Source organism: Pseudarthrobacter sp. CCNWLW217 (assembly GCF_037203985.1).
Classification (GTDB): Bacteria; Actinomycetota; Actinomycetes; order Actinomycetales; family Micrococcaceae; genus Arthrobacter.
In genome coordinates this window covers 1-55,783 of the sequence record NZ_JBBCBT010000016.1, presented here as the reverse complement: position 1 = coordinate 55,783, position 55,783 = coordinate 1, and the positions used below count along the sequence as shown (strand labels likewise).

Here is a 55,783-nt window from a genome sequence, read left to right as displayed (position 1 = left end):
AGGCTAGGGTTCGAATTGCCAACTAGGTGGATAATGACCCAGAAAATGAGTGCAGTTGCGTCAAAATCAGGTGGCACTCAGGCAGTTGATTAGGGGTTGACAGGAGCTGAAGCTACTAACCGTCATATGACACCCAGAGATTTTCAGGTCCGTGGTCGGAAGTCCTCACCAGCGCGGCAGTAGCGAGAACACAAACCCCGGAAATCAGCGGTGAGCGCGTCTTCGGTCAGGCGCGCGTGTTTATGAGGACCCGCGGTTGCCATCGGCCCAGTTCTGATGTGGACCCGATAAGTAGCGAACTGCTCCACCTAGATTCCGCGATTCCGCCCTCAGATTCACGCTTCCCAATGCCTGGGTTTTCCATTTCTCCACCTAAGCCTGCCGCCCTTCGGCGCGTCCAGAACCCGCCGTTACGGGTCGAGGACTGGCTAGCGGAGCGACTGCCGTTCGCCGACGCTGACGGAACCATCGGGCGTGACGTAGTCCCGCCGTCGTCGTTCAATTCTTTCCTGCTGGCCCGGCGAGGGAATCCTGGCGCTCTTGGCACGGTTGCACCGCGCGCAGGCAGCGACAAAATTCTGCAGGCTGGTGGATCCGCCCTTGGACCACGGGTAGAAGTGGTCGCCGTGCTCGGCAGGCCGTGAACACCGGCGCCAGAACCCCGCCTCCATCTCACACTGGCCGCCAGCCCGGGCCATGCCCTCACGCCGCTGCTGCCTGCTGAAGCGCCGAGCAACGTCCCGGCGCCGGACGTCGCGGGCATTAGTCACGGCGGCAACGACTGTGAGGGCCACGACGAACACGGCCGGGAGCGTGACTGCGGCTACAACAACGTCGAAAAGACCGCGCACAACGCCGATTCCGGAGGCCGGTCCCGGCACAGTGTCTCCGCTCGCCTTTGGCATGACTGCCGAGATAGCAGCGACGAACAACCAAATGGTCACCGCCAATAGCGCGCCGCGAAGTGCCATCCGGCTCCAATAGATTCGCTTCAGTTCAACCATCGCGTCGTCCCCTCACAACCATGGAATGCCGACGAAGCGAGTGCCCGACGGTGAGACAGATCGTACCGCCCTGGTACGGCAATGGAAGCCTAGATTTGCCAACGGTCAGGCAGCACTCCCGCAGGCTACAGCGTTTCGGGAATCGGGCGTCCCGGGAAGAGTGTCGCTTACTGTTTCCGGTACATCCTGCGGCCCACGAGGCGGTAGCCGAGTCGGACCGGGCGGGGATCTCCTTGAACATTTCCTTTTGGTCTTGGGGCGGGTTCGTGGACAACACCATCCCGAGGTAGCCGACCAGGAACTTCTTGTCGAGCTGGTCGATCCCTTGCTTCCCGGCCTCCGGCATTTCCTTCTCAGTAGGCACCCTGTCCACCACGGGCATCACTTCGGTCACCTCGCGGCGCAAGTGGACGTTGGGTACGGCCTTCAAGTCCTCGTAGCGCTCAGCGAGTTCCCGGCCAACGTCTGCGTCTGCCGTTTCCACCCAACGAAGGCGAAGCGGCTCGATGTTCTCGAGCCGCTGCGTCACCTGCCGGTGCTGCTCAAGCATCTGCGCTACGTGCAACGCACACGCCGGCACCCTTGAATGGATCGGTGCGGAGGCCGGCGTCGTAACTCCGTGACGATACAGGCCGAACCTGTCCACACGCGGGACACTGATCCTGCCGTCCACGGGCCTTTGGACTCTGGCTGGGCGGAGGGCAGCCGGTCAAAGTGAAGGCGGACCTTATCAGGCTAGGGAAGGAAGGCGTCATGTCCGGCACATCTGTCCTCACGGGCGTCGCCTCAGGCATCGGGAAGGCAACGAAGGAACTCCTCGAGCGGCCTGAAGAAGCTGGTGCATCCCGAGGGGCCGGAGATTGACCTGGCTGGCCCGCCGCGGCAAACGGAGATCAAATGAAGGACTCACAATGAGGAAACCAACCGCCTGGCGACGCGTTGCGGCCACAATCCTGCCAGCCGCGCTGCCGGCAGTGATGGTGCCGGTCTTCAAATACACCGTCCGAAGGTTCGGCGACCGGCGCGGCTACCAGGCAGGGTTCGCCGTCTACTGGGCAGCGTGCTGGGGCCTGGCAGCAGCCATCGCGGGACCGCACCGGCTCGTCGGATTATGGAGGCCTGCCAGCGGTCCGCAACCGCAGCCGCAACGCCGGCCCCGGGCCCTGCTGTGGAGCGTCCTGATCATTCCGCCGGCCGGTGCCGTCGCCACCGAACTGATCCCGAACGCGAGGAAAGCCGGTCTGCCGGCGGCGCTCGCGGCCGTGGGTGTCGGCTTCACCAACGCCATGGCTGAAGAGGCGCTGTGGCGGGGTGTTCCCGTGGCGGTCTTCCCCGGCCGCAAGATCCGTGGCTGGCTCTGGCCCTCCCTGTGGTTCACGGCCTGGCACCTCGTCCCGCTCTCCGTGCGCCCCCATCCGCGCGGACGCCGGCCGGTGTTGCTCGGCGCATGTCTGACCGGGCTGGGCTACGGCTGGGCTGCCCAGGGCAGCGGTTCGCTCCTGGCCGTGTCCATCGCCCACGCAGCCACCGATTCCTGCGGTGTCCTCGTCGCACGCAATGTATGGCTCCCCACCGACAATGACTGAAAGATTCCCGCGCTACCATCAGACATGGACGAGGCTTCAGATGTGGCCACGCAGCGGCGCGCAGCATCCGAGCACCTGATCGAGAGGCTGTCCGCTGCGGATGATCCGGTGCTGGCCTACAAGGCCCGCCTCCTGCGAGGCGGGTCCGCCGATGCGGCAGAAGCCCGCGCGTTGCAGGCGCGGATTCCCGGTTCGCCTTCCGCACGCGCGCTATTGCGGATCTTCGATCAGGACGAGAAGACCCTCCACCATGTCTATCGAAAGTGGCAGGGTCCGCACTGGACACTGGTGTGTCTCGCACTGATCGACTACCCGCCCGGCGACGCGACGTTGCTGCCGTTGAAGCAGCGCGTCTATGCCTGGCTCTTCTCCAGGCACTTCCTCGAGCCGCCCCTGACGGCGGCCTACCCTGGCCAGGAAAACCGGGTCCGCCACTGCGCCTCGATGGATGGCAACGCAATTTGGTACTCGGTCCGGCTCGGACTGGAGGACGAACGCACCCGCTCCCTGGTCGACCGGCTGATCAACTGGCAGTGGCCGGACGGGGGCTGGAACTGCGACAAGCGGCTCCAGGCTACCGCGTCGTCGTTCCAGGAATCGCTCATCCCCGCACGAGGTCTGTGGGCGTACGGGCACGCGCACAGCTACCAGCCGGCCCTGGACGCCGCCCAGAAGGTGGCCGACCTGGTGCTTGCCCGGCGGCTTCTGTGGCACCAGCGTGACGGCACCCTGCTGATGCCTGACTGGGGCGGCCGCCCCGACCGCATCCATTACCCCATCCAGTTCTACGACGTGCTGTTCGCCCTGCAGGTGATGGCCGAGTTGGGACGCATCGGCGACCCGCGATGCGCCGATGCGCTGGCACTGCTTGAATCCAAGCGGCTCCCCGACGGGGGTTTCCCGCTGGAGCAACCCAACGCTTCCACCGCCGACTCGGTGGCCAGCCGCCGCAGCTACGCCAGCTGGGGCCCGTCCGGTCCGCGGCAGAGTAACCCGCTGGTCAGTCTTGCGGCGCTGGGCCTCCTGCGAGCAAGCGCTCAAAGTCGTCAATGACAACTCTTCCGTTCCGGCCGCCCGCGCAGGCTACAGTGTCTTGGGAATCGGGCGCCCCGGGAAGAGTGTCGCGTACTGTTTCCGAAACATCCTGCGCCCGATGAGGCGGTAGCCAAGGCGGACCGGGGCGGGGATCTCCTTGAACATTTCCCTCTGGTCTTCGGGTGGGTTCGTGGCCAACACCATCCCGAGGTAGCCGATTAGGAACTTCTTGTCGAGCTGATCGATCCCGTGCTTCCCGGCCTCCTGCATTTCCTTCTCGGTCAGTACCCTGTCCACGACTGGCATCACCTCGGTGACTTCGCGGCGCAGGTGGACGTTGAGGACGGATTTCAGGTCCTCGTAGTGCGCAGCGAGTTCCCGGCCGACTTCTGCGTCTGTCGTTGCCATCCAGCGAAGGCGGATCGGCTCGATGCTCTCCAGGCGCTGCGTCACCTGCCGGTGCTGCTCAAGCATCTGCGCTACGTGCAACGCACATGCCGGTGCCCTTGCCGCGAGCTGCGGGTACATGAGTTCGTCCTCGCCCTCGTGGTGAATATGGAGCACCTTATCGAAGTTCCCCAGCACTTCGCCCACGTACGCGGCACGGGCGGTGTCCCCGGCCGCGGCGGAGCGCACCAGGCCCGGCGCCTCTTCGTACGCCCACAGGAAAAAGCGGTGGATGCGCCGCATGCCGGCCGTTCCCTGACACAGGACGGGTCCCTGGGGCAAAGGCGCCGCGGTCTCGCCGGGCTGCATGGTGAAGAAGTCAGTCATTGGATTGCCCCTAACGGTCGACGTGCGAGACGAGGACCTCTCCCCGGCAGCATGGTATGGCTGGGCCTGATGACGCACAATGGCTAGAGGCCAGCGGCAGCGCGCCAGCATGGCCTCACCCGGGCCTGGAATCGGCAGGCCCCGTGATCCTTAGCCCAAGGCCCGGCGGGCTGTTCCACCGCTCAACAGTCGGCCGCCCGGGCCGGCACCAGTTCGGCCAGGAAACCGATGCTTTCCTCGGCAGGTATGGTTGCCGCTGCCTCGGCAACGGACTCCAGGACACCTGCAGCCGTAGTCCTGGCATCATCGGCGTCCATGCCCCAGGCGGTGCCCTCACGGACCAGATTGTCCAGGGTCAAATAATTCAGTCTCGCCTGTCCGCCCAGCGTGTGGCCGGCATTGACGCTGGGAGCGTAGAGCAGATGGGTGGGTGGTATACATCAAGGCTTTGGCGCTTCACTGCCGCACCTGGAGTTTGGCGAAACGAGGAACCAGGGCAACGTCACGGCCTACGGCCCGGATAGCGTTCATGGCAACGACGCTGGACACGGGTCCGCCCTGTTCAAGTCTGACGATCGTTCCCCGGGTAACCCCTAGTTTCTGCGCGACGTCCTGCTGGGTCAGTCCGGCTTCCTTGCGGGCGTCGGCGATGGAACGGCCAAGTGATGCGGCGTCTACTGCCCGATAGAAGCTGGTGATGTCCGAATGTTCCATAAAACGATCATATGCCGTTCTCATCAGAATGTTTGATTAATCGAACATTTTTCATTTAGCTTCTACTGTTCGATAAAACGAACATCTGGGGATCCTGGTACGTCCATTGGCTTGCAGGTGGCGAAGTCCGGCAGCAGTCGTAAGCTCGTGTCTAAGTCATACATGCGGCTGGATCGATGTGGAGGATCGCAGATGCACGCTGTGGATGTCGTCGTTGTGGGCGCAGGCCTGGCCGGGCTGAGTGCAGCCCGCAAGCTGGTTCAGTCCGGCAGGACCGTTGCCGTGCTGGAGGCGCGCAGCCGGGTGGCCGGCCGCACACTGGGAGGCTTCCTCAGCAACGGAGTACCGGTGGAGATGGGCGGCCAATGGGTCGGCCCGACACAGGACGTTGTGCTCGAGCTCATCGACGAGCTGGGCCTCGAGACCTTCCCCAGCTTCGACGAGGGCGACGCCCTGACCGTCTTCGACGGCAACGTGGTTCGAAACGCCGACGAGACTTTCGGCCTCCCGCCCGAGTCGGCGATGGAGGTCGGCCGGCTCTGGGAGAACCTGGAGATCCTCGCCTCGACGGTCGCGATTGAGGCACCGTGGGAAACTGATGGCGCCGAGGACCTGGACCGGCAGACGCTGGACGCATGGCTGGTCGCCAACACCGAAGACAGCATTGCGCTGAGGTTCTTCCGCCTGGTGGTGCCGGTCCTGTTCTCCGCCGAGTCTCCGGAGCTTTCACTCCTGCACTTCCTCTTCTACGTCAAGTCCGGCACCAGCCTTGAGGCGCTGATGACGATAACAGGGGGTGCCCAGGAGAGCCGCGTCGTCGGCGGCACGCACCAAATCTCCGAGCGGATGTCCGCCGAACTGGGCGACGCGGTCCGGCTCAATGCCGTGGTCCGGACCATCCGCCAGGATGGGACGGGCGTAGTTGTCGAATACGACGGCGGCAGCGTCACGGCCCAGCGCGTCGTTGTCGCCATACCGCAAACGCTGGCAGGCCGGCTGCGCTACGTCCCGCCGCTGCCCGCGCTGCGCGACGGACTCACCCAGCAGATGCCGGCCGGATCTGTCATCAAGCTCCAGGTCGGTTACGACGCCCCGTTCTGGCGCGAGGACGGACTGAGCGGAACGGTACTTAGCCTCGACGACGCGTTCAACATCGTTCTGGACAACAGCCCGGACGACGGCTCCTGCGGGGTGCTGGTCGGCTTCCTCGAGGGCGCCCACGCCCGCACCGCGAGCCTGATGAGCGCAGCGGAGCGCCGCGAGCTCGTTATCACTGCGCTCGTGAAGTACTTCGGCCCGACGGCGGCGCAACCGTTCGACGTCGTCGAGCAGGACTGGAGTGCTGAAGAGTTCACCCGCGGCTGCTACGGTGGGCGGCTCGGCGCGGGCGCCTGGACCCAGTACGGTCCGGCCCTCGCTGCGCCCGTGGGCCGGATCCACTGGGCGGGCTCAGAAACCTCCACGGTCTGGAACGGCTACATGGACGGTGCCATCCGCTCCGGCCGACGAGCCGCCGACGAGATCCTCAAGGAGCTTCCGTGACCAGCGTCTTCAGCCGTCCGGACAGCTTCTGGCCACACGCCTGATGAGCTGCTGCCCGAGGCGCGGACTACTCCTGCCGTCCCAGGTCAAACCCTCGGCCCAAGTGGGATACTAAGCCATGGCTTCTTCCTCTGGCGGGAGTACTCCCGGTGTGGTTGCAGTGATCGGCGCGACGGGCCGGCAGGGGTCGGCTGTGGTCCGGCATCTCCTCAACGACGGATGGCAGGTGCGTGCCCTGACCAGGACTCCGTCCAGCGACGCTGCGCAGGTGCTGCTCGAGCTCGGGGCCGAGGTCCAGCAGGCGGACACCGAGGATCCAGGTTCTCTACGGCCGGCGTTCCGGGAGGCCTACGGGCTCTTCAACGTCCAGAATCCGCAGACAATCGGAGCTGAGGCCGAAGTGCGGCAGGGGCGCAACGTGGCGGAGGCGGCAGCTGAAGCCGGCGTACGCCACGTGGTCTACGGGGCGGCAGGCGTCAGCGACCAACCGACAGGCGTTGGCTCTTGGGATTCGAAGCTGGTCATCGCCCAGCGCTTCCGCGAACTCGGGCTGCCGCTCACCGTGCTGCGCCCCATGGCGTTCATGGAACTGATGACGGACAAAGGCTACTATCCGCAGTTTTCCACCTGGCATCTGATGCCAAAGCTGATGGGCCCGTCCCGGCCGGTGGGCTGGTTGTGCGTTGACGACCTGGGTGCCATCGCCGCCGGGATGTTCGCCGACCCGGAACGGTGGAGCGGTGCAGTGCTGGGACTGGCATCCGACGTGCGGTCAATAGACGAGTGCCGCAGTATGTGGCAGGAACGGACTGGGCGAAGGCCGCGTGGGTTACCGATGCCGGAGAAGCTCTTCGAACGGTTCGTGGGGAAGGACCTCACCACAATGTGGCGGTGGCTGCGGACAGGGCAGTTTGACATGAGCACCGAAGCAACCCGTGAGATCCTGCCCGAAGCCCGGACCATTAGGGAATGGCTGGCGGAACAGGCCAGATAGCAGGGAGGGCAGGACGCCGGCCGCATCGGTCACGGCGAGATTGGCAGCACTGCATGCACCCGCCCGCCCCGGGGGGTGCTCCCGGCGGAGAGCGTGCCGCCCAGCTCGGCCGCACGCTCGCCCATGGAGGCAATTCCGACGCCGGCCTGCCACGGCGCAGCGGTGCTCCCGTCATCGGTGACCTCGATCTCCAGGGCCTCCTCGCGGACTGTGAGGCTGACCGTCGCGTTAGTCGACGTGGAGTGCCTGGCCACGTTAGTCAGCGCCTCGACGACGATGCGGTAGACCGCCACCTCGACGGCCGCGGGCAGCGCCTCCAACCGATCTGCGCGCAGATCGACTCGCAGTGGTGTCCCGTCAGGAGTCCGCAGGGCCAGTGCCTGCTGCCGCAGGGCGGTGACGAGACCGAGCTCGTCGAGCGCCGGTGGACGCATCGCGTAGACCAGCCCCCGGATGTCCTCGAGCGCGGTCACTGTCTCCTGGCGCAGGGTCCGCAGCAGGTCCTCTGCTCCGGAAGGGTCGGTGCGCAGGGTATTGCGTAAGGCGTCTGACGTGAACGCTATCCCGGAGAGCCGGGCGCCGAGGCCGTCGTGGAGGTCGCGGCGCAGCCGACGGCGTTCCTCTTCGATTGCGGTGATGGCCTGGCCGCGTGACTCCCTCAGTTCGTCGGCCAGTGCCCGGGCGCGCAGGGTCTGGGCCAGCAGCGGCGCGACCAGGCTGAGCACGTGGCTGTCACCCGCGGACAGCGTCAGGTCACCGGACCGCAGCCCCACCGCGAGCTCCCCGGACCGGTCCGGGCCCAGGGCGAGCGGGAGGGTCCTGGTGTGGGTGACCTTTGACCCGGACTCGGCGACGGTCTTTCCGTCCAGGCGGAGCGCAGAGTACGGGAGGACCAATGCCTCGCGAATCGCCCGCAGTGCGAGCACCGGGTCATCGCCGATGTGGCCGACCACCCGGGTAGCCGCCCCCAGTGGGTCCGGCCGCGCCCCGAAGAGGAGCTCGTCGACAACGGCCCGCAGCACCACCTGAAGCGGATGGAAGGTTGCCGCCGCGACGGCGCCGATGAACGCCAGCGTGCCGGGAGGCGGGACCCGGCCGCCCAGGATCTCGATCAGCGACTCGACGGTCATGAAGAGGGCCACGTAGCCGACCACCGCGGTAACGAAAACCACGAACCGCACCATCAGGCCCCTGACATCGACCACCTCGGGCCGGCGGACCCCGATGTACAGCGCGGGCGCGACGGTGCTCATGGCGAGGTAGGCGATCACCTCTCCCACGGTGCCGAGCTGCAGGAACGGGGTGATGAACATGGTTATCACCACCAGCGACCCCGCGAGCGCCATCCACTTGAGGGCCCACCGGTCGCCGTCCGTGGCACGTTCGATCTTCCACCAGGTATGCGCGATCAGGGCACAGGCGATCACCAGGACCATCGCGGTGCCAACCGCGTCGCTCTCTGCCCAAACCACCGCCAGGACGCCCGAACCTCCGATCACTACCAGCGAGACGAAGTCCACCGGGTGTCGCCAAGTGATGGCCGGGTACGCGGTCAGCGCGAGCGGCGCCAGCAACGCGCCGCCGATGGTGAAGGCCAGGCGCGGCGCGTAGCCTCCCCCCGTCGCTTCCAGAACGGCCCCCGAAATGATGGCGAGTCCTGCGAACACCATGAGTACGGCGCTCGGCCGGACCCGCCGCACGCCGAGCAACGCCAACCCGCTGACGGCCGTGCTCAAACCAAGGGCGGCCAGCGCGAGCAGCGCAGGAGAGGCGGTCACGTGCCGAGGCCGCCTTCACGGGCGCGGATGATCGCGGCGGCCCGGTCAAGCACCTCGAGCTTGGCGAAGATGCTGGTCAGGTGGTTGCTGACCGTCTTGGGGGAGAGGAACAGCGCCTCGGCGATCGCCGTCGTACGCCGTCCTGACGCCAGCAGGTCGAGGATCTCGCGCTCGCGGGCGGTGAGTTCCGGGAAGGGGGTGGCCCTTGGTACGGGTGGTGCAGTGAAGTAGCCCAGTATGCGTGCCGCCACGCCCGGTCCGAAGATCGCCTGCCCGGTGACCACCGCGCGGATGGCGGCCACGATCTCCTCCTGCCCGGCTCCCTTGAGCAGGTAGCCACGGGCTCCAGCCTGCATCGCGGTGAAGACGGTCGCATCGTCGTCGTACATAGTCAGCATGAGCACCGCCGTCTCCGGCACCGCGGCACGGATCCGGCGGGTGGCCTCCACACCGTCGAGACCGGGCATCCGGACGTCCATGAGTACGACGTCGGGCCGCAGGAGTTGGGCCTCCCGTACGGCGGTCTCGCCGTCGCCTGCCTCGCCGGCCACCTCGAGTCCCTCCAGGGTTTCGATCAGCGCCCGCAGCCCGCCGCGGACGACAGGATGGTCGTCCGCGATCAGCACCCTGAGGTTCATGAACCCATTATGGGCGCGTACGCTCCCGGTTGATCCGGGAACTTCCTCCCTTTCGCCGGGGAGCCGCGGGAAAATGGACGGGGAGGCCGTCCCTCGTGGACGGAAGCGGCGCGAGCCGAGAGTGGAGTTGTCCGCTTCATCCATCCACCCGAGGAGCAACCATGAAAACCACTTCGAAACGGCAGAAGATTGGCCTCCTGCTGGCCGGCTTCTACAGCGCGCTGAACGTCGTCGGCGTGCTGTTTCCCCCTCCGGAAGGCCAGGTTGGCCCGCCGATCGGCATCCTCATCGTCGACTGCGGGCTCGGCCTGGTTGGCCTGGTCGCCGTGATCATCACGTGGCGTACCGGCAACCGCGCCGCGCTCCGCGTCGCGGCCGGCGCGATCATCATCATGACCCTCACCGCACTGCCGGCGTTCTTCGTCGACGTGCCAGCAGTAATCAAGCTGCTGGCTGGCGTAGCCGTGCTGCTCACGATCGCGGCCGTCGTGCTCATGTTCTCGCCGGGGCGCCGCTCGACGCCGGTCCTGGACTGAGTCTGATCGCAGTCGCCATGGTCCTTATCGCCTTCGTGCCCGGCCATTGCTCCGGTCGCGAAGGCGGGATCGGCGCTGTGGTTGCAATTCGCCGGACGGGGGCGCGCTACGCGGCGCCTGGGGTTTCCCCGCCCAACGCTGCGTCGATCAGTACTCCGGCTGCATGTCGCGCCTGTCCGGCAGCCACGGGGGTGCCGGCGATGGCGGCCGTCGTTTGCGCGCCCTCTGCAAGGATTGAGAGTTGGGGCGCCAGATAGGCTGGCGCACCTGCCTCCTCTGAGAGTTTGCCGACATACTCTTGGAACGATTCCTTATGCTTCCGCGCATAATCGGCGACTTCGGGGCTTATGGCCCCGAGCTCGGCGAAGCTGTTGATGAAACCGCAGCCGCGGAACGAGTCCTGGGCGAACCATTGCGCGAGGTAGTCGAAGATGGCGAGGAGCCGCGCACGCGGAGTGGCAGCGTGGCGGACGGTCGCTTCCAGCCCTTCCGTCCAGGACTGGTGCCGGCGCTCCAGCACAGCCATGACGATACTGCTCTTGGACGGGAATTCCTGGTACAGCCTCTTGAGCGAGACGCCCGCCGCAGCACGAAGTTCGTCCATGCCGACAGCCTGGATTCCCTTCGCGTTATAGAGCTCGTCGGCGGTCTTGACGATGCGGGTGCGGACCTCCGAAATATCCATGTACCCATTCTACTTGAAATGAGAACGATCGTTCTATATGATTCTAATCAGCTAGAGAACGACCGTTCTCCGGTTCGAGGAAAGGGAACATGATCATGGGCTTCATCAAAGTCGGCACTGAGAACAGCACGGACATCGAGCTCTACTACGAGGACCACGGCGCGGGCCAGCCTGTCGTCCTGATTCACGGCTATCCCCTTGACGGCGGCTCGTGGGAGAAACAAACCGCTGCCCTCTTGAACGCCGGCTACCGCGTCATCACGTACGACCGCCGGGGGTTCGGCAAATCCAGCAAGCCGACCACGGGCTACGACTACGACACCTTTGCAGCCGACCTCAACACCGTCCTAGAAAGGCTGGACCTGCGCGACGCCGTCCTCGTCGGCTTCTCGATGGGCACCGGCGAAGTAGGGCGTTACATCGGTACATACGGGGAGGCGCGCGTAGCCAAGGCAGCTTTCCTTGCATCCCTTGAACCGTTCCTCCTGCAGACCGAAGACAACCCGGCCGGTGTCCCGTCCTCGGTGTTCGACGGCATTCGCAACGCCGCCATTGAGGACCGCTACACCTGGTTCACCAACTTCTACAACGACTTCTTCAACACCGATAACTTCCTCGGGAACCGCCTCAGCGAGGAAGCGCTGCGCAATGCATGGAACGTCGCCGCCGGCTCGTCCTGGTACGCGTCCTTCGCCGTCGTCGACTCATGGCTGACAGACTTCCGCTCCGACATCGAGCAGGTCACCGTGCCGGCCCTGATCGTCCACGGGACGGACGACCGCATCCTGCCGATCGACGCGACCGGCCGTGAATTCGCCAAGCGCCTTCCGTCCGCCGAGTACGTGGAAATCGAAGATGCACCGCACGGCATGCTCTGGACGCACGGCGCCGAAATCAACGAGGTCTTGCTGCGCTTCCTGGCCAAGTAGCAGCTCGCCGTTTTCGAAAATAGGCCAATACGGGAAGGCCCGGCCACTCTGCCATTGGGTGGCCGGGCTTCTTGATGCGGGGGCAGTCCGGTCAGGATCCTCGGTGAGGTCCGCTACGTCGGAGCTGGCGTTTCAGCTTCGATGAGTTCCTTCATGCGGCGGAGGCTGCCTTCGATCATCGTGGGATCCATCGAGGATTCCATCGCCGGGACGTCCAGGTAGATGGTCATTCTGGTGCTCGCCTGCTCCCGGAAAGTTCGACGGCGGCACTCACCCCCGCAGTTCGGTCACCCTTCTGATTAGGTAGGGCGATCTGCCTGTTGCCCCTATCCGGCTGGGCATCTGGTGGAGCAAGATAACCCCCATGAAAAGAACAGTCCTGGCAGGGTTCGCGGCGGCAATGATGGCCTTCGGTGCAATCAACTCGGCGGTAGCTGGTAACGCGGCACCGGCCGACCCGTCACACGTCGTTGGCCAGATCATGGTCAAATTCCGCGACCACCGCGCGGCGGCGGACACCCTGCGGCAGCACGGACTGAGCGTAGGGCCCGGAATCGGCAGCACAGGCGCCCATCTGATCAAGGCTCCCGCCGGCCAAGAGCTTCAACTCATCGAAGCCCTGAACCGCAATCCCGCCGTTGAGTACGCCGAGCCGGACCACGTGGTCACCCCGGCCACAGCTGACCAGTACTTCAGCCGCCAGTACGCCCTGCAAAATACTGGACAGTCCTTCACCAACACCGCCGGCACGCTGACCGTAGCCGCAGGCAAGGCAGACGCCGACGTGGACGCCGTCGAAGCCTGGACGTTCACCAAGGGTGCCGGGATCAGGGTCGCCGTGCTCGATTCAGGAGTCGCCAACGACAACCCCGACATCACACCGAAGGTTAGCGCCCGGGCCAACTTCACCACCGGTGAAACCGGCGACGACAACTACGGCCATGGCACCCACGTGGCCGGCATCGTCGCCGCCGCTCACAACACACAAGGCGTGGCCGGTACTTGCCCGGAGTGCACCATCCTGGACGGCAAAGTGTTGAACGACAGCGGGATCGGATCCAGCTCAGGGCTTGCAAGCGGCATCAACTGGGCGGTCAGCAACGGTGCCAAGGTGATCAACATGAGCCTCGGAGTGCGGGCGTCACGCACTCTCGAAACAGCCGTCAACAACGCATGGAGCAAAGGCGTGGTGCTGGTTGCCGCAGCCGGTAACGGAGGCAACCAGACCAAGATCTACCCGGGTGCCTACCCGAACGTCATCGCCGTCGCCGCTACCGACAACAAAGACGTCAAGGCATCCTTCTCAACATATGGCGCCAGTTGGGTGGACATCGCAGCACCTGGCGTCAACGTCTACTCAACGTTCCCCAACCACGAGTTCGTCCTTGAATCGCAATACAACCGGTCACGGGGTTACGACGTCGGCAACGGCACCTCGATGTCCTCACCGATCGTTGCCGCCACTGCCGCCCTTGTGTGGAGCAGGAATTCTGGCGCAACCAGTGAGGCGGTCCGGGGCAAGGTTGAATTAACTGCCGACGCCATTTCCGGCACCGGAACGTACTGGAAGTATGGCCGCGTGAACGCATACAACGCAGTCAAGTAGTCGCGGGGTGGTGGATGGCCAGCTCGCCTGCCTGATCGCTGGAGCCTGCCACGGCTGACTGAACAATAGCGGCGGGGCGGGAGGCAGATGCTGGCCGCCCCGCCGTCGTCGTTCGCTGTTCCGGGGAGCGGAGCTTACCCTCGTGCCACCAGCCCCGGAACCCCGTCCTGGATGGCGAAAGACGCTTTCGTGCTGACGGGGGATCCCGGGGTCGTGACGTAGTCCAGCACCCGGAAATCAGCAGTCAAAGCGTCCTTAGTGATGCGCGTGTTCACGTATCCGCGGTTGTCGTTGTAGAACTTCAGGTGCGGGTTCCAGGCCATGACCGGGTCGGTGGTGGAGCCAGTGCCGTTGCCGGTGGAGGTGATGGAGGTGCAGACGAGTTCCGAGCCGACCACGGGGGAGGCAGGGTCCTTATAGTCGACCTTGAGGTCGTTGGCCCAGTTGCGGTGCACGTCGCCGGTGAGAACCACGGTGTTGCGGACGCCCGCGTCCACCCAGCCCTGGGTGATGCGGCGGCGAGATGCGGCGTAGCCGTCCCACCCGTCCATGGAGACGTCGTCGATCTCCGGCGCCTGGGCCCGATCGCGTTCGGCGAAGAACACCTGCTGACCCAGAATGTCCCAGCGCTGGGTCGAATTCTTGAACCCGTCCAGCAGCCACTTCTCCTGCTCGGCGCCGGTGATAGTGCGGTCCTCGGCCAGGCGTTCGGCCACGTTCTTCTGCCAGCCGTCGCCGGCGAGCTGGTCGTCGCGGTACTGCCGGGTGTCCATCATGTGGAAGTTGGCCAGCTGGCCCCACTGGATGGTGCGGTAGATCTTCATGTCGAACCCGGCCGGCACGGACGAGGCCCGCAGCGGCATGTTTTCGTAGTACGCCTGGAACGCGGCGGCGCGGCGCTGCCGGAACCGCTCGGTGGTGTCGTTCAGCTGCGCGGCGTCCGTGTTCTCCGGGATCTCGTCCGCCCAGTTGTTGTCCACCTCGTGGTCATCCCATACCACCAGCCACGGCGCGATCGCGTGCGCGGCCTGCAGGTCGGCGTCGGACTTGTACTGCGCGTGCCGCTGCCGGTAGCCGGCCAGGCTGGACGTCTCGGGGCCCTGGTGGTCGCGCGGGTTGCCGCCGCCGATCACGTAGCTGCCCTTCTTGTACTCGTACAGGTAGTCGCCCAAGTGCAGCACGAGGTCCGGGTGGTCCTCGGCGAGACGGGTGTAGGCGGTGAAGTAGCCGTGCTCGTACTGCGAGCAACTGGCGAACGCCATGGCCAGCGCCGCCGGCGTCTCGTGCGGCGCCGGGCTGGTGAGCGTGCGGCCCACCGCGCTGACGTGCCGACCGGTGCGGAACCGATAGAAGTATTCGCGCCCCGGCCGGAGGCCCTTCAGCTCCACGTGCACGGAGTGCGCGGTTTCGATCCTGGCGGTTTCGACGCCGCGGGCTACTACGGTGCGCATGCGCGCGTCCTCGGCCACTTCCCATTCGACGGCGACGCTGCGGGAGGGCATGCCGCCCAGGCCGTCCTCGGTCAAGGGGTTCAGCGCCAGCCGGGTCCAAATCACAAAGCCGTCCGGCCACGGCTCGCCGGAGGCGATGCCGAGCATGAACGGATCGGTGCGGAGACCGGCGTCGTCCGCTGTTGAAACGGCGACGGCGGCACCCGGCAGGGCGGCGACCAGCCCGGCCCCGAGGCCGGCGGAAATCAGGGATCTGCGTGAAATGTTGTCCATGGCTTCGAACATACGGAGCCCTGTTGGACGGGGTCTGAGGCTTTTGTGAATGGGTGGTTAACTGCGTGACAAGACCTGTCGACTCGCCCATGCGGCATGACGAGCTTCGGACCGAGGAAATCACAGGGCCCCGTTACACTTGCCGGGCTGCCGGACATTAACCGGGTATGAGCTTGCAAACGCATTTGGGGGAGCGCGTGGAACTGGACAGACAAAAGCGGTTCATGGCGGCCCACGCGGCCTGCCATGATCGCATCTACCGCTACTTCCGCCGCCGCACGGAGAGCCCTACCACCGCTGAGGACCTGTGCGCGGAAGTCTTTAGGATCGCCTGGGAGAAATCGGGCGAGAAGGAAGAACTCTCAGCCATGTTCCTCTTCGGGGTGGCACAGAACGTTCTGCGCAATCACCTAAGGTCCGCCGTCCGATCGGCCAATCTCATGCTGTCGCTCCAGCTGGAACGAACGGAGCAGGCCCGCGACACCGACGGTTCCGTCCGGGATGCGCTGGGTCGCCTCAAACCCGACGAGCGGGAGGTCCTGTTGCTCACGTACTGGGATGGACTTACCTCCAGCGAACTGTCCGATCTGCTCAACACCACCGCGACAGCCATCAGGATGCGCCTCCACCGGGCACGGAAAGCACTCGGCCGCCTGCTTCAGGCTGAACGAGAGTCAGAGGAGTACATACGATGAAGGACCTTTCTGCTGCCGACGAGCAGCGCATCCTCTCCGCCGACCCCGCAGCGGACGTCACCGAGCCCGAACTGGCACGCAGCCGTTCCCGAAGCCTGGCGTTCATGGAATCCGACGTGACCCATATCTTCGCCGGAGATTCGGGAAATTACCGCAGGCCGCCCGCAAGGCGTTGGCGGACGGCCGGGGCCTTCCTGGCAGCAGCCGCAGTGGCCGCAGCCGTCCTCACGGCCAACTTCCTGCAAACGGCCCCGGTGGAAACACCGGCCGCCACCGAATCCGTCTCACCTCCCTCGCCGGCTCCCACCAACGCGCCGGAGCCGGCCCCTCCCGCCGGACCGTTTCACGGCCTCTTCGTCGCGGCAGACGAAGTGCTTGTCCTGGAGGCACTGCCCAATGCAGCCCGGAAACTCGGGGCAGGGCTCGGCGTCGAACCCGTCAACGTGCGTCAGGTGCTGAAAGGCGATCTGGCCCCGGGTGAAACCACAGTTGACGTGGCACCAGCTGAGCGCGCGATCAATGGTTCGCTTCATTGGCGGGATAGCCAGGAGGAAGCACCCTTTACCTATCTGGGGTTCTTCGCCAAGGATGCCGACGGCGGGCTGCATCTGATGGAGGCACCTCATACGCTGCTGCAGATCCAGAACATCAGGACGGCCGCCACTGTGGATCCCGTCACCGACGAGCCGGTGGAGATTGGTGACGACCTGCGGGCGCGTATCAATGTGGCCCCCGTTGGGGACGTGCCCGTGGCCACCCACCCCGGCGGTTCCTGGGCTGCCTCTGCCCCCGATACCATCTGGGGCACGCAGGCTGCAGACGGAACGAGGGACGGCGAGGTACGCGGATATGTTTCTCTCTCGGAGACCTGTTTCACCTTTGCGAACAGTACTGAGAAGGTCTTCCTGCGCTGGCCGGAGGGGTTCACCGCGAAGGTCACACCCCTGATGGTCGACGCTGAGGGCCGCGTTTCCTACTACGGGACAACGCTGGCCAACAAAGCGGTCGTCCTCAACGAATGGGGCTTCATCAACATGGCGGACCTTGATACGCGTCCACTGGTTAAGGGGCAGCTGACCGCCGAGACCGCGTCGTGCGGGGGTGAAACCCTTCCCGTTTTCGACGTTTGGCCGGAACGGGAAGGAGGCAGCCCGTTCCAGAAGGGCCGCGGTGTAGCGCTGCCCACGCCCTGATCCCAGGCGCCCCGGATGATGGTGTCAGCACCGAATCTTTGAGAGGGCTCGCCATCGAGCTATTCAGTTCCTCAGGGCCTCTGCGATCTGCTGGGCTACCTCGGAGGGCGTGAGGTGGGTGGTGTCGATGACCTCAGCTTCAGCGTGGAGCCAGGTTCGGGCAGCTTCGGCATACGGTTCCAGATAGCCGAGTCGGAATGGGGAAGGGATGGGATGGTCCGCAGCTATCCGGGCGTAAAGGGTGTCCTGGTCGGCATGGATCACGAAATGCCGTACCGGAATGCCATGTTGAGCTAGGCCGCCGCTAATTTCGCGCCAGTACTCTTCTACCAAAACGGTCATGGGCATCACCAACGTGCCGCCAGTGTAGTCAAGTACGCGCTTGGCGGTCTCCACGACGAGGGGTCGCCATGGCGGCCAGTGCTGGAAGTTGTCCGTGGCGGGCAGGCCGGGAGAGATGTCCATGAGAGCTTCACCAACCTTTTCGGCGTCGAACACTCTCGAATCGGGAATGAGCTGCTGAACAAGGGCACTCGTTGTCGTTTTGCCTGCACCGTGGGTGCCGTTGAGCCATACGATCATGGCACCAAACGCTAACACCGAGCAGCCCAACACAAGGGCTGTTCACTACTCCCGGGGTCCCTCACGTCTACCGTCAGGCCTCGCTATGGACTGCCTTATTTGGGAGGCCTAACCTGAGAGAAGCGGACAAAGGAGTCGTCATGAAACGCTTGCTTATCGGACTTGCCACGGCGGCCATGGTGGCCCTGAGTGCAGCACCGGCCGGGGCCGCTCCCAACATTTACCACACCATATCGTCGACGAATGCCTCTGCAGCGGTGGTCGAAACCGTCGGCTGCGAGCGGACGGAGATCTTCGTCTCCTCCATGTCGGGCATGTTCGCTGCCCAGCCCGGCCCCGTGAACAAGCAGGGCCTGACCAGCGTGTTCGTGCGCATCTCCGACGTCTGCGCGGCACCCGGCCGCGGCGTGGTGCTGTTCCAGGCTGACGGCCAGAACTTCGCACCCCTGGAGGCTGATCCGAGACTGACCAGCGCCTCCATCAACACGCAACTGGCTGGTACCGACGGCGAAGGCAACCCCGTCACCATCAGCCTCTCGGCGACGTGGACCGGCACCGGTCCGCTTGAGCACAGCACCCTCAGCTCCCACGAGAACATCCCGGGTCTGGGCAACGTCAACTCTGTGGACAACAACCTCAGGCGCGCCGCCACGGCAACTGTATCGGTCACGGTCAACGGACTGACGGTTTCGGGTACGGACAGCAACGCAGTGCTGGAACAAGTGAAGGCGCGCTGCATCGAAATCGCCCGGCCTGGTGTGGAGGAGTTCTTCCCCTGCTTTGGGTTCCCGGGGTAGCGGATACCGCACGAAAGCACGGAGCAATCCGTGGAGGGAGAGTGAACCAACTGCCGGTTACGGCCGGGAGCCCGCACCTGGCGACAGGACGTTCAGGCCCGCATCAACAGCGGCGGCCAGGAGTTCTGCATCGTGGGCCACGAAAAGATGAGCCTGCAGGCGGATTGCGCATGCCAGGTGAATGGCGTCAGCGCTTCGCAGCCTGCCAGGCAGGGCAGCCGCATACATCAGATCGGACCGGGCGAGGTCAACAAGATTGATGCCGCCGAGTGCCGCATTGACCAGCTCGCCTGGCAAACCACGCCGGTGCGCTGCGCAATGGAGCTCCGTGTAGAGCAGCATTGAAGCCACCAGCCTGTCGTTCCGAGATCCAGCTGCCGATAAGTACTCAGCCGTGGCTGCCGATTCGCTTTCCTCCACCGCCACCTTGAGGACGGCCGAGGTATCCACGTAAATGATCAACGGTCGCCACGAAGGTCGTCTAGAATCTCCGCCGTGCTCGATTCTGAGGTAACGCGCGGCAGGGTGCGGAAGTCGACAGGCCCCATTGCCGGGCGGACCTGGCCTGCCAGGAGCAGACGTTCAAAGGGCGAGGCCGACGGCGGGATCAGCGTTGCAGTGATCTCGCCATTGTTAGTGACATCGATTGTTTCGCCGTTTTTTACGCGTTCGAGGATCTTGCTGCTCTGGTTACGGAGCTCCCGGTGCGGAATGGTTGTCATGATTGCCTCCGTAGCAATCGTAGCAACCGGAGCGGCCGGAATGTAAGTATCAGCATGTCCGCAGCATCTCAAGCCGCAGCCGGGCTCGATCCTTCCGCAGCCTCCCAGTGCCGCCGGAGCAAATCAGCCAGGCGCTCGGGCTCGATCCGGTGGGGTGGGTCGAAGTGGTGGCGCTTGGGGAACACCTCCAGATGGAAGTCCGGAAAGAACACCCTTGCCAGCCGGCTGGCAATCTCGCCGTAGTCGTCCGGGTTGCTCAGGCCGCCCAGGGCGAGGAACACGGGCCGCGGAAAGGCGGCCAAGCGTTCCCTTTCCAAGTCATAGCTCTTGAAGGTCCGCAGGAAGGCCCGGATGCCGGCAGGCCGTTTGGCCATCCACGGCGGCGGGGGACCCTCCGGCGGTGGCGGCAGGACGACGTCGGGCCTGACTCCCAGCCGCATGAAAGCGGACAGGAACTGCTCCGGCGGAAGTGCCTCCAGTTGCTCGTACTTCTTCCAGAGCTCCGCGTGGGCTGGGCTCCAGTCCCAGCTCCCGGCCCAGGCGGGCTCAAGCAGCGCCAGGCTGAGCAGCCTGTCAGCGTGCTTGGCGGCGAACGCCAGCGCCGCCGCGCCGCCACCGGAGTACCCCACCAGATGGAATGTCTCCCACCCGAGGGCATCGGCCTCGCGCAGGACGCCGTTAACCTCTGTGTCCAGGGTCCAATCCGCCGGAGGCTCGTCGCCTGCATAGAGCTCGAGGTCCTTGGCGACAGCCTGGACATCGGGCCCCAGCGCTTTGATCAAGGCGTTGTACGCCGGCTCTGCGGGGAGGACAGCACCCGGAAGCAGGATGACCCGGATCGGTTGCATCGCAGTTACTTCCCGGCGGCCTTGGGCTTGCGCGCTTTCGGTTCCTTGGGCGGCAGGGTAGCGACATGGTCGAACGCCTTCCCCACCCAGTCGCGGACCCGCGCGTCGTCGCCGTCGCCCTCTGCATTCCACACTTCCGGCAACCCGCTGTAGCCGGCCATGGGCCGCTCAGCCGGCCCGAACGGGACCGTCCGCTCCGTGCTTTCCAGCTCCACCCTGTCCGCCTCGTCCAGCTTCACGCCGATGACGGGGCCGAACAGCCCGGCGAACATGTTGCCGTTCACGAACGCCCCCAGGTTGCCGAACATCGGCTTCACTACCACGTCCGGATGGTCCGGAACCGCCGCCCGGAACCGTTCCTTGTCTGCATCGGACGCTTTGGGCATCTCCATGATTCTTCTCCCCGGGGTAGTGGTGCGCTGGATCTGTTGCAGGATATGCCCGCGCTGCCGCTGCGTACAGGGCCCGACGGCGGTGCCTGGCCCGGGTGCCGGAGGCTCGGCACCTGCCGTGGATGGGCGGGTGGTAAATGCTGTCCGGAAACTCCTGTACAGTTGATTTTGTTGTTGTGTTTATGCAGTTGGTAGTTCAGGCAGTACGCGCGGTCGAAAGTCCGCGTTCTTCTGAAGTAGCGGTTTTGAACACCCCACACCGGAGGACCCGAAAGTCGGGACTTTTCCTCCACCTTCACGAAGGACAAAAATAATGGCTACTGGTACCGTCAAATGGTTTAACGCTGAAAAGGGCTTCGGCTTCATTTCCCCCGATGACTCCTCACAGGACGTTTTCGCACACTACTCTGCGATCGCTTCCTCCGGCTTCCGCTCACTCGAAGAGAACCAGAAGGTCTCCTTCGAAACCGAGCAGGGCCCCAAGGGTCCCCAGGCCGTAAACATCCAGTCCCTCTAATTCTTTAGAGAAACTGGGGCCTTAGGGTTTCATATTTCAAAAGCAGGGCCGGTCATTTGACCGGCCCTGCTTTTTTGTTCGCCCACCGGCTTAGCGGCTGTGTCCTCCAGGGTGCTCTCACTCACCGCCCCTACGCACCGGCTCGAAGATGTATTCGACCTAATAATACTTTATTCGAATACATATCCACATAAGCACACTTGACTCTGGAGGGCGCCAGCCCACCCCCGTAGCTTGGAAACAACCAGCCGCAACATCCAAGGGGGACATGGACAGACATCCGGCGGGCGCTCTCGACCCAGCCTGATCCGGTACCTAGGGCCCAATACCTAGAAGCCAGGGCCCGCCCCCTGGATTCGGCATTTTCGGCTCCAGAAATCGGGTTTTCGCACACAGATTTGGGGGTCAAGCCACCCAAGGCCGAAAACGACACCTAGCCTCCACTTTGGAGGGCAAGCATTTCCCATGCAGGCATGGGCTGGCAGCGAGGTTGGCGGACGCCATTGGGTCATGCACCTATGACGGTGACCTGATCCTTTTCAGCTGGGATGAGGGGACCACAGAAGGTTGGATCACGTGTTCGAACAGGAAGTGCAACGGACGCTGGACTACGTGGCACGCGGCATCGGCGTTCGGATCGACGGTGCACCTGGAAGCGGTCGAACAACCATTCTTCAAGAGGTCGTAAAAAGGCTGGAAAAGACCGGAGGTACGGTCTACATGTTCGCCGGGCTTCGCACCCATCGGAACATCGCTTTCGCGGGCGTCCACGGTCTTGGACTTGATATCCGATTGGGTATTCGGGGCGTGTTGGGGGCCGCAGATGCACTGACCGCATACCTGTCGAAGCCAGGTCAGCACGTCCTCATGGTCGACGACATCGAGTACGTCGATAACGAGTCGCTGGCCGTCATTGAGGCCGTCCTCCTGAGGACGAAAAGGCCCTTGGTGGTCACCGTGGACGATTCCAAACTGTACTCAAAGGCTCAACTGCGGGTCCTGAGCCGTGGCCCAGGAGCCCAAGTACAGCTCAATCCGCTGCGCTATGGGCAAGTCAACGAACTGATCCGTCACACTCTCGGTGCCGCAGCAGATGCGGACGCCACTGCACGGATCCTCACCAAATCAGCCGGAAACCCGAGGCTAGTGGTCCGCATTGCTGAAACCGCCTCGCTGAGCAACCTGATGGCGCTCAGGGACGGTCAGTGGCAACTGACCGGAGATTCCCTGTGGAACGATCATCTGCGCGGCACTGTTGAAGCTCTTCTCGAGGGCCTCAATGCAGCCGAGCTCACGGCACTTCAAACGATGGCGATAGTGGGAACCTCGCCTATCGAGGTCCTGCAGAAAGTGATCCACTCGAATGTTCTGGAGACATTGGAGCGGCGTGGATTCGTCTCAGTCATGGAGGACCATCACGGCTGCACCTCCGCAGCGATCAGCCCGCCCGTGCTTGCAGACTATTTCCGCGCGTCTGGGCTCAGTGGCGGCCGGCAGGTCCTGCGGAACAGAATCGCACGGGCCCTGCGCACCTTGCCGCCACATCCACTCGGCGACCAAAGCGCTGCTGACTCGTTCAGGAGCGCCCTGAACGCATTGCATGGTGAGCGAAGTACCAACGACGCCGCAAGCACGCGTCACTTCCATGAGCAGATCCAGGTCAGGGAGCAGGCCCTATACCGGCTGTGGGAGGCCGAAAAATCCGTTTCGAGCGCGGTTGCCTTCCTGAGGGTGCACTGGGGTACGCCGATTGACGAACTGCGGATTGAACGCGTCTTCAGCCAAACCAGGACGGCTGACGGAGATCCGGGCGACCTCCTGTTCCTCGCTATGACCAACGCCTTATGGACGATTTACTCCGGCCAAGGGGTGGCCGCGGCAGTCAGCACGCTAAGGCGCTTCGGGACGGAGCACCCCGGCTGGGAGGCTGACGCGGAAGCGTCGGCGCTCTTCCTCACGGCATCCTATGACCGGATGCCCCGCGACCTCGATGCAGCAATGGCCAGGTTGAAACTCACGCCCGGCGAAGGGGGAGTGGCCAATATTGTGTGGGGAATGCTGGACCTCTACAGATTCAATCCATCGGGTGCACTCGAGGCCATCAACTCAGCGAAGGGATTTGCAGTCTTTCCCCGCATGGAACCGTTCATCCGTGGAACCGCCTTGTTCGTCTCCGGGCGAATCGAGGAAGCTCTCACCTTTGCCTTGGAATGGCGTTCGGAATCACGCCGCAACCTCGACCAATTCGGGGTGGTTGCGAGCAGCTACATTGCTGCCCAGGCTCTCGTCTACTGCGGCTATTTCGACGAGGCTGAGTACCTGATGGGGAGTGTATTCGCCATGGGCCGCCCTGGCTTCCTCGTCGACTCGCTGCACGATGCCATGCTGCGTCTGGCCGGACTGCGTTCGGCAACAACGGCTAATCTCCCGAGGACAACCTTGGCCGCGCAATCGCGACGGCGGGCCCCGCAAGTAGGTCCGCTCCCTGGGATCGGAAGAGGCGTCTATGACCTTATCGCCGAGCGCCCCATCCAACCCGAAGGCTTCGACAGGCGGGCAGCCAGGCTCATAGAGAGGCAACTGGACCATGGCTATGTATTGGAAGCGGCATTCAGCGCGCTCTTCTCCACCTGTCTTCTTCCCGGCCGCAGGGTTCTCGAACTGCTGCGGCGCATAATGCGGGTAAGTGGCACTGCCTCCTATGACCAGTTGGTATCAATAGCCGGCGCCGTAGTCGAGGGAGACCACCAACTACTGGGTCTGCTGTTGAAGCACTATGAACCCGATGCACACACGTATCAAGTGGGAATGCTTCTGCGCGGAGCCTCCAAACGCCACCTCCTGCTTGGTGATAGCCGCGCTGCGGAGGCAATGGACCAGGCGTTCGCAGCATTTACGGCACGCTTTCCCCCTAACAGCGAGATTCTGGCCTTCAACGTTCCCGGTCATTTGCAGCTGACGGTTCGCGAAATTGAGATCTCGGCCTTGGCAGGCCATCGCACGAACACCGAGATCGCCGAGCATCTCGGCATTAGCACCCGGACAGTTGAGAACCACATTTCAAATGCGCTGCGGAAAACAGGGGCCACATCCCGGAGCGCGCTTTTTGACCTTGTGCGAAATTCGTACGCAGCCAAATAGGCCCTCAGGCCATGAAGCGGCGCCCATATGTACGGGACTTTTGAAAGTCACCACCTAATCTGCGCTAAGGACCACTCAAAAAGACCCAAACCGCCACCTAGGGCCCCAAAACCGGCCATAGTCTCCTTTTTGGTTGCACACGGCGCTTGTTTTGGGGGAGCGCTTCCGTCCCTTGCCGATGCACTGCCTTGGACCCAGCCGGCCAACGAACCGGCCCCTCGTGAAAGGAACCTTTCTTATGAAAAAGACCAGCACCGGACGCAAGCGCGCCTTCCTCACTGGAGGTGCCCTGCTGGGCGTGACAGCACTGCTGACTGCCGCTGCGTTCACCGACTTCGCCAACCTCAACATCGGCAACGGCACCGATGACTCCGGTCTTGGCGGCAACAACCGCTTCAACATCCAGGTGATTGGCACCGACGACAAGGGCCTGCCCGTAGCGGGAACGTGGCAGGAGGCCAATACGGCGGCTGGCGTGAACATCAAGGTTCCGGGCGCGGACCTCATCACGCCGGGAGACACCGTCTCGGTGGACATTCCGTTCCGCAACGAAAGCCCGGCCCTTAGCGCAGCGATCAACTTCTCGCTGAAGGATCGTGCGGGCAAAACATCAAGTCCCGCTTTGGCAGCAGCGCTTCGCTACACCATCACCCTTAACGGTGTTGCGATCGCAACCAATGTGACTCAGGCTGCCGTCTCGGCGCTGAACTTGGGCACCTTCGTCCACGGTGCTGACGCCGTCCTCGGCGTCAGCATCAGCCTCCCGGACCAGGGCAGTGCTGAGGCCAACAACGCCCTGCAGGGACAGGTCTCCTACGTACAGGCCCACTTCGACGCCACGTCCGTAAAGCCGTAGTCGATGCGGGGCTGGCGGGATCTTTGGGGGACCCGCCAGCCCCGGTCTCTATCACGGAACACCCGGACCATGAAGGACACAGTATGAGGAATCATCGCCGCGGACGACTGCGGTTATTGCTTGCAACCGGATCCCTGGTTGCGGCGGGGGCCCTGATCACCGCGGCCTCCTTCACCGACTATGCCGACGTTGATGTGGCATTCGACGGTTCCCGCAACACTTTTGACATTGTGACGGCAGGGAAGACCGATCCTTCATGGCTGCCTACGCAGGCGGACTGGGAACAGGCAAACCCCCGGGCCCTGCGTATTGCCCTGACTCAGGACGGGAGCGGCTACACCATGGCTCCAGGAAGCGTCCTGGACCTGAGGATCGCCGCCAAGAACAACAGCCCGCGGCTCTCGGGAATCCTGAGCCTGAACCTGGTGGATCCGCTCCCGCGTGGCGCGGAAACCAACCCGCAGACGGGCACCTACGTCGAGCTATTCGACCAACTCGTGTTCACCGTGGCGGATCAGGGTGTCGTGCTTCTCGACCACGTTCCCGCAGACCGGCTCAGCACGCTCACCTGGCCGAAGCCTTTGGCTGCCGGCGAATACAAGCTTTTGGACGTTCGCATTGAACTGCCCCAGACCGTCGATAACCGTTGGCAGATGGCCTCAACCGATGTCCAGTTCAACTTTGAGGCGGTGACCCCATGAGGCACGGAACACTAAGGGGCAGCGGACGGAAGCGTCTCGCCCTGGCCTGCGGCGCGCTGGTCCTGGCCATCGGCGCGGGGGCAACCGCAGCGGCCTTCACGGACGTTGCCCGGCTTAATCTCGGAACCGGTGCCCCCGGTTCTGGTATCGGCAATCCCCAGCGGTTCGACATCGCAGTGAAGGACAGTACCGGCATACTGCGAGACGCCGAAACACCGCAAGCAGCAGTTGTACTTCCGCTATCGGCTGGAACCGCCTTCTCCGAGACCACGCCGGTGCAATTCGACGTAACTGTCGCGAACCGGCAACCAGGGATCACCGGAGACCTGGCCGTCTCCCTCTACGATCCCGATCCCGTGAATCAGGATCTTTTCGGCCGGTTGTTGTTCACGGTCTATCTTGACGGAGCGGCCACGCCAGCAGTAGCCAATGCTTCAGCGGACCAAGTCAACCAGGCGGGCTTGGTTTTCCGGGGCGTCGCTCCCGGCCAGGAGCACCGCATCAGCCTGTCGGCAATTCTTCCAGCCAACAGCGGCACCCAAGTGATCGGTAAATCTACGCAGCTCGGCGTCCTCACCAATGGAGAAAGCAAATGATCGCGCTTCGCAGCGGCCGCGCGTTGGTCATCCTCTTGACAGCATTATTCATGGCGCTGGTACAGGCAGCTGGTGCATCGGCAACACCAGCCGACCTCATCGAATCAACGCCCACTTCCGTGGCGATTGATGCTCCTGCACCAGGGGAGACACAGAGTTGGAATATGTCGGTGAGGAGTGTTGTGGACTCACCTTTGCCCCTCGGGCTGGAGATCAGCGGACAGTCTGATGTCCTTTTCTCGGGCCCGACGCCGATCGAGCTCACGGTGAAAACCTCCGACGGCGCCACCGTGGTTGATCGGGTACCGATAGGAGAGGTTCTCGGCCGGTCGCTGGCGTTGCCGGAGCTCCAGGGCGGGGCCTCCTACAACCTCACCGGCACTGTCACCCTGCCGCGGGCGGCCGGCAACGCCTACCAAGGCGCAGGCGGCATCCTGAAGTTCCGATTCGTCTCGATGGCCGATCGGCCTGTCGTCGCTCCCGTCGACCCGGTGCCGGACAAGCCGGCTGCCGGTCCTGGTCTCGCTTACACCGGCCTGAACAACTTGCTTCCTGTGGCTGCCACGGCAGCGGTCCTGCTTGCTGTTGGCGCTGGTTTCCTCCTCATTCGTCGAAAGAACCCCGCTCATGAGTAAGCCACCAATGATTCCGCGCCGGACCTACCTGGCTGCTGCAGGCCTGCTGGGGCTGGCAGCGTCTGTCGGTGCTGCACAGCTGCCAACAGCAACCAGTGCAGCCTACAAAGACCGCACGCATGCCCGTTCCGCGGCAATTCCTGTGAACGCAGGGCCTCCGTTGATGGCAGGTATCGCGAACGCACGCATGGTCGACACCGGGCTGGGCGTCGGAAATGACGGAAATGTGTATGTCTGGGGCCTCACGTACTACGAAATCAACGGTGATGTCCCCACCTCTGGATGGCAGAAACCGCCACAGAAAGTGGCGGGCATCCCGGAAGGCGCCGCGCGTCAGGTGACCGGTCAGATCTACAACGCCAACGCGCTTGATAAGGACGGCACTGTATGGGGCTGGGGATCAATTAACAATCGGGACGGTACAGACGCCGCGAAGCCCAACGGGAACGCCAAGCAAGTCCGTATCAACAGCGCTTGGAACGGTGGGGGCGTGGTTCTGGATAAGATCACCAAGATCTCGTCCACGGAGTACGCAGGCGCCGGCATTCGCAGCGATGGCACCATATGGCACTGGGGCTTTCCAACCGGGTATGGCGGAAACGCCGCGGCCGGCGCAAGCCAACTGATCGGACTTCCCGACCCCTCTGTTCCGGGCAACCGCCCTGCCTACCTGAACGGCGCCTACACCAACTTCTTCGTGATCCTGGAGAACGGGGACGTGTACTACTGGGGTGGCGGCGGCGGGAATAGCCTGCCGTCACTAATGCCCAACGTCGATGCCAGTCCGCGCCTCGTCAGTGCACTCGCCCCCTGGTTCCGCCGCAACGTCTCGTCAGGTGCGCCGTTTATCGTGGCGGTCGACGGCGGTATCGGCATGGGTGCGGCGCTCCTGTCCAATGGCCAGGTAGTCAGTTGGGGATCGGACTACACACGAACCGGCAGGGGATCGACCCCGACGCCTCGTGAACCCGGGCTGGTCCCGGCTCTCTCCAACATCACATCTATGCAGTTCGGGTTCACTGGCGTTGCCATGATGAACAACGTCGGAGAGCTCTGGGGCTACGGAGCAAGCGATGACTATGGTCGGTTTCCGCAGGCCCCTACCCGAATCGATACCAATGTGGTCCAGTACGGATCGGGCCAGGGCTTCTACCTCTGGCAGAAATCTGACGGGACGTTCTGGGGCAGGGGCTACAACCCGCAGGGATCAATCGGATTGCCCACTGGACAAATCAACACAACCCGCCAGGTCTCGTGGAACCTCGGAATGGTGGCGAAATGAGGAAGCTGACAATGACTCGAATCCAGCAGCGATGGGCCGTTCCGCATACGGGTCGAATCAGGCTGGTCCTCACCGCAGGAGTTCTCCTTGCAGCCACCATGGCCGGCACCAGTGCAGCCATGACTGACTTCGCACGGCTGAACATTATCGGCGACAGCCTGATCGAGTCCCCGGAGTTTGATATCGGCGTCGTGCGGGACAACGGCACCGTGGAACAGGCTGACACCGCTGCTGGCTTTGATTGGGCTGTGGCGGGAGCGGCTGCCCTGGTACCTGGCAAGTCAGTGGCAACCACCATCCCTGTCTTCAACAACACGTCGAACCTCAAAGCGGACACTACTTTCAGGATTGTCCTTCGGAACGGCGACGGGACAGTTGCAGCGGGAATTCCGAACATCCTGCCCTTCCTGCGTTTCACCGCAACGGATGAGGGTGGCAAGGCCATCTTCTCCAATGTCCCGTGGGATCAAGCGAAAGGGGCCCTCGGGGTGCTGGAGCCCCGATGGGGTGCGGTCCTTAACCAGGGCGACAGATACACTCGCGCGGCAGATGGGGCTGAGAAGAAACTGAACCTGACCATTACGTATCTGGATGCTCCCGGCGTCGAGAACTACAACGGTGGGCAGGCTGCTATCGCGGTGCACTTCGACGCAACATCGGTGGCTCCGTGAGCCTCCCGCCTGAATTCTGGCAGGAGGACTTGGAGGACGACGCTACTGAAAAAGCCCGTCGGCCCCAACTGCATCCTGCTGTGCGGATCTACGCCTTCCTCCGTTCCGGGATCTTGTCCCTGGGTGCCGTGGTCGGCGTCGCATGTATCGCTGCTTTCGCGGTGTCGCTTCTCTTCGGTGTGCGTCCGCTTGTGGTCGTCTCGGGATCGATGGAACCCACAATCCCCGTTGGCTCAGTGGTCTTCTCCGCCCAGGTCCCCGCAGGTGAACTCAAGGAGGGTTCGATTGCGACGGTGGAACGGCCGCGTAACCTCGGGCTGGTTACACACCGCGTGGTCAAGTCCGTCGAGCCAGCGTCCGGGGTCTATGAGCTAACGCTCAAGGGCGACGCCAACGCCCAGGAAGATCCCGAATCCTACACGGTGCAAACCGCCGGCAAATATGTGTGGCACATCGTCGGCCTCGGCTACCTTGCCAGCTTCCTTCAGTCCCAAGTCGGAATGATCTTTGCCCTTGCTGCCGGCTTGCTTGTCCTCGCCCTGTTCGTTCTTGATCCGGTGCGATCGAAGGGTGGACAAAAGGCTCGCGACGGAGCGACCCATGGAAAGCATTCCTGACTGGATTGCCAGATCGCGGAGTTCCCTCGGCCACGGGAGGCGACGCATGGCCACTTCCGTCGCAGATCGGTCTTCGATTGCGTTGGTCCAATACGCGGACAGGTCGTTGGCATCGTGCGGTGACACCATCTTCTTCACGGCGTGGATTCTGAACAACTCGGAAGAGACGCTCGCAGATGTGTCCCTGATGCACGGTTTCCTGACCGACGCAGTCTCGGGGAAACTGTCGTACGCAACTGCGCCGGTCTCCGAGGACTTGCGAATCCCTTCCTTGTCGCCCGGGAAGAGCGCGAAGTTTGGTTTCACCTATGTGGTTACGTATACGGATGTAGCCGCGGGAGGGAAAATTGTGAGTGCCATGCAAGTCAGGGCGAGGTCTAATTCCGGGAATCACCGCGATGAATGCGATGCAACTGTCCGTTTCAAGTTTTGAATAGCCGAAATTTCACTAAGGAATCCTAAGCAACCTTCTAACCGCAAGGAATAATGGCTCGGATCTACGCAGGGAATGACCAGGATTCCCCGGTCCGGCAGCTTGCAAGCACCTAATTGCAGGATTGCACCACTCATTTCCGGTGAAATGACCACTCAGCCGTCTTTTTTGGCCATAGCGTTTTTGCTGAGGACCCCAGTGTCCTTGAAGGAGTGCCCCGCTATTTCCCCCCGGAACGTGGGGCACGGGCTAAGCCTGTCGACTGAGACCCGACAGGCATGCGGCCGGTCACCTGCTGGTGGCCGGCCGCACCTTGTCCGGTCACATAGGCATTGCAAACGGCCAGACCCTTGCATCGCCGTGCCTCTGGGCTTCAAGGTGGCATCACGTGAAATGAGGAGTTCCAGGTGTTCAAGGAAGAAACCCGCCGTGCGCTTGAATACGCGGCCCGAGGCATCAGTGTGCGGATCGTAGGGGGAGTAGGAAGCGGCCGCTCCACCGTGGCCCAAACGATCATCACAGAACTTGAAAAGACCGGTGCTGAGGTCTACCCGCTCTTCGGCGCACGGCTCCTTCAAAAGAGTCCATTGGCGGGTGTCGGGCACCTTGGATTGGATATGCGCGCCCGGCTCAACGGACCTCTGGGCATAGCGGATGTACTGTCGGAGCGACTTGCCCAGCGGGGCACAAAAGTCATTGTTGTTGACGATATCGATTTGCTCGACAATGAATCACTCGCGATCGTAGACATCGTTCAAAAGCGGACCCAGCGGCCGTTGGTGATGACTATGGGCGACTCCAGCCTTTATTCGCGTTCGGACGTGTTTACTCCCGACCGCTGGCCCGAGGCGCAGATCCGGCTAAACCCCCTGCGCTACGACCAAGTGGACAAACTTGTCACAGATACCCTGGCAGCGCCGCCTGATGTCGATTCCACTGCGCACATCCTGATGAAGTCTGCCGGCAACCCGCGGCTTGTGGTCCGGCTCGTCCAGAGCGCAGTCCTGAGCAGGCTCCTCGTCCTCTCTGATGGAAAATGGCGGATGGCCGGTCATACGCTCTGGAACGAGCATCTCAACAGCACTGTGGAGTCCTTCCTCTACGGCCTCGGACCGGATGAACTAACGGCGTTGCACACCCTGTCACTGTTGGGAACCAGGCCCATGGAGTGCCTGCAGCAGACCATGGACCCTGACGTTCTGGACAGCCTCGAGCGGCGTGGTCTGATTGCGGTCATGGAAGACGCCCACAAAGACGTCTGTGTGGCTGTAAGTCCTCCTGTCATTGTCGATTACTTCTTGGATCACCACGTTCTTTCCTCGCGCAGGGTGCTTGTCGACCGTATTGCGCGGGTGGTGGACTCCCCATTGCAGCGAGCCCCAGCAAGTGGCCAACTAGCCCCACAGCTTGCCGGGATGGTCGATGAGCTGAGACGGGAAGCCGGCACCGGGGGTGCAGCTGCAGCGCAGCATTTCCAGGACCAGCTTCAAGTGCTCGAGGAAGCCCATTATGGGGTGTGGAAGGCCGAGAAAACCCTGTCCAACGCAGCTGAGTTCCTCAAGTTCTACTGGGGCGGACCGATCGACCCCGAACGCATCGAGGAAGTATTCAACAACACCGAGACAGTGGGTTCTGACCCGGCTGAGTGCTTCTTCTTCACGATGACACGTGCCCTCTGGGCCATCGCTTCTGGCGCTGGCCTTTCGGCCGCCACTGGAATGATCTGCGAGTTCGGAAGAACACACCCTGATTGGCAGGCTGAAGCAGAAGGGTTCGCAGCGTTTCTGAACGCGTCCTATGACCGTATGCCGCCCAACCTGGACGAGATATTGAGCGGACTGACGAGCAGCCAACATACGAGCGGCGTCTTGCCCGTCATCCGCGGGATGCTGGAGCTCTACCGTTTTGACGCCCAGGCAGCCCTCGTCGCCCTTGATTCGGCGGAAGGATTTGACCTGGTGGCCAACGTTGAGCCGTTCGTTCGCGGACTTGCCCTCCTGGTTGCCGGGCGTTCGGATGAAGCACTGAACTTTTCCCTTGTGCAGCGCGCCACCGCCCAGCAGTCATTGAACCAGTTCGGATTCGTGGCGAGCAGCTACGTCGCCGCGCTCGCACTGATGCGGAGAGGGTTCAGCGTGGAGGCTCATTACATGATGAGCAGCGTTTTCGCGTTGGGACGTCCCGGCTTCTTGGTCAACTCGCTTCATGATGCAATGCTGAGAATCGCCGGGCTTCAGGCGCCAACAGGCGCAGGACGGAAAGTCGTTTCCTTGGGAGCACAGGCACGCAAGGACGTCGCCGACGTCGGGCCTCTGCCCGGAATCGGGAAGGGCGTCTACGAGCTCTTTTCGCAGCAATACGACGACGCTGCCACTTTCGATGAAAAGGCCGTCACCCTTCTCGAACAACAACTTGACCACGGCTACGTCACGGAGGCTGTCTACTCGGCCCTTTTCATGCTGTGCCTGCTTCCCGGGCGACGCGTCCTGGACAAGTTGCAAAGCCTGCTCAGCGGTCCCGGGGTCACCTCACATGACCAACTCCTGGCCATTGCAGCTGCAGCCATCGACGGCGACTACCAACTGCTGGGGATCCTCCTTGACCAATACGAACCCGACTCCGACCTCTTCTCGGTCGGCATGCTGCTCAAAGGTTCATTCAAACGTCGGCTCCTCGAACGGGACCACGATGCCGCCGGAATGATCCAGCAGATATCCCGGGCTTTCGAGGTTCGCTTCCCCTTGCCCGGACAACACCTGACACTCAGTACATCAGTGGACGAGCCGCAGCCGCTCTCGCCCCGCGAGACGGAGATTGCGGTCCTCGCGGGCAGTCAAACCAACCCCGAGATCGCCAGTCGGCTGGGGATCAGCACCAGAACGGTCGAAAACCACATCTCCAAGGCGCTGAGGAAGTCCGGGACTTTCTCGCGCAAAGACCTCTACGAATTCGTCCGCAGCTCGCGGGGCTGACCAAGCGCCGGGGAGATCCGGTTGTTGCGGCCTGCACTCAGGTCGCCGGGCAAGGACCACTCAATTCCGGTGCAAATCCCACATGTTTCAAGGCTTGCAGACACCCAGTGCCGACTTCGGGACCCTATTCTCGCCAAGACGCCAAGTTCCTCGAACGTGCACATGGGAGACCCTTAATGACCAAACTCTTCGGCGGATTGCTCCGCCTCTTTCGTTCTTGGGGTACAGGTCCGTACATGACTTTGGACTGCCGGGACGCCAACCACGCTGCATGCGAGACGTGCAGCTGTAGTTGCCACGGCGGATCTGTTACGCCCAGACCAGATGGGCATACCCATGCCCACATTTGACGGGAACGAAGTTCCCCTGGTTTCCCGTGACGTTCTCGACGCCCTCGAGCAGGAGCTTGAGGACCCCGAGGCGTATGCAACGTACGTCCGTCTCAACCACGGGCTGTGGCCTGCCCGGCATCAACGATTGGTGGAGGCCATCCGAGCAGGGGATGCCACCGGCGCCATGGACGCGGTGCTAAGCCTCAAGTCAGCCAGCCAAATGATCGGAGCCATGCAACTTGCGGAACTGGCCCTGACGGCAGAGCGCGCGCTGCGGGACGGACGACTCCGTGAGGCAGAAGAGCTCCTGCAAGATCTCGAGGTATGTGGAACGGCCACAATGAAACAGATTAGCCGCGAATACTCCCTTGGGGCATCCAATCACTTAGACGACACCGACTGGACAGAATTGGCAGGCAAGACGGTTGAGATCCAGTCTCCGAATGGCGTCACTGACTACGGCGAGGTCGACGCCGTTACCGTGGACGGTTGCATTCTGTGGTTGAAGCTGCACGGCCCACTGCCGCGCCGGATCGTGGAGAAGGCGGCCGGCGTCCGAGTTCGCATCATCCGATGAGCCCCCGGAGAATTCAGGCCCCCAGGGGCTATAGAGCGTTTCGCCGAAGACTGAGATCTGTCTGGAAATGGTTAAACCTTTCGGAACACACTTTCTCGTCCATGCTGATTTCAGGGGTACTTTTTGCCTGCTTCCTCCTCTGGGGCGACTGGCTTCAATGGAACAACCTGGCCGCTTCCGATACGAGGCCTGCTTCATTCCTTCGCCCCCGGGCCATCTCCGACACCATCGGAATCCTTTCGGGCCTGAGCGCCGTCGCGATCGGCGTTCAGGTACTGGCGCGAACGTACCAGACGGACCCTGAGAACTCTGCGGAGGAGATCGCAAGGCGGGAACTGTTGGGGTACATCGTGCTGACAGGTGCTTTTGCCAGTGTTATCACGGGCACCTATGCAGCTGTACCCCAATTTGTCTCCGGCTTTCCGGACTTAGCATCGCTCATCGCCGTATTGGCGTTCGTTGCCAGCAACTGTGTGGTCACAATAGATGCCGCGGCCCGAATTCGCCTTCAAGGCAAGGTCGCGGTCGAACAGCAGATCATTCGTGCACGCCGGAACCTTTCACATTTCCGGCGGCAGCGGCTGCCTCAGGCAAATCGGAAAAACAAATGGCGAGTTGCTTGGGTGGCCTGGCAACTGATCAGCTGTGCGGCGCCGGGGATGGTGCTCACCGCGATCGCAGTTCGAAGGCCCCTATCAGCGGGCCCTATATTGGCCATCGCCGGGATGGTCGTCGCGGCTACGGCCATCGTATTCGCAGCATTCATTTGGCTCACTCGCGAATTCCGGAAACCTGACGTTTCGGACAGGATCAGCGCCGGCCTGATGGCCCTGATGGGGATCACCGCTGTCTTATTGCTGAGTCTGACCGTCGCGGTGGAATCCGCGGTGGGTGGTGCAGCTGTGCTTGCTGTTAGCACGACGCCGATAGTGGCCGGGTGGATCAGTCTGCGGACGCGTTTCGCACCCAGACAGCATGCCAGCCCACAAAGGGCTTGGCTCCTCAGCTCGGACTGGTGGCCAGGGGCCTTGGTCCGCGTTGTGCTCTCGGGTATTCTGCGCCGGTCTCTTCTGCGAACCACGAAGACCCTGCGGAGCCTCAAGAAGGAACTGAGGGAGCACGACAGGAACGTTCATTGTCAGACCCCGCAGCTACCGTAGCGCTCATGCCAGGCCGCAGGGGATCGCGACCGCGGATCCCCAGATCATTCAAAGGAAGGAAAAGACATTACCCAGTTCCAGAACTACGTATGGTGGTTTTCCGTCTTCGTCGGAATCGCCCTGATGCCTGCATGGATTATCAGTGTCATCTTCCTCCGTGCGAGCGTCGGGCCGATGGAGTACGAACTTACGAAAGCTGAGAGACGGTTTACGTGGTTACCCGGGTGGATTCCGGGAGTCGTTTCCCGGCCTCTGCCGGAAGTCATCGAGACCGGTCCTCGCTGGATCGCATTGGAGCGAACCTACGGAGCATCCTTGCGCCTGGCATCCCGGTGGAATGACTCGGTGACTGCATTCCCGATGATTACTGCAATGGGCATCTTTCTGTGCGGAAGTATCCAAGTGACGTTCGCCCTGGCCATGGAAATCAACGGAACTTCAGGCAACGTCGAGCTCGGCTCTTGGTTCTTCGTTTGCCTCGGAATCTTCATTTTGGCGTACATTCCACTGGTGGCGACGTATGGCGCGCACGACAAACGGTGGCGAGCGAGGGCGCCATTTGAATGGCTCTACATCAAGCAAAGTCTGTGGCTCCTGCACCACCTGCAGAAGGCTTCCAAGAAACGCGAATACCGTGCCACACTCAATTCCCTCGACGACCTTGAAAGACTGCTGGTCAACAGGTTCCTGCCACTGCGTGCCTCTACGCCGCCCAGCTTGAGACTGACCAATAATTGGTGGCAGGCGAGGATGCGGCCGTTGATATCAGAAAAGGCCAGCTTTTACGGAAGTCCCCACAACACGCAGACTCCGGAGGCCATCCAAAAATGGATTGAGAAATCCGCAGAGCTGGTTTCCACCCCTATCAACGCGCGGCCTGCCCATGGATTGTTACGGGGAATTCCTTGGATGCCGCAAGGTGAAAGGACCGAGCTGGCCGAGTCGGCGCTCCCCGAGCCACACTCCATGAGCCGTATTCTTGGGATTCTCATCTTGATTGCGGCGCTGATGTTCGCTTTCGCTGTACTGTACGAGTCGGTCCAGGGGAGGGCTCCGACACTTCAGGGAACGGAGCAAGCAGTAAAAATTGTCAGCGCAGTCACGGCCTTCGTGGTGCCTGTAGCATCCCTCTACGTCACCTGGAAGCAGCGGAAGAACTAGTCCAGTGCAGGCCTGACACGTAAACCCTGCAGATGGAACAGTTAGCCTGCGTTTCCGTGTTCCGGGCAGTCCGGATCCGTCGGTTTGGGGTACCGCGGATGGTAACGCCACGGTGGGCAGGTGCAGCCCGGGTACCGGTTGGTTTTTCGCTCCCAATGGCTTAGTGCCCCGACCGCAACGGCGTCGTTCTGATTCTCGGTGTCGTAGTGGGACATTGCGGGGTTACTTCCTACATGCCGGCGGCTCTTCCCGGCCACGCAGTAACGAGCCGCGGCCTTCTGAATGCACAATATTGCTCCCAGCCGCCCCTAGGTGGTTCCCCGGACCAGATTGAGTGGCCGAAACCTCTGAATTAGGTGGTAGCAGGCACGGTGCTGTGCCCCGCAGGGCTTTTCGTACGGGTCCAGTTCATGCTGGACAAGGAGACTGCCAGAATCGAGGCGAGGATCAGCGCAGATGCGGGCGCGGCGACGGCCCAGGGCGCACGTTCAACGTAGTTAATTCCCTCGGCTAGGACAAGGCCCCATTCTGGGGTGGGCTGGTGTGCGCCCAATCCCAGGAAACCCAGCGAGGCAAGCGCCAACGCCGTTCCGGGTATCCGAAGCATTGCATGCCGAAACACTGGCCCCAGGACCGCCGGCAGGACATAGCGCCAAAGGACCCGGCCCCGCCCGACGCCTAAGACCGGAAGGATCCCTACGTACGGCTTGGCCCTGGCCTCTTGCACCAAGGCCGCCGTATGCGCCGCCAAAGGTGCCCAGCTCACCAGGGTGACTGCCAGGGCCGCGCCATGTGCCGACGGACCGGTGATTACTGCGACAACCAGGCCGGCGAGAATCGGCGGGGCGGCATTTGTAACCTCCAGGGGTCCTGTTGCCGCGAGCGGGAAGAGCCCAATGAGGACTCCGATGGCCAGGCAGGTGAGGACCACCAGCAGCGATGTTCCCAAGGTGGACAATGCGCCGTGTCCTACCCGGGCGAGGAGATCCCGTCCGCTGGCGTCCGCGCCAAACGGCAATGCCAGGCTCGGGCCAGCAAGTCTTGCATGGTTCGAGGTGAAGGGATCCCGCAGTAGTCCGGCGCCTACGATGAGGAGCAGCGCCCCGGCCGCAACGAGCGGCACAGCCGCATCACGTCGTCGTGAATTCCGGGGAGCTTCCGGGACGGGCATCGTCCCGGACCGGAGGGAGGCTCCTATCAGGAGCTGCCGCACTACGGCCGCGATGGAGCCGAAAACAACTGCCAGAAGCAGGAGAGCCAGCACCCCTGCCTGCAGCGCCGGGATGTCCTGGGCGCTTGCCGCCCCCAAAACGGCACGGCCAAGCCCTGGTATTGCGAACACCTTTTCCACGGCCACCGCGCCGCCTGTGAGGCCGATAAGGACAAGGCCAATCTGGCTCATGACGGAGGGCGTTGCGCGGCGAAGCACGGCGGAGGTGAGCTTGCCCCGCCCGGCGCCGGCCATGGCCCAGGTGCCCACCCATTTTTCGGCGAACGCCAAGGTGATGGCATCGGACAGCAGGCGACCGATCAGTCCACCTGCCGGAAGGCCCAGGGAAAGTGCAGGAAGCACCGCATAGTGCAGCCCTTCCCAGCCGTAAGGCGGGAACCATTTCAACCAGATGGCACCAACCACGAGCAGCATGGCGGCCAGCAGGAACTCCGGGAGTGCGGTCAGCGCCGCGGCAACCGCGCCGGCTCCATTCCCAGGAGTGCCGCTGAGGCCTCGGAACACCGAAGGAATGCACAGCAGCACCGCGACAACGCCCGCCACCAGAACAGCGCAGGTCATCAGGGTCAGGGAAACACCGAGGCTCTGGAGTGTTCCGGGACCGACCGGGGTGTTGGTAATCCAAGACGTTCCCAGGTTGCCTTGCATGAGCCCTCCGGCCCACATCAGGAGAATGTGCAGTGGTCCCTGGTCGAGCCCCAGCTCCGCGCGGATCATTCCCAGCGTTTCTTCGGTCGCTTCCCGGTCCGCGTAGCGTGCGCGCAGAATGGTGTATTCGGGGCCCTGCCCTGAAAGCCAGGGGAGGAGCCCGATCAGGGCGAGAACTGCGACAAGTGCCAGGGCCCGCGAGAGCGCGGTCTTGATCAACGCGGAGCGCGGCATTACTTCGAGATTCCTGTCTTGCTGGTGATCAAAGCGCGTTCGCGCGGGTCCCGTTCGACGTCGCGGATCCTGGCGGACTCGCCCTGGATGACCCGTTCGTGCAACAGCGGCACCGCTGCATCATTGGCAAGGATCAGCGCCTCGGCCGCTGCGATGGCAGTCCGCCGCTCAGGTCCGGCGGGGACGGCCGCCGCCTTTGTCAGCGCCGCATCGACGTCGGCATCGCAGAACTGGGAGATGTTGAAGGAACCTTTGCACGCGAAATCGCTGAACATGTAGGCCACAGGGTCACCTGAGTCCAGCACCGTGGCGCGGGAGAGGATGAAGGCGTCGAACTTGCCGGCGATGGCGTCCGCTTCGATGTGCTGGTATTCGCGAACGTCCTGTTCAACGATGAAGCCTGCGGCCTCGAGCTGTTGTTCAAGCTGGACGGCGACTTCGGGGAGTTCGGCCCGGTCGGTGAAGGTGCCCAGCTTGATGCGGATACCGTTGGCGGGGCCGGCCGAGGCTCGCTTCTTCAGCGCCTCGGCATAGGAAGCGTTCTTGCGTTCTTCGGCTGCCCAGGGGAGGGCCGGTCCGAGGAGTCCTTCAGCAAGGTCCGCCCGGCCTTCATAGACACGCTCGATGATTTGGGCACGCTCAATGGCCTCGCGTGCGGCAGCCCTGACCGCGGGATCAGCGAACGGTCCGGCTTCGGAATTCAAGTACAGGGTGTTCGTCCGCGGCATTGGCACCTCATGGATGAGCTGTGCGTCAATTTGCGCCACCTGTCCCACGGGGATGGCTTCGACGACGTCGGCGTTACCCGTCCTGAGTGCTGCCGCGCGCGCTGTGCCATCGGGGACATATTGGACATCGACGCCGCTGCCTGCAGCCTTCTCTCCCCAATAGCCGTCGAAGCGGTTGAGGGTCGCGGAGGTGGTTCCGTCCGCGGCCGCGAGGACGTATGGCCCGGTCCCGGCATTAATGGGGCTCACTACGCCTCCGGGCTTATAGGCGGACGCGGCAAGGATGGCCAGCTGGGGGCTCGAGAGCCGCTGCGGGATGAGCGGGTCTTCATTTTGGGTCGTGACGACCACGGCGTTCCCGCCGTCCGTCCTGACCGTCAGCTGGACGCCGTCGAGGATTCTGGGCTTGGGACTCGCGTTGGCCGCCGCCGTCAGGGAAGCTGCAACCTGCTCGGCCGTCAGGGACGTTCCATCGTGGAACTTTACGCCCGAACGAAGCTCAAACCGCCAGTTCTTGCTGTCCAACTGTTTCCAGGCCGTCGACAAGGAAGGCTGCGCGTCGCCGAGGGAGTCGAGCACAATCAAGGTTTCCGCGGTCTTCCAGCGCGAAAGCTTGAAAGCATCGTCACTGAGGGGAGTGAGCCCCGAACGCGGCGGCTGCAGCATTGCCACCTTGATGCGAGCATCTGCATTTGCTGCCGGCTGGGCATTGCCTGGAGCGAAGCATCCGCTTAGGCCAGCCGCCATCACGGACGCAAGGAGTATGGTGGCGGCTGTTTTTGGGCGTGAAAGGGCCATGTTGATTGCCTGTCTTTCTTGGTAGTGGCGGTGGTTGACGCTAGGTGCGCTGAAGGTCTTGCGGGCAGGCTGGTAGAACCGGTGGTGCTGCCGGCGGAAGGAAGCGGCCAATTGTCAGTGCCGACGTCGCAGCCAAGAGAGCCAGCAGCAGCCACGGAATGGCTGCGGCCAGAGAGGACGCGGAGGCGTGTTCATAGAGCGGACCCAGGACCATGTTCCCCGCGAGGGCCGCTAGTCCTCCGCAGCTGGAGAGCAATCCGTAGAACGCGCCAGTGGGACGCCCGGCAGCGAAATCGAGCACCAGGCCCATGGCCACGGGAGCCACGCACATGTGGCCGAGCGACAGGGCCGTGACCATGACTCCGGCAGGCAGGAAGGGCACCGACTCCGGTGGAGGGACAACGGCCATGGTGGAAAGTGAGGCGAAGCCCGCCGCCTGCAGGGCAAATCCCGTGGTGAGCGCGCATCTGGCCCCGGTCCGGCGCATGAGCCTTGCGATGGGCCACTGAAGCGTAATGGTCAACACCGAGGCATAGGCAAAGATTGCTGCAAGGGCGGAAGTGCCTGCTCCACTGCGTTCCAGTTCGACCGGCAGCCCGAAATAGAGCTGGTTGTATGCCAGGAGGTTGACGCTGAAGAACGCCGCGAAAGCCAGGAACCGTTTCTCCCGTAGGCAGGACCAAACGTCCGACGCCGGTACCGCCTCCCGCCGTTGCACGGACGTGCGCGGCAAGAAGCGGTGAAAAATGACTGACATGGCTGCAAAGACGCCGGCTCCGGCCAGCAGGGCGGCGTCAAAACCGACGCCGAGAAGGAGCGCGCCAAGAAGCGGACCTGCCACGGCTCCGATTTCGCCGCAGATGACCAGGAGGGCAAACAGGTTTGGTTTGTGGCTGGTGGAGTTGTTGGTGTTGCGTTCTGCCCGCGCAACCAGGCTTTCGAGCGCCGGTGAGAACAGGGCGCCGCCCATGCCTGACACCACAGCACCGAGCAGAAACAGCGGGAAATCGGACGCCGTGGCCAGCAGAAGGTAGCCGATAATCCTCACCCAGCAACCGATGATCATTCCGCGCCGTGCTCCCCACCGGTCGGCCATTGCGCCGCCGAGCAGGAACAGGCCTTGCTGGGCGAAAGTCCGGGCGCCGAGGACGACCCCGATCGCCAGCGCTCCCATACCGAAGTCTTCGCGCATGGAGATAGCAAGGAAGGGAATCACCGAGTAGAAGCCGAGGTTGAAGATGAGCTGGGTGGCCAGCAGGAGCTGAGGGGCGGGTTCCTTGGCGGAGGAGGCCGCGGGGAGGGGTTTCCCGGGGAGGCGATCCGCCGCGGAGGTTTTGCCGACGACGCCGGACGACGCCGTCGTCGTCATTTGTTGCCTGCTTTGCTACCCCGGCGGGGGATGGACGCGATGAGCTCCCGCGTAGCCGGGTGCCATGCATCGCGGAAGAGCTCCGCCGTGGGGCCCTGCTCAACTATCCTTCCCCCTGAGAGGACCACCGTCCGCGAACAGAGCAGGGACACCGCGCCGAGATCGTGGGAAACGAACAGAAGGCCCAGCCCGTCGCGGTTTACCAGTTGTCCGAGAACAGCCAGAACCGTGTTCCTCAATGGCAGGTCAAGGCCGCTGACGGGCTCGTCCGCAAGGAGGAGGCTCGGCGACGGCACCAATGCCCGGGCGATGGCCACACGCTGGTTTTGGCCGCCGGATAATTGCCCAGGCTTGCAGCGGAGCACTCCAGGTTCCAGTTCAACCCGCTCCAGCGCACGGTTGATCATGGTGTGGTGATCCCCGGCAATGCCAAGCTGCTTCAAAGGCTCCAGCAGCAGGCGGCGAACGTCCATGCTTGGATCAAGGCTGCTTGCAGGGTTCTGCGGCACATATTGCACCAGCCTCCGGTACCACCTCAACGAACTGGCGGAGCCAGGAGCGACGGGTCTTTCATTGAAGACCACAGTGCCGGAGGCTGGCCTCTCCAAGGCAAGCAAGGAACGCAAGAGTGTCGATTTACCGGCACCGGAACTGCCCACCAAGCCGATGCTGTCGCCGGCAGAGACCGTAAGGGAAAGGTCGTGGAGGGCCGGCAGTGTCCGGCGCCGGCCGCGGAATCCATGGCCGCGATAATGGTGCGTGAGGCTGCGGGCGCTGAGTGTCGCGCTCATGCGCTCGCCTCGATGCGGTTGGCGCCGAGCCCTGCCCAGGCAGCTTCCACGAGCTGGGTGGTGTAGGAATGTTCCGGCTGTGCCAGCAGGATTTTCATGGGTGCTTCTTCCACGATCCGTCCGGCCCGTATGACCAGGGCCCGAGTGCACAAGGTTTCGGCAGCGGCGAGATCGTGCGTGATGAACAAGATCGCTTGTGCTGCAGCTGAGGGCCCTGCAAGCACGTCAAGGACCTTGGCCTGGGACACGACGTCCAGGGCCGTAGTGGGCTCATCAGCGATCAGGACTGAGCCGCGGCAAGCCAAAGCCAAGGCGATGCAGACGCGTTGCAACTGGCCCCCGGACAATTCGCCGCTGTAGCTGGACAGGATGCGTTCAGGGTCCTCGATGCCCACTGAAGTGAGTAGCTCAATTGCCCTTTCGTGCGTCGACTGGGATGAGAGCCCGGCCTTCTTCAGGGGGATTGCGAGCTGGCTGCCCAACCGCACCAAGGGGTTGAGTGCGGCGAGGGGATTTTGATGGATCGCCGAGAGCCCGCTGGCGTCTGTTGGCTTTCGGCGCAGTGGGAGGTATCGGCCGTCTATTCTCAGCGAGCCGGACACGTCCATGTTTCGCGGGAGCTGTCCTAGTAGGGCAGAGGCAGTGAGGGACTTGCCAGAACCCGAGGCACCCAACAGGGCGACCTTTTCGCCGGGTTCGATCGCAAAACTGACCCCATTGACCAAAGGCAGTCCATGCAAGGACACCGTCAGATTCTCTACCAGCAGTGCGGGGGTCATAGTCAGGACTTTCAGGAGGGTCGATGGGGATCAGTTCATGATATCAATAATCATTCGCATTAGATTCGCGTTCCGGGTGGGGAAGGACAATCTCATCTGCCCCACCCCAGTCGGGTATCCACAGCAAGGAGTAAGCAATGAAGATGAACCGCCATGATGTTCCATCGTGAGTCGCTTGAAGGACTGAAAGCCAAGCTTGACGCCGTCGACGCTGAGATCGCCTCGCACCCGCTGTCATCTGACCGGGTGAAGGCCGCGCAGGCTATCGTCGAGGCGCGGGAGAACAAGGACACCGAGGAGGTGTCCCGAGAGCTGGCAGACCAGAATCTGCCCAGCTTGGAAGAACTCGGGAAGATTCAGGTCAATGGCACTGTCAGCTGGTGGAAACTGCACCGCAAGAGAAACAACCTCGTGAAAAAGATCGACCGCTCGAAGTGATAGCCGAACCGGCAACGGCTCGCAGGCACCCGCTCTCTGGATACAACGGAGCGGGTGCCTGCGTGCTGCGGGGGTCCACGATGCCGTCGAAACACACTCAGGTATCCATTTCGGCCCGCCTGAAAATGAAGGAATGGTCTAAGGACAATCCCTCCGGGACGGTGTGGGAAACGAGGACTATTACCTTGGACCTTGCCCACTCGTTCAGTTCGCCTATGAGGGCCTCAATACCTTGGGCGTCCATGCCGTTGAAAGGCTCGTCGATGGCAACAACAGGGGTATCCGCGACTGTGCACATGAGAAGCCAGAGCTTGCGAAGGTTTCCCGTGGACAAGGACGCCGCGGGCTGTTCAGACCAGTCATGCAGCCCGTATTTTTCGACCCGGTCCCGGCTGGCCTTCGGGTCTGTCCGCCGGCTGCGGGCGGCGAAGGTCAAATGGTCCTGGACGGTCATGGAAGGGTACACCGCCGGCGTCGTTCGGCACACGCTGCGCAGGCGCCTTGCCTGGGGAGAAGCGGCGTCAACCCCGCACAGCCGAACGCTGCCTTGCCAGGGCTGCAGGAAGCCGCTGAGAAGTTCAAGCAGCGTTGATTTACCACTGCCGTTACTGCCCGCCACCCGGTACAGCCCGGGCGCGTTCATGGAGAGACTGAGCCCGTGCAGGATCGGGGCATCCTGCCGATAGCCGGCCATTACGCCGTCGAGCTCGATCGAAGCTTCAATAGGTGCGTGCGCAGGCATGCGGCGGCTCCCAGAGTTAAGAGGATGGAGTAGCCCAACAACAGCAGGGTGCCGTATTCGGGGCTGAGGACAAGGATGAGCGAGCACGGAGAAACCAGCAGCAGCGTGAAAAGTGCGTCCATTACGTCATTGGATTTCGTGCCGTCGGTGCTGATGGGTGGCCGGGAGAGCGTCTCTGCGATGATTCCTGAGGCCGTGACGACGATTCCCACAAAGACGGTGCCTGGAGCCGGAACGCCAAACATCAGGAATGCGCAGCAGAAGATGAAGACGCCAATAATTCCTCCGAGGAGGAGATACACCCGGATGACGGAGGCGACAACGCTTCCGGCCGAGTTGCCGTTCTCCCAGGCAAAACGAAAATGATAGAGCTTCGCAGTGGGTCCGATCCGGTGGAGCATCGGTTCGGTGATCCCCAAGCTGAGCAGCACCGTCATGCCTACGAGGGATCGTTGCAGGTCCTGGCTGTTGAGGGATGTGGCCAGTGGCAGGATGCCGCCCGCTCCAAGAAGGAAACCTACGACGGCGATCCACGCCAAAATGATGCTGCCGACTACGGAACCTTGCTTGCTGCCCAAGAGGTCCAACAACAGGAATCTTGTGAGAGTGCCTGATTGGCTGCGGTGCTTACTCAGCTGGGCGGCCAGGAGTACCCTTCTGTAGCCGAGGGCGCGCCACTTCCGGATGCTGCCCAGTAGGACCAACCCGGCAGCGGCGCAGGCGAGCAGTTACATCAGCGGCAGGTAGTCCGGGACTATCCCGACGGAAATGGCGGATGGCCCGGGCCGGGAACCCAGTACCCCGGTGACAGCTCCAAGAACGAGGCCCAGCAACAGCATCAACCCGCACGCCGGCCAACGTACACTCATTCGCCGTGCCGGGGCCGAAGCGAAGTGAAGAACCGAGTACAAGCACGCTGCGGACGACAGGGTAAGGACGCTGACTGCAGCCGCGACAATATTTGAGTAGTTCGCCGTTGGCTCGAAGAAGACGGTGAGGAACAACGCTGCCGCGTAGTAGAGCACGGCCATCCGCCGGAACAGTGGTATCACGCCATACCTGACAACTACTTGCCGGAAGGGAAGTTCCAAGGACCTGAACAGCTCAAGGTGCGGTGTGCCCGAGACCGCCAGTCTGCGGCTGGAGACAATTTCGCTAAACACCATCGCGGCTGTGGAGTAAAGGATCGCGAGGAGCCCCCAAACGAGTACACCGGCCGAGTCATCACGGAACGGGCCATCGCGGAGAACTGACATTGCCGACACAAATGCGAGGCTGCCGACCACAACCAAGGCTATCGAACCGAAGGCAACAAGGACCCTGAAACTGTCCAGTGTGAGCGACAGACGCAGGGCATTGACTATCTCGAACACGCGGAAGTCACGCAATGTCCTGTAATCGGCGAACCACTCAGAGGCAGCGGGGCCAGACGCGCCCCCAGGGCGACTGCCGACGTCAGCAGCGTTAAGTTTCGCGCTCACCAGGGTCTAGAACTTGCTCTGCGGGTTCTTCTTCTGGACGGAGTCCATGAAGGCCAGAATGCTGACGACCGCCAAGCCGAGCCCGCAGGCGACGGCAATGACCGACGTCGTATCTTGAAACGGGACCGCCAGCTCCGGGCTGAGCGCCACCGCGTTGGTCAAACCCGCGACGGCGAACACTGTGGCTTTGAGAACGAGCCACCGCAAGGCGGGGGTGAAGATGGCAGCCAACGGCATAACAACGCCAAGGAATGCGAGGATGAGGATAATGGTGGCCTTCAGAGCCACGGGGTCGATGTTCTTGAGCCCGCTGGGAGGCGGCGCGGCCCACAACAGCGCCACAGAAATACTGGAGCAGGCGGCAACCACGAAACCTAGGATGCTGAGTAAGTGGCGGTAGTACTGGCTAATCATGAGGCTTTCAGTCCTGGAGAGTTGGGTTTGAAGGCGCTAGCCGAGGGCAAGGATCGTTGAGAGCCCGAGAGCCGAAATCACAACGAGGCACTTCCTCCCAGGCCGGAAGCTTTTCCAATGGCGGTAGAAGAGTGCCAGCGCGAGTATTGCCATAGACGGGAAATAGAACCAATATCCGGGGACGTCCCGCGGCTGGACGATGCCCAGCGCCAGGCTGAACAGGTTGACCGGAACGGTGGCGAGCACAGGGATGACAAAAAAGACGCCGACCTTGAAACGGCCACCGATGACCGCTTTGGCGGGGACCAGCCGTTTGTCGAGGAAACCGGCAAGTGAGAAGTAGAGGCACATGATCACGGCGTACACCAGGAAAAACAGGACGGTACCCACGGTCATCGAGAGGCTGAGCAGGCGATCGTCACCCAGCCCGGCCTTCACCTCCACTGGCACTTCTGCCGTGAGGTGTTGACGGACCAGGGGGAGCCGCAGGCCTATCAACACCATGAGGACGACATACGCCCCGATCCACAGCACCCGCGACGTTGAACTTACCTGGCTCCCTGCGTACGGCTCCGATCCTGTTTTCGGGGCTTGGGGTACCGGGATGACGGTCTCGGATCGCGCAGCGTTCTCCTCGTTGTTCATTGGATTCCCTTAGGTTTTCAGGTGGATCAGGACGCTCTCGATGGCCGCGCCGATGACTATCAGGGCGACGGCGATGAGCAAGGAGCCCAGGGAGCTTGCGATGGAGTCGATGAACGAGCCCACGCTCACGGGCTTGTTCTTCATCAGGCGGTCCGCCAGCCCTGCGGCTGGCTGGAGTCCGGCAGTCGTCGCCAACACCAGCCCGAAGAATTCGAACGGGACGTACCAAATCACGTCGGCGAAGAGGGTTGCCCCGCCAACGGAATTCAACCCAAGGGACAGGGTGGCCCCGACGTACAGGGCCAGGATCCCCGCTCCGATTATGGTGGTGAGCCCTAGCGTCACAACGCCCGAGTAAAGCACCAACGCAGCGCCGATATTCCGCGCCAGGATCTGGAAGAAATCCGTACCGTAAAGCGGACTGCTGCCCGGTCCCTTGGCGTCACGGATCCAAGACACATCGACCGCGACGTAACCGAAGACGGCTATGGCAGCCATGATCAAACCCGTGCTTGAGAGCAGCCCTTTCGGAATGCTCCCAAGCACGCGCGCCATTCCCGGAAGCATTGATTTAGGCGACAGCCTGTGCCCGGCCGACGCGGAAAAGGATTGCCCGGGCTGTCGCGATCAGTGCGCCCGTGATCCCGGCACCGAAGACAGCGCCGATTGCGACGAGCGCCCAGCCTCCGACCTCGATGGCCCTAACGATCTGGGATGCCGCCGCAGCTGAGATGCCCAGTGATCCCGCTATCCAAGAGACGGCGAGGCTGGCGCCAAAGATGCCAGCGACGGCGAGGGCCATTGCCGTCGCGGCCTGCAGCCCTGTCTTTTTCGTGATTGTTGATGCCACTTTCAACTCCTGTTTGTCGACGTAACCGACCAGCCGCGCAGCTGGTCCTGAAAGGTGTAGGCCGTGAATCAGCGCCCACGCCTCTCATCGTCCTGCTGAACGTGGTTGCTAGGTGGCGGATCGGTCGAAAGCCGTGTGGGAAGGGCTAAAAATGGGGCCGGAACTGCCGAATCTGGGTGTTGGGTCGACAGGACCGTGCAACGGTCCCTAAGTGCCGTCAGGGCACTGGCAACAGGATCGGCGGCGTAGTGACAGGCCCTCCGCACTGTTCGGTTCCGCCCACCCTCGTCCAGACAAGCTCTTGCTCCCGCTCTGCCAGCACTCTGCCGTCCGCGGCGTGGGCCCGCACAGTGACCTTTGCCGGATCGCCAGAGCTCACAGTGAAAACCCAGGTGTCCTGATCTTCCCGGCGGCTGTGGAACGGCGGATAGGTGACGGTTGGCTGCGGCTCGGGGGAGAACTCCGTCACCACGGTCTTCATGGGGACCGGCGTGCCCGCCGTAGGCCCCGGTTCCGAACATCGCGTCTCGTCGCACAGCTTTACATCGCTGACGGCCGCGATATTTCCTTCGATGTGCACCGTCAGGGTTCTGACATAGCCGATGGCGGGGCACGCAACCACGGTGCAGCCAGTGGCCGGCACAACCCCGACTGCCAGCGCAGCAAGCAAACCCAGGATCCCCCAATCCGATTTCATGCTGCGAGTCTACGCCCGAGCCGTTTCCGCGCGGCCCGGTCTGGCACCATGGCCTGAACCATGCCTAGTCCACGGTCACCAGGTCCGGAGTGCCGGCTCTCCGGAAACTCCTGTGCCGCAGAATGAAGAACATCGCAGCTGCAAGACCCAGGAATCCCGTCCCCAGCTGTAGCCAGCCGCCAAGCCCCTGGTTGACCACCGTGAATGTCAGGATCAACGGCGCCGCCATGACGCCGAGGGACGTACCGAAGGAGAATACTCCCTGGTAGGCGCCGAGCCTGCGCTGATCCGCCAAGGCGTAGCTGAGGGTCCAGCCGGCGGCGGAAAATACCACCTCCGCCACGGACAACGTGGCCACGCCAAGGAGCAGCGCAATGATGGCGAGTACGGTGTTGGACGACCCGGAGGCGCTGAACAGAACCGTGGCCAAGGCCAGTGCCCCACCGGACAGCAGGCACGCCCGGACGGCGGCCTCGTAGCCGGACGCCATGGCGGCAAACCGCATCTGCAGCGACACCACCAGGACAGTGTTCAGGATGACGGCCGCAGAGATCATGAAGGTGGGCATGGACGTCCCGGTAGTGATCCACATTGGTAGGAGGAAATCCAGGACGAGGTAGAGGACAGACATCAACCCTGCCAATAATGCAAAAGTCAGGTACTTGCCGTCGCGGGCAACCATGCTCACGGGGAAGTGACTTCTTGCGGCAGGGGCTGCGGGGCGATCGGCGCCGACCCGAAGGAGAAAGCCGCCGGCGAGGGCCTCGAGGGCGGCCATCGCGGCAAAAGCTGCCATATACCAGGGAGCCGTGGAGGCAAGGAGAACGGGTACCGCCGCAGCCGCCCCCAGTGAAATGCCAATGTTGCCCACCGTGCGCATAAGAGCCCTTGTCAGGACGGAGTAATCACCTGGAACGGCAATCCCGGCGAGCGTGGCATTGCTGGAACTCGATACACGATCAGCAAACGTTGCGACGCTGAGGAGAACAACAAAAACCGATGCATGCGGGAAAACAGCCAGCCCGGTGAGGGCTGCGGCTGCAAGAAACGAGGACACAGCGGCTACCGTCCGCGGATGCCACCGGTCCGACAGGAAGCCGCCCAGGAGGGACCCCATGAGCCCGAGGCCGCCGGCAATAGTGAAGGCCCATGCCGTTTCGCCGGCGCTCAGTTTCACCTGGGTGGTGGCGAACAGTACGGACACCGCCACTAGCAGCCCGCGCGCCAGCGCCTTGAAAAAGGCACTGTACGTCATGGACGCGAGCGTCCTGCGGTTGGCCGTGCCGAGCTGGGGATCGCCAAGCCACGCCATGCCGACAATTTCCAGGAACCTGGGTTTCATCCGTCCAGCCCCACGTAGGTCCGGTCGCCGGCTGCGGACTCCGGGAAGTGTTTCCGCTGCCACTGGCGCAACTCCGCCACATCCTGCGTAACCGGCACTACTACGGACGTCTCGTGGAACCACTCCTGCAGGGCACGGATGCTGGCTTCCAGCTCGGCGTCTGTGGGGGACACCACCAGCGCCTCGGCCGACCTGATGTGAGTTCCATGGCCTTCGCCCTGGGCAACCACCGATCCGGGCGGTGAAAAGACGCGGGCGAACTCAACGTCCTGTTGCGCCTCGATGTCCAGATAGCTCGGACTCGACAGGACCGTGCCCGGCACGTTCAGCAGCTGCGTGGTGCCAACAGCCGAGGGCGAGGAAACGGTGGCGCAATCAGGCCGTTCCCCCAAGCAGCACCTCAAAGCCGCTTCAACGATGTTGAAGGAGTACTTGGCCAGCAGCTGTTCGTAGGTGAAGGCACCGCCCCGGCGGATGCCGCATTCACCGAAAATGGCTGTGCCGTCGCCTGGCCGGTAGAAGAACTCCATGTGGAATGCCCCGTTCAACGCCCCAAGGGCAGTGAGGGCATCGTGGACGAAGGGCGTCAACCGCTCCACATGGACCCGGTGCATGCCATGGTCCAGTTTCTGCATTGTCATCGCCCGGCCGCCGTCGAGGGAATCAAGGCATGGCTCGCCGTAACGGCTGAAGGACAGGAACTCGATTTTCCCGTCGAAGATGATTCCGTCCGCTATCCACTCTTCGCCAGTGACAAACTCCTCGACGACGTAGTTCAGGTCTTCGGCCCGGGTGCCGCGGATCCGGCCGACCGCTTCCGAGAACTCCCCGGCGCTGGCGACTTTCGCCGTATGCATGGTCCCTGCACTGGCTACTGGCTTGAGGACGTGTGGCCCGGACCAGTCCAGGGACGCCGGGTCAAAAGCCAGGATGTCGTGGACATGGACAGCCCTGGCGGTCCTCACCCTGCTCCCGCTGAGTGACATCTTCTGCACGGCCTTGTCGCGGAACTGGATCACCGATCCGTTCGACGTCATTCTGGGCGTACCGGCGAGCTCTGCCAGCCGATCAGCCGCGCCGATGGAGAACTCGTCGGTGGTGTACACGCCGCCGAACGATTCCAGGTCAAGCCCCGCAAGGCTGATGGCAGACAGGCATTGGTCAATCACCGACTGGTCCTCCACCAGCAGAGGCGAAACCTCTGCCCGGTGGGAGCGGAAGGAAGCTTTCCACGCCTTGCTGGAGCAGATGACCACAACGTCCAGGCCCATCCGGGCAGCGGCATCGATGGCCGGCCAGTCAAGCCCCACCATGAGGACACGCTGAGTTGGGCCGCTTCCAGAATTTGCCTCGCTCATACCGGCTCCTTCACCCGGGTCAGCGACAGGTACCAGTCGCGAATGCGCCCGGCAATCACTGGTGGGGAATACGTTGTTTGGTTGATCCGGGCCACCGGCAGGATCTCGTAGGCAGTTCCGCAGACAAACACCTCAGTGGCTGTGTCCAGCTCCGCGACCTGGATGTCGCGGATGTGCGTTTTCAGGCCCAACTCCGCCGCGCCGTCGAGAATCGTTTGCCGGGTGATCCCCGCCAGGAAGGAGTCACAGTCCGGCGTGTGCAGTTCGCCGTCGATGACCAGGAAGATGTTGGCCCCCGTGAGATCGGCTACAAATCCCCGGTGGCTGAGGAAGAGGGCGTCATCGAATCCTGCCTGGCTTGCTTCCGACGCGGCCAGCGTGCCGATCGTGTAGAGGTTTGCGCACTTTGCGTTGGTGGGCGCAGACTCAGGCGAGGGCCGCCGCCACCGCGAGACCTGGACGGAAATGCCGTTTTCAACCTGCCGGGCGGAGAACGGCGAAGGCCATTCCCAGGCGGCGATGGCGAGATGGACGCTTGACCGTTCGCCCCGGACGCCAACGGATTCCTCACCGCGCCAGACCACCGGGCGGACGTAGGCATCCCGAAGGCCGTTACGGCTCACCACAGCAGCGACGGCGTCCTGCATTTCCGGAATGGTGTACGGAAGGTTGTAGCCCAGGATGTTCGCTGACGCAGCCAACCGGGCCAGGTGCTGCTCACATTTGAACGGCACGCCGTCGTAGACCCGGATTCCCTCGAAGGCCGAGCTTGCATAGTGCAGGCTGTGGCTCATCACGCTGATGGCGGCTTTGTCGGCCTGGACCAATCGTCCGTCAAACCATATGTTGTCCGCTTCAGCGATCACTGGAAAACCACCTTGATCCGGTCGTCGAGCTGCCGGTGGAAAACTTCAAGATCGTCAATGTCGTCATGGCGGGACAACACAAACCCCGGGTAGCCGCTGAATTCGGGATAGGGCTTGACCAAGTGTCCGCGCCGCATGGTGGAAACTACGAGGTCGACTCTGGGGTCGGTACCGATCTCGGACAGGCCTTCGACCTCTTGGAAGACCCCGGACCCCTGGCACTGCACGATGTAGTTGCCGGCGGCCGCCAGGGTCAGGATTTCCGCCACATTCATCACCTCTGGTTCGCGGCCCACTGCTGCCGCGAGGACTTCTCCGAAGTAGTCCACACCGGTCGATGCCTGCACGATATAGTGCGAGACCCCGGACCCGCCCACCCGTCCGCCGATCTCGAGGATGTACGGCTGTCCACCCGGACCGAGCCTGAGCTCCGTATGCGTGGGTCCCCAGTCAATTCCGAGGTGCCTGTGGGCGGAAACTACTTCGTTGCGCACGAGCTCAAGGAGTTCTTCGTCCAGCCGGGCGGGCGCCTGATAGACGCTTTCTTCGAAGTAGGGCCCGGCGGGTTGTCCCTTGAACCCGATGGCGAGAATCTGCGTCTCGCCCGCGTAGCTCAGCGACTCTACGGCCAACTCCACGCCGTCGAGGAATTCCTCCACAACCAGGCGTTGCGCGGTGATGCCGAGTTGTTCGCGGAGCGGCCGGGCTGCCTCCTGGCAACTGGCGATGGCCTCCGGCAGCAACTGATGCCGGTCAACCCTGATCACCCCTGCGCTGGAGTACCCGTCCACCGGTTTCACAACCGCCGGAAACCGCAGACTGGCACTTGCTTCGAGGAGTCCGTCCTCCGCAGTTCCGGCGGCGAAGCGCGGAACGTTCAACCCGCCGTCGTCGAGCGCTGACCGGAAGGTTCCTTTGTCGCGCAGAATGTCCGCGGTTGCCGGGGAGATGCCTGGCAGTCCGCAGGCTTCCGCCAGGCGGGCTGCGAGGGCCACGGAATCCTCGTGGCAGGCGAGTACTCCATCGATGGCGTGCTCGGCAATAACCGTGGCCAAGAAGCCGACAAGGCGGTCAAGGTCCTGCGTGTAGTCGGCCCAGACGACGTCAGTGACGCACGGCGGCAGTTGGTCGCGGCTGACCGATTTCTCCGCGTCGAGCGGCACCAGGACAACGTCAAAACCGGCAGCTGTTGCGCTGTTAAACAGCCACGCGAGGCTCGTACGCTGGTGCAGGGCCAAGACCTTTGGCCGTTTTGTCGACCCGGGGTTAGCTCCCTCAAAAGTCATCGGGATCACAGGACGGGATTGGAGAAGTCGAGAGGTGCCTGCTCAGCGAGGTGGCTGCTCCTGGAGCGCAGGATGTCCTGATATGGCAGGAACCTGTACCTGCGGCCGTCCTCGCCGGAGGCCAGGTACTCATAGACAAAGGCTTTGGCCGCTGCTTTGTATTCGTCCGGCGTATCCGCACTGTTTTCAACGGCTTCGATCTCACTCACCAGCCGCGGGAGCAGTGCGAGCACAGCCTCACGGTCGATTGCCAGGCGGCCATCGGAGACCTGAAGGGCTCCGGCGGCATGGAACCAGGAATACAGGAAGACGCCCGTTGCCGCGTCAAAATTCGATTCCGCTTCCTTTTCCAGCGGGTACCGGAACAGCCGTTCGACAAGAATCATGGCGAGCAGTTCGTTCGCATAAGGCATTGATGTCGAGTGAGCCAAGAGGATTGCTTTGGCATCAACCTTGATCTCTTCAAGGACCCCGATGAACCAATTCATCTTCAGCAGTGTGTAATCGCCAATAGGCCATTTGCCGCTGAAGTGTGCCCTGTCGTGCAGGTACCCCCATAGGCTGCGGGCTTCGTAGCACCCGTAGGGGTCCATGCCCTCGGAATCGAGGATGACGGATTCGGGCGTCATCACCTCGCGCGCAGCTGCCACCCCGATTTCCTCATGGATGGCTTGGAACTTGCTGAAGAAGAACACGGCATAGTTCTGCTCCTTGATCTTTTCTGCCGCGGCAATATTTTCCGGGAAGAAGACAAGGCAGTTGCCGCGGGTAAAACCTTCGCTCCCTGCGAGGAGAATGACCTCCTGCACCACATTGTTCGGGTGGGGATATTCCTCGGCTATCGACGTCACAAAGGTGGGCTCGTGGCGCTGCGCGTAGAAGTAGTCCAACCGGTGGCCGCAGGGCTGTTCGCTGTTGGTGGCGTAAACAGCCCCCAGGAAGAACATCTCAGCATTGTTCGGGACCACGGTGAAGGTGTCCCGGCTGCGGTCAAAGGCGGGTTTGGCGTCGAGGCCAGCGTCAATCCAGGCGTCGATGTCCTCGCGGAGGGCACGTGCCTGCTGGTCCCTTCCCATTTCGCGAAGGAATGTACTTGCCACGTCTGCGATCTCCCGAAGGAGCGTTACATCGCTGTCAGCGGGCCGTTCGATGCGTCCGTCAAGTTCCTGCCGGCGCCGGAACCTGTCCACGAGGGGGGACAGCACGCGCCGCAGATAGTCGGCGCGGCCTTTGTTCGCGTCTTCGACAAAACTCCCGAGAGTCTTGGGGGTTGTTGTTGTCGGGTTCATTTTTTCTTCCTCAGTTCCAAGTCTTTTCCAGCAGTCTCTGATGCGGTGCGATGGCTAGGGCGCGGCATGCAGCGTAAAGGCCATGGGCACCGGCCCGAAGTCACGAATCACGGACATTCCATGTCGCCGGGCGGAGACATCGGTGGTTATGCACGCATCTGCCGATCCGCTCAGGCAGTCCAGTGCTGCCTGCGAGTTGCTGGTGCTTTCGATCCAGCGCACGCCTTCTGGCAGGAGGGAACTGGGCGCGCGGTGACTGGCGCAGGTCGATATGGCACTGCTGCCGACGGCGGCCAGAACCATGTTGTGCGTCGGCATAATGAAGCTGTCGACGATTTCCAGGGTCGAGAGGTTCCGGAACACAATGTCGTGAAACTTTGGATAGGCGGCGCACGCCATGATTGCTTCGTCTTTGCCATCGGTCTTTTCGATGGCGTCCTCAACGCTTGGATGCAGCACAACAGTTCCGACGATCCCATTTCTGCGGAACCATTCATGTGCAGCGGCCTCGAGATTTGATCCCTCCGGACCGAGAGTTCGTACAGTTTTATAGTCCAGATTCCCCAATTTGGTCCCATTTCAATCAGCCGGAGCCCACGCGAAAAGTGCCACCAAATACTGTCACCTTTGGTGCCGAGATAATCGCGCTGGTCCGGAAAGTCTTTGGCGGTGGATGGCGTTGCATCCATGCTTATCCAACGAGTGGACATATTGCATCGGGATCGACCCTACGGAAACAGGCCCGGGCTTGCAGTTTGTTACGGACCAGCCCACATCTGTATGACGCGCGGTTGCCAGCACTGAGCAGGGCCGGTCAGCGACCGGCCCCGCTCAGCGTCAGTGACCCAGGGCTACTTGTCCGGGTTGGGATTACGGACGTCCTTTTCGCCGATATCGGCGGCCCCCAGGGCTGCAGCCGCGGGGCTATGACTGGTGTCGTGCTCGCGCACACGAAGCTCCGGGTGATGCAGGTCAAGGGCCGGACGCTCGGAGCGGATCCTTGGCAGGGACGTGAAGTTGTGGCGTGGCGGCGGGCAGGACGTGGCCCACTCGAGCGAGGCGCCGAAGCCCCACGGATCGTCCACTTCGACCTTTTCGCTCGAGCGCGCCGTGATGTAGACGTTCCAGAAGAACGGGATCATCGAGGCGCCCAGGAGGTAGGACCCGAAGCTGGAAAACTGGTTCATCCACATGAAGTTGTCTTCAACCAGATAGTCCGCGTACCGGCGGGGCATGCCCATGACGCCCAGCCAGTGCTGAATGAGGAACGTCCCGTGGAACCCGAGGAACAGCATCCAGAAGTGGATCTTTCCGAGCCGCTCGTTGAGCATCTTGCCAGTCCACTTGGGCCACCAGAAGTAGAAGCCGGCGA

At 62.8% G+C, this 55,783-nt stretch carries 58 protein-coding genes; 24 read left to right on the top strand and 34 right to left on the bottom strand.

Annotated features, from left to right (window positions below; genetic code table 11):
* Positions 1-428: 428 nt before the first annotated feature.
* Entirely contained in the window at positions 429-1,004 is a 576-nt protein-coding gene (locus V9L18_RS17295; RefSeq protein WP_337348397.1) for an HNH endonuclease, read from the bottom strand.
* Positions 997-1,554 carry a hypothetical protein gene (locus tag V9L18_RS17290; protein WP_337348396.1) on the bottom strand — a complete coding sequence of 186 codons (558 nt, stop codon included), beginning with the start codon at positions 1,552-1,554 and terminating at the stop codon, positions 997-999. Before V9L18_RS17290 ends, V9L18_RS17295 begins: the two co-directional genes overlap by 8 nt.
* A 361-nt stretch (positions 1,555-1,915) precedes the next feature.
* On the opposite strand from V9L18_RS17290, the gene V9L18_RS17285 reads away from it, so the two are divergent.
* Positions 1,916-2,590 (top strand): CPBP family intramembrane glutamic endopeptidase, encoded by a 675-nt coding sequence (locus tag V9L18_RS17285; RefSeq protein WP_337348395.1) that lies wholly within the window; start codon positions 1,916-1,918, stop codon positions 2,588-2,590.
* A gap of 24 nt (positions 2,591-2,614) precedes the next feature.
* On the top strand, positions 2,615-3,643 hold the full coding sequence (locus V9L18_RS17280; protein WP_337348394.1) for a hypothetical protein: 1,029 nt from the start codon (positions 2,615-2,617) through the stop codon (positions 3,641-3,643).
* Positions 3,644-3,673: 30 nt separating this feature from the next.
* Here the strand turns inward: V9L18_RS17280 and V9L18_RS17275 are convergent, their stop codons facing one another.
* From V9L18_RS17275 to V9L18_RS17265, 3 genes are all read right to left on the bottom strand, one after another.
* On the bottom strand, positions 3,674-4,399 hold the full coding sequence (locus V9L18_RS17275) for a hemerythrin domain-containing protein (protein WP_337348393.1): 726 nt from the start codon (positions 4,397-4,399) through the stop codon (positions 3,674-3,676).
* A gap of 182 nt (positions 4,400-4,581) precedes the next feature.
* On the bottom strand, positions 4,582-4,758 hold the full coding sequence (locus V9L18_RS17270) for a hypothetical protein (RefSeq protein WP_337348392.1): 177 nt from the start codon (positions 4,756-4,758) through the stop codon (positions 4,582-4,584).
* A 97-nt stretch (positions 4,759-4,855) separates the two neighbouring features.
* A complete protein-coding gene (locus V9L18_RS17265) occupies positions 4,856-5,113 on the bottom strand; it encodes a helix-turn-helix transcriptional regulator (protein WP_337348391.1) in 258 nt (85 codons plus the stop codon).
* 192 nt (positions 5,114-5,305) lie between these two features.
* On the opposite strand from V9L18_RS17265, the gene V9L18_RS17260 reads away from it, so the two are divergent.
* Both V9L18_RS17260 and V9L18_RS17255 read left to right on the top strand, forming a co-directional pair.
* Entirely contained in the window at positions 5,306-6,655 is a 1,350-nt protein-coding gene (locus V9L18_RS17260) for a flavin monoamine oxidase family protein (RefSeq protein WP_337348390.1), read from the top strand.
* A 118-nt stretch (positions 6,656-6,773) separates the two neighbouring features.
* Complete coding sequence (locus V9L18_RS17255) at positions 6,774-7,649, top strand: NmrA/HSCARG family protein (protein WP_337348389.1); 876 nt, start codon at positions 6,774-6,776, stop codon at positions 7,647-7,649.
* A gap of 29 nt (positions 7,650-7,678) precedes the next feature.
* Here V9L18_RS17255 and V9L18_RS17250 read toward each other — a convergent pair whose 3' ends face one another.
* On the bottom strand, positions 7,679-9,427 hold the full coding sequence (locus tag V9L18_RS17250) for a sensor histidine kinase (RefSeq protein WP_337348388.1): 1,749 nt from the start codon (positions 9,425-9,427) through the stop codon (positions 7,679-7,681).
* A complete protein-coding gene (locus V9L18_RS17245; RefSeq protein ID WP_337348387.1) occupies positions 9,424-10,065 on the bottom strand; it encodes a response regulator transcription factor in 642 nt (213 codons plus the stop codon). Before V9L18_RS17245 ends, V9L18_RS17250 begins: the two co-directional genes overlap by 4 nt.
* A gap of 161 nt (positions 10,066-10,226) precedes the next feature.
* Here V9L18_RS17245 and V9L18_RS17240 point away from each other — a divergent pair, with 161 nt between their 5' ends.
* Positions 10,227-10,601 carry a hypothetical protein gene (locus V9L18_RS17240; RefSeq protein ID WP_337348386.1) on the top strand — a complete coding sequence of 125 codons (375 nt, stop codon included), beginning with the start codon at positions 10,227-10,229 and terminating at the stop codon, positions 10,599-10,601.
* Positions 10,602-10,707: 106 nt separating this feature from the next.
* On the opposite strand, the gene V9L18_RS17235 is transcribed toward V9L18_RS17240, so the two are convergent.
* Complete coding sequence (locus V9L18_RS17235; protein WP_337348385.1) at positions 10,708-11,286, bottom strand: TetR/AcrR family transcriptional regulator; 579 nt, start codon at positions 11,284-11,286, stop codon at positions 10,708-10,710.
* A gap of 95 nt (positions 11,287-11,381) precedes the next feature.
* Between V9L18_RS17235 and V9L18_RS17230 the strand changes: the two genes are divergently transcribed.
* Both V9L18_RS17230 and V9L18_RS17225 read left to right on the top strand, forming a co-directional pair.
* On the top strand, positions 11,382-12,215 hold the full coding sequence (locus tag V9L18_RS17230) for an alpha/beta fold hydrolase (RefSeq protein ID WP_337348384.1): 834 nt from the start codon (positions 11,382-11,384) through the stop codon (positions 12,213-12,215).
* 364 nt (positions 12,216-12,579) lie between these two features.
* Positions 12,580-13,821: a S8 family peptidase gene (locus V9L18_RS17225; RefSeq protein WP_337348383.1), complete on the top strand. Its 1,242-nt coding sequence runs from the start codon at positions 12,580-12,582 to the stop codon at positions 13,819-13,821.
* A gap of 134 nt (positions 13,822-13,955) precedes the next feature.
* Here the strand turns inward: V9L18_RS17225 and V9L18_RS17220 are convergent, their stop codons facing one another.
* Positions 13,956-15,545, bottom strand: a complete 1,590-nt coding sequence (locus V9L18_RS17220; RefSeq protein WP_337348382.1) for an alkaline phosphatase D family protein — start codon at positions 15,543-15,545, stop codon at positions 13,956-13,958.
* Positions 15,546-15,712: 167 nt separating this feature from the next.
* On the opposite strand from V9L18_RS17220, the gene V9L18_RS17215 reads away from it, so the two are divergent.
* Both V9L18_RS17215 and V9L18_RS17210 read left to right on the top strand, forming a co-directional pair.
* Positions 15,713-16,240 carry an RNA polymerase sigma factor gene (locus tag V9L18_RS17215; RefSeq protein WP_337348381.1) on the top strand — a complete coding sequence of 176 codons (528 nt, stop codon included), beginning with the start codon at positions 15,713-15,715 and terminating at the stop codon, positions 16,238-16,240.
* On the top strand, positions 16,237-17,433 hold the full coding sequence (locus V9L18_RS17210; protein ID WP_337348380.1) for a hypothetical protein: 1,197 nt from the start codon (positions 16,237-16,239) through the stop codon (positions 17,431-17,433). Before V9L18_RS17215 ends, V9L18_RS17210 begins: the two co-directional genes overlap by 4 nt.
* A 63-nt stretch (positions 17,434-17,496) precedes the next feature.
* Here V9L18_RS17210 and V9L18_RS17205 read toward each other — a convergent pair whose 3' ends face one another.
* A complete protein-coding gene (locus V9L18_RS17205; protein ID WP_337348379.1) occupies positions 17,497-18,015 on the bottom strand; it encodes an ATP-binding protein in 519 nt (172 codons plus the stop codon).
* A 140-nt stretch (positions 18,016-18,155) separates the two neighbouring features.
* Here V9L18_RS17205 and V9L18_RS17200 point away from each other — a divergent pair, with 140 nt between their 5' ends.
* Positions 18,156-18,812: a hypothetical protein gene (locus tag V9L18_RS17200; protein WP_337348378.1), complete on the top strand. Its 657-nt coding sequence runs from the start codon at positions 18,156-18,158 to the stop codon at positions 18,810-18,812.
* Positions 18,813-18,869: 57 nt separating this feature from the next.
* Here the strand turns inward: V9L18_RS17200 and V9L18_RS17195 are convergent, their stop codons facing one another.
* The 4 genes from V9L18_RS17195 to V9L18_RS17180 form a co-directional block, all read right to left on the bottom strand.
* On the bottom strand, positions 18,870-19,262 hold the full coding sequence (locus tag V9L18_RS17195) for a type II toxin-antitoxin system VapC family toxin (protein ID WP_337348377.1): 393 nt from the start codon (positions 19,260-19,262) through the stop codon (positions 18,870-18,872).
* 8 nt (positions 19,263-19,270) lie between these two features.
* Positions 19,271-19,534: a type II toxin-antitoxin system Phd/YefM family antitoxin gene (locus V9L18_RS17190; protein WP_337348376.1), complete on the bottom strand. Its 264-nt coding sequence runs from the start codon at positions 19,532-19,534 to the stop codon at positions 19,271-19,273.
* A gap of 68 nt (positions 19,535-19,602) precedes the next feature.
* A complete protein-coding gene (locus tag V9L18_RS17185) occupies positions 19,603-20,382 on the bottom strand; it encodes an alpha/beta fold hydrolase (RefSeq protein WP_337348375.1) in 780 nt (259 codons plus the stop codon).
* A 5-nt stretch (positions 20,383-20,387) separates the two neighbouring features.
* On the bottom strand, positions 20,388-20,774 hold the full coding sequence (locus tag V9L18_RS17180) for a TfoX/Sxy family protein (RefSeq protein ID WP_337348374.1): 387 nt from the start codon (positions 20,772-20,774) through the stop codon (positions 20,388-20,390).
* A gap of 313 nt (positions 20,775-21,087) precedes the next feature.
* On the opposite strand from V9L18_RS17180, the gene V9L18_RS17175 reads away from it, so the two are divergent.
* The 13 genes from V9L18_RS17175 to V9L18_RS17115 all read left to right on the top strand — a co-directional run bounded on the left by V9L18_RS17175 (position 21,088) and on the right by V9L18_RS17115 (position 36,425).
* Entirely contained in the window at positions 21,088-21,291 is a 204-nt protein-coding gene (locus V9L18_RS17175; protein WP_066274236.1) for a cold-shock protein, read from the top strand.
* A 576-nt stretch (positions 21,292-21,867) separates the two neighbouring features.
* Positions 21,868-24,432 carry a helix-turn-helix transcriptional regulator gene (locus V9L18_RS17170; RefSeq protein ID WP_337348373.1) on the top strand — a complete coding sequence of 855 codons (2,565 nt, stop codon included), beginning with the start codon at positions 21,868-21,870 and terminating at the stop codon, positions 24,430-24,432.
* Positions 24,433-24,670: 238 nt separating this feature from the next.
* Entirely contained in the window at positions 24,671-25,288 is a 618-nt protein-coding gene (locus V9L18_RS17165) for a hypothetical protein (RefSeq protein ID WP_337348372.1), read from the top strand.
* Between the two features lie 83 nt (positions 25,289-25,371).
* Complete coding sequence (locus V9L18_RS17160) at positions 25,372-25,989, top strand: hypothetical protein (protein WP_337348371.1); 618 nt, start codon at positions 25,372-25,374, stop codon at positions 25,987-25,989.
* Positions 25,986-26,585: a SipW-dependent-type signal peptide-containing protein gene (locus V9L18_RS17155; protein WP_337348370.1), complete on the top strand. Its 600-nt coding sequence runs from the start codon at positions 25,986-25,988 to the stop codon at positions 26,583-26,585. Before V9L18_RS17160 ends, V9L18_RS17155 begins: the two co-directional genes overlap by 4 nt.
* Positions 26,582-27,220 (top strand): hypothetical protein, encoded by a 639-nt coding sequence (locus V9L18_RS17150; RefSeq protein ID WP_337348369.1) that lies wholly within the window; start codon positions 26,582-26,584, stop codon positions 27,218-27,220. Before V9L18_RS17155 ends, V9L18_RS17150 begins: the two co-directional genes overlap by 4 nt.
* On the top strand, positions 27,213-28,502 hold the full coding sequence (locus V9L18_RS17145; RefSeq protein ID WP_337348368.1) for a hypothetical protein: 1,290 nt from the start codon (positions 27,213-27,215) through the stop codon (positions 28,500-28,502). The genes V9L18_RS17150 and V9L18_RS17145 overlap by 8 nt, the downstream gene beginning before the upstream one ends.
* An 11-nt stretch (positions 28,503-28,513) precedes the next feature.
* Entirely contained in the window at positions 28,514-29,173 is a 660-nt protein-coding gene (locus V9L18_RS17140) for a hypothetical protein (RefSeq protein ID WP_337348367.1), read from the top strand.
* Positions 29,170-29,790 (top strand): signal peptidase I, encoded by a 621-nt coding sequence (locus tag V9L18_RS17135; protein WP_337348366.1) that lies wholly within the window; start codon positions 29,170-29,172, stop codon positions 29,788-29,790. Before V9L18_RS17140 ends, V9L18_RS17135 begins: the two co-directional genes overlap by 4 nt.
* Positions 29,791-30,630: 840 nt before the next feature.
* Positions 30,631-33,195, top strand: coding sequence for a helix-turn-helix transcriptional regulator (locus tag V9L18_RS17130; RefSeq protein WP_337348365.1), 2,565 nt, complete (start codon positions 30,631-30,633; stop codon positions 33,193-33,195).
* Between the two features lie 336 nt (positions 33,196-33,531).
* Entirely contained in the window at positions 33,532-34,104 is a 573-nt protein-coding gene (locus tag V9L18_RS17125; RefSeq protein WP_337348364.1) for an Hpt domain-containing protein, read from the top strand.
* A gap of 101 nt (positions 34,105-34,205) precedes the next feature.
* Positions 34,206-35,264, top strand: coding sequence for a hypothetical protein (locus tag V9L18_RS17120; RefSeq protein WP_337348363.1), 1,059 nt, complete (start codon positions 34,206-34,208; stop codon positions 35,262-35,264).
* A gap of 345 nt (positions 35,265-35,609) precedes the next feature.
* A complete protein-coding gene (locus V9L18_RS17115; protein ID WP_337348362.1) occupies positions 35,610-36,425 on the top strand; it encodes a hypothetical protein in 816 nt (271 codons plus the stop codon).
* A gap of 352 nt (positions 36,426-36,777) precedes the next feature.
* Here V9L18_RS17115 and V9L18_RS17110 read toward each other — a convergent pair whose 3' ends face one another.
* Genes V9L18_RS17110 through V9L18_RS17090 form a run of 5 tightly spaced genes read right to left on the bottom strand, consistent with a single transcriptional unit; the run spans position 36,778 to position 43,003 of the window.
* The gene (locus tag V9L18_RS17110; protein ID WP_337348361.1) at positions 36,778-38,538 is read right to left on the bottom strand and encodes an ABC transporter permease subunit; all 1,761 of its coding nucleotides are present in this window, start codon (positions 38,536-38,538) and stop codon (positions 36,778-36,780) included.
* Positions 38,538-40,064 carry an ABC transporter substrate-binding protein gene (locus V9L18_RS17105; RefSeq protein WP_337348360.1) on the bottom strand — a complete coding sequence of 509 codons (1,527 nt, stop codon included), beginning with the start codon at positions 40,062-40,064 and terminating at the stop codon, positions 38,538-38,540. Before V9L18_RS17105 ends, V9L18_RS17110 begins: the two co-directional genes overlap by 1 nt.
* 40 nt (positions 40,065-40,104) lie before the next feature.
* Complete coding sequence (locus V9L18_RS17100; protein WP_337348359.1) at positions 40,105-41,433, bottom strand: MFS transporter; 1,329 nt, start codon at positions 41,431-41,433, stop codon at positions 40,105-40,107.
* Complete coding sequence (locus V9L18_RS17095) at positions 41,430-42,224, bottom strand: ABC transporter ATP-binding protein (protein ID WP_337348358.1); 795 nt, start codon at positions 42,222-42,224, stop codon at positions 41,430-41,432. The genes V9L18_RS17100 and V9L18_RS17095 overlap by 4 nt, the downstream gene beginning before the upstream one ends.
* A complete protein-coding gene (locus V9L18_RS17090; RefSeq protein ID WP_337348357.1) occupies positions 42,221-43,003 on the bottom strand; it encodes an ABC transporter ATP-binding protein in 783 nt (260 codons plus the stop codon). The genes V9L18_RS17095 and V9L18_RS17090 overlap by 4 nt, the downstream gene beginning before the upstream one ends.
* Before the next feature lie 153 nt (positions 43,004-43,156).
* Here V9L18_RS17090 and V9L18_RS17085 point away from each other — a divergent pair, with 153 nt between their 5' ends.
* Positions 43,157-43,441: a hypothetical protein gene (locus V9L18_RS17085; protein WP_337348356.1), complete on the top strand. Its 285-nt coding sequence runs from the start codon at positions 43,157-43,159 to the stop codon at positions 43,439-43,441.
* Between the two features lie 97 nt (positions 43,442-43,538).
* Here V9L18_RS17085 and V9L18_RS17080 read toward each other — a convergent pair whose 3' ends face one another.
* The 15 genes from V9L18_RS17080 to V9L18_RS17010 all read right to left on the bottom strand — a co-directional run.
* A complete protein-coding gene (locus tag V9L18_RS17080; protein WP_337348355.1) occupies positions 43,539-44,183 on the bottom strand; it encodes an ABC transporter ATP-binding protein in 645 nt (214 codons plus the stop codon).
* Positions 44,135-44,770, bottom strand: coding sequence for a hypothetical protein (locus tag V9L18_RS17075; protein WP_337348354.1), 636 nt, complete (start codon positions 44,768-44,770; stop codon positions 44,135-44,137). The genes V9L18_RS17080 and V9L18_RS17075 overlap by 49 nt, the downstream gene beginning before the upstream one ends.
* 141 nt (positions 44,771-44,911) lie before the next feature.
* Positions 44,912-45,664, bottom strand: a complete 753-nt coding sequence (locus tag V9L18_RS17070; protein ID WP_337348353.1) for a hypothetical protein — start codon at positions 45,662-45,664, stop codon at positions 44,912-44,914.
* Between the two features lie 6 nt (positions 45,665-45,670).
* Positions 45,671-46,078, bottom strand: a complete 408-nt coding sequence (locus tag V9L18_RS17065; protein ID WP_337348352.1) for a hypothetical protein — start codon at positions 46,076-46,078, stop codon at positions 45,671-45,673.
* Between the two features lie 36 nt (positions 46,079-46,114).
* Positions 46,115-46,723, bottom strand: a complete 609-nt coding sequence (locus V9L18_RS17060; protein ID WP_337348351.1) for a hypothetical protein — start codon at positions 46,721-46,723, stop codon at positions 46,115-46,117.
* A gap of 9 nt (positions 46,724-46,732) precedes the next feature.
* A complete protein-coding gene (locus V9L18_RS17055; RefSeq protein WP_337348350.1) occupies positions 46,733-47,221 on the bottom strand; it encodes a hypothetical protein in 489 nt (162 codons plus the stop codon).
* A 73-nt stretch (positions 47,222-47,294) separates the two neighbouring features.
* Positions 47,295-47,573 (bottom strand): uberolysin/carnocyclin family circular bacteriocin, encoded by a 279-nt coding sequence (locus V9L18_RS17050; RefSeq protein ID WP_337348349.1) that lies wholly within the window; start codon positions 47,571-47,573, stop codon positions 47,295-47,297.
* A gap of 217 nt (positions 47,574-47,790) precedes the next feature.
* Positions 47,791-48,270: a hypothetical protein gene (locus V9L18_RS17045; RefSeq protein WP_337348348.1), complete on the bottom strand. Its 480-nt coding sequence runs from the start codon at positions 48,268-48,270 to the stop codon at positions 47,791-47,793.
* Positions 48,271-48,334: 64 nt separating this feature from the next.
* Positions 48,335-49,612: an MFS transporter gene (locus tag V9L18_RS17040; protein ID WP_337348347.1), complete on the bottom strand. Its 1,278-nt coding sequence runs from the start codon at positions 49,610-49,612 to the stop codon at positions 48,335-48,337.
* Positions 49,609-50,970: an ATP-grasp domain-containing protein gene (locus V9L18_RS17035; protein WP_337348346.1), complete on the bottom strand. Its 1,362-nt coding sequence runs from the start codon at positions 50,968-50,970 to the stop codon at positions 49,609-49,611. The genes V9L18_RS17040 and V9L18_RS17035 overlap by 4 nt, the downstream gene beginning before the upstream one ends.
* The gene (locus V9L18_RS17030; protein WP_337348345.1) at positions 50,967-51,836 is read right to left on the bottom strand and encodes a branched-chain amino acid transaminase; all 870 of its coding nucleotides are present in this window, start codon (positions 51,834-51,836) and stop codon (positions 50,967-50,969) included. The genes V9L18_RS17035 and V9L18_RS17030 overlap by 4 nt, the downstream gene beginning before the upstream one ends.
* The gene (locus tag V9L18_RS17025; protein ID WP_337348344.1) at positions 51,833-53,122 is read right to left on the bottom strand and encodes an ATP-grasp domain-containing protein; all 1,290 of its coding nucleotides are present in this window, start codon (positions 53,120-53,122) and stop codon (positions 51,833-51,835) included. The genes V9L18_RS17030 and V9L18_RS17025 overlap by 4 nt, the downstream gene beginning before the upstream one ends.
* Positions 53,123-53,127: 5 nt before the next feature.
* Positions 53,128-54,411, bottom strand: a complete 1,284-nt coding sequence (locus tag V9L18_RS17020) for a DUF6421 family protein (protein WP_337348343.1) — start codon at positions 54,409-54,411, stop codon at positions 53,128-53,130.
* Between the two features lie 54 nt (positions 54,412-54,465).
* On the bottom strand, positions 54,466-54,978 hold the full coding sequence (locus V9L18_RS17015) for a hypothetical protein (protein ID WP_337348342.1): 513 nt from the start codon (positions 54,976-54,978) through the stop codon (positions 54,466-54,468).
* A gap of 284 nt (positions 54,979-55,262) precedes the next feature.
* Positions 55,263-55,783: cbb3-type cytochrome c oxidase subunit I (locus V9L18_RS17010; RefSeq protein WP_337348341.1), on the bottom strand; the 521-nt coding region annotated here is incomplete at its 5' end.

What these genes read in the sequence shown, in the direction of transcription:
- V9L18_RS17295 (WP_337348397.1), bottom strand. Translation starts at nt 1,004, where the DNA reads ATGGTTGAACTGAAGCGAATCTATTGGAGCCGGATGGCACTTCGCGGC.
- V9L18_RS17290 (WP_337348396.1), bottom strand. Translation starts at nt 1,554, where the DNA reads ATGCTTGAGCAGCACCGGCAGGTGACGCAGCGGCTCGAGAACATCGAG.
- V9L18_RS17285 (WP_337348395.1), top strand. Translation starts at nt 1,916, where the DNA reads ATGAGGAAACCAACCGCCTGGCGACGCGTTGCGGCCACAATCCTGCCA.
- V9L18_RS17280 (WP_337348394.1), top strand. Translation starts at nt 2,615, where the DNA reads ATGGACGAGGCTTCAGATGTGGCCACGCAGCGGCGCGCAGCATCCGAG.
- V9L18_RS17275 (WP_337348393.1), bottom strand. Translation starts at nt 4,399, where the DNA reads ATGACTGACTTCTTCACCATGCAGCCCGGCGAGACCGCGGCGCCTTTG.
- V9L18_RS17265 (WP_337348391.1), bottom strand. Translation starts at nt 5,113, where the DNA reads ATGGAACATTCGGACATCACCAGCTTCTATCGGGCAGTAGACGCCGCA.
- V9L18_RS17260 (WP_337348390.1), top strand. Translation starts at nt 5,306, where the DNA reads ATGCACGCTGTGGATGTCGTCGTTGTGGGCGCAGGCCTGGCCGGGCTG.
- V9L18_RS17255 (WP_337348389.1), top strand. Translation starts at nt 6,774, where the DNA reads ATGGCTTCTTCCTCTGGCGGGAGTACTCCCGGTGTGGTTGCAGTGATC.
- V9L18_RS17245 (WP_337348387.1), bottom strand. Translation starts at nt 10,065, where the DNA reads ATGAACCTCAGGGTGCTGATCGCGGACGACCATCCTGTCGTCCGCGGC.
- V9L18_RS17240 (WP_337348386.1), top strand. Translation starts at nt 10,227, where the DNA reads ATGAAAACCACTTCGAAACGGCAGAAGATTGGCCTCCTGCTGGCCGGC.
- V9L18_RS17235 (WP_337348385.1), bottom strand. Translation starts at nt 11,286, where the DNA reads ATGGATATTTCGGAGGTCCGCACCCGCATCGTCAAGACCGCCGACGAG.
- V9L18_RS17230 (WP_337348384.1), top strand. Translation starts at nt 11,382, where the DNA reads ATGGGCTTCATCAAAGTCGGCACTGAGAACAGCACGGACATCGAGCTC.
- V9L18_RS17225 (WP_337348383.1), top strand. Translation starts at nt 12,580, where the DNA reads ATGAAAAGAACAGTCCTGGCAGGGTTCGCGGCGGCAATGATGGCCTTC.
- V9L18_RS17220 (WP_337348382.1), bottom strand. Translation starts at nt 15,545, where the DNA reads ATGGACAACATTTCACGCAGATCCCTGATTTCCGCCGGCCTCGGGGCC.
- V9L18_RS17215 (WP_337348381.1), top strand. Translation starts at nt 15,713, where the DNA reads ATGAGCTTGCAAACGCATTTGGGGGAGCGCGTGGAACTGGACAGACAA.
- V9L18_RS17210 (WP_337348380.1), top strand. Translation starts at nt 16,237, where the DNA reads ATGAAGGACCTTTCTGCTGCCGACGAGCAGCGCATCCTCTCCGCCGAC.
- V9L18_RS17205 (WP_337348379.1), bottom strand. Translation starts at nt 18,015, where the DNA reads ATGATCGTATGGCTCAACGGCACCCACGGTGCAGGCAAAACGACAACG.
- V9L18_RS17200 (WP_337348378.1), top strand. Translation starts at nt 18,156, where the DNA reads ATGAAACGCTTGCTTATCGGACTTGCCACGGCGGCCATGGTGGCCCTG.
- V9L18_RS17190 (WP_337348376.1), bottom strand. Translation starts at nt 19,534, where the DNA reads ATGACAACCATTCCGCACCGGGAGCTCCGTAACCAGAGCAGCAAGATC.
- V9L18_RS17185 (WP_337348375.1), bottom strand. Translation starts at nt 20,382, where the DNA reads ATGCAACCGATCCGGGTCATCCTGCTTCCGGGTGCTGTCCTCCCCGCA.
- V9L18_RS17180 (WP_337348374.1), bottom strand. Translation starts at nt 20,774, where the DNA reads ATGGAGATGCCCAAAGCGTCCGATGCAGACAAGGAACGGTTCCGGGCG.
- V9L18_RS17175 (WP_066274236.1), top strand. Translation starts at nt 21,088, where the DNA reads ATGGCTACTGGTACCGTCAAATGGTTTAACGCTGAAAAGGGCTTCGGC.
- V9L18_RS17165 (WP_337348372.1), top strand. Translation starts at nt 24,671, where the DNA reads ATGAAAAAGACCAGCACCGGACGCAAGCGCGCCTTCCTCACTGGAGGT.
- V9L18_RS17160 (WP_337348371.1), top strand. Translation starts at nt 25,372, where the DNA reads ATGAGGAATCATCGCCGCGGACGACTGCGGTTATTGCTTGCAACCGGA.
- V9L18_RS17155 (WP_337348370.1), top strand. Translation starts at nt 25,986, where the DNA reads ATGAGGCACGGAACACTAAGGGGCAGCGGACGGAAGCGTCTCGCCCTG.
- V9L18_RS17150 (WP_337348369.1), top strand. Translation starts at nt 26,582, where the DNA reads ATGATCGCGCTTCGCAGCGGCCGCGCGTTGGTCATCCTCTTGACAGCA.
- V9L18_RS17145 (WP_337348368.1), top strand. Translation starts at nt 27,213, where the DNA reads ATGAGTAAGCCACCAATGATTCCGCGCCGGACCTACCTGGCTGCTGCA.
- V9L18_RS17140 (WP_337348367.1), top strand. Translation starts at nt 28,514, where the DNA reads ATGACTCGAATCCAGCAGCGATGGGCCGTTCCGCATACGGGTCGAATC.
- V9L18_RS17125 (WP_337348364.1), top strand. Translation starts at nt 33,532, where the DNA reads ATGCCCACATTTGACGGGAACGAAGTTCCCCTGGTTTCCCGTGACGTT.
- V9L18_RS17120 (WP_337348363.1), top strand. Translation starts at nt 34,206, where the DNA reads ATGCTGATTTCAGGGGTACTTTTTGCCTGCTTCCTCCTCTGGGGCGAC.
- V9L18_RS17110 (WP_337348361.1), bottom strand. Translation starts at nt 38,538, where the DNA reads ATGCCGCGCTCCGCGTTGATCAAGACCGCGCTCTCGCGGGCCCTGGCA.
- V9L18_RS17105 (WP_337348360.1), bottom strand. Translation starts at nt 40,064, where the DNA reads ATGGCCCTTTCACGCCCAAAAACAGCCGCCACCATACTCCTTGCGTCC.
- V9L18_RS17100 (WP_337348359.1), bottom strand. Translation starts at nt 41,433, where the DNA reads ATGACGACGACGGCGTCGTCCGGCGTCGTCGGCAAAACCTCCGCGGCG.
- V9L18_RS17095 (WP_337348358.1), bottom strand. Translation starts at nt 42,224, where the DNA reads ATGAGCGCGACACTCAGCGCCCGCAGCCTCACGCACCATTATCGCGGC.
- V9L18_RS17090 (WP_337348357.1), bottom strand. Translation starts at nt 43,003, where the DNA reads ATGACCCCCGCACTGCTGGTAGAGAATCTGACGGTGTCCTTGCATGGA.
- V9L18_RS17085 (WP_337348356.1), top strand. Translation starts at nt 43,157, where the DNA reads ATGATGTTCCATCGTGAGTCGCTTGAAGGACTGAAAGCCAAGCTTGAC.
- V9L18_RS17080 (WP_337348355.1), bottom strand. Translation starts at nt 44,183, where the DNA reads ATGCCTGCGCACGCACCTATTGAAGCTTCGATCGAGCTCGACGGCGTA.
- V9L18_RS17065 (WP_337348352.1), bottom strand. Translation starts at nt 46,078, where the DNA reads ATGATTAGCCAGTACTACCGCCACTTACTCAGCATCCTAGGTTTCGTG.
- V9L18_RS17060 (WP_337348351.1), bottom strand. Translation starts at nt 46,723, where the DNA reads ATGAACAACGAGGAGAACGCTGCGCGATCCGAGACCGTCATCCCGGTA.
- V9L18_RS17055 (WP_337348350.1), bottom strand. Translation starts at nt 47,221, where the DNA reads ATGGCTGCCATAGCCGTCTTCGGTTACGTCGCGGTCGATGTGTCTTGG.
- V9L18_RS17045 (WP_337348348.1), bottom strand. Translation starts at nt 48,270, where the DNA reads ATGAAATCGGATTGGGGGATCCTGGGTTTGCTTGCTGCGCTGGCAGTC.
- V9L18_RS17040 (WP_337348347.1), bottom strand. Translation starts at nt 49,612, where the DNA reads ATGAAACCCAGGTTCCTGGAAATTGTCGGCATGGCGTGGCTTGGCGAT.
- V9L18_RS17035 (WP_337348346.1), bottom strand. Translation starts at nt 50,970, where the DNA reads ATGAGCGAGGCAAATTCTGGAAGCGGCCCAACTCAGCGTGTCCTCATG.
- V9L18_RS17025 (WP_337348344.1), bottom strand. Translation starts at nt 53,122, where the DNA reads ATGACTTTTGAGGGAGCTAACCCCGGGTCGACAAAACGGCCAAAGGTC.
- V9L18_RS17020 (WP_337348343.1), bottom strand. Translation starts at nt 54,411, where the DNA reads ATGAACCCGACAACAACAACCCCCAAGACTCTCGGGAGTTTTGTCGAA.